The 45,162-nt window shown below is 48.2% G+C and carries 50 protein-coding genes, 1 tRNA gene and 1 other annotated feature; of the genes, 20 read left to right on the top strand and 31 right to left on the bottom strand.

What is annotated here, in order from left to right:
- From ABDK92_01830 to ddlA, 3 genes are all read left to right on the top strand, one after another.
- The coding region (locus tag ABDK92_01830) for a PsbP-related protein (GenBank protein MEN3185362.1) at positions 1-379 on the top strand (379 nt) is incomplete at its 5' end.
- A gap of 32 nt (positions 380-411) precedes the next feature.
- The gene (locus ABDK92_01825; protein ID MEN3185361.1) at positions 412-1,821 is read left to right on the top strand and encodes a PIG-L family deacetylase; all 1,410 of its coding nucleotides are present in this window, start codon (positions 412-414) and stop codon (positions 1,819-1,821) included.
- Positions 1,822-1,849: 28 nt separating this feature from the next.
- The gene (gene ddlA / locus ABDK92_01820; protein ID MEN3185360.1) at positions 1,850-2,938 is read left to right on the top strand and encodes a D-alanine--D-alanine ligase; all 1,089 of its coding nucleotides are present in this window, start codon (positions 1,850-1,852) and stop codon (positions 2,936-2,938) included.
- Between the two features lie 20 nt (positions 2,939-2,958).
- On the opposite strand, the gene ABDK92_01815 is transcribed toward ddlA, so the two are convergent.
- The 6 genes from ABDK92_01815 to ABDK92_01790 form a co-directional block, all read right to left on the bottom strand.
- Positions 2,959-3,315 carry a hypothetical protein gene (locus ABDK92_01815; GenBank protein ID MEN3185359.1) on the bottom strand — a complete coding sequence of 119 codons (357 nt, stop codon included), beginning with the start codon at positions 3,313-3,315 and terminating at the stop codon, positions 2,959-2,961.
- Positions 3,294-3,461 (bottom strand): desulfoferrodoxin FeS4 iron-binding domain-containing protein, encoded by a 168-nt coding sequence (locus tag ABDK92_01810; protein MEN3185358.1) that lies wholly within the window; start codon positions 3,459-3,461, stop codon positions 3,294-3,296. Before ABDK92_01810 ends, ABDK92_01815 begins: the two co-directional genes overlap by 22 nt.
- Positions 3,462-3,526: 65 nt before the next feature.
- Positions 3,527-4,228, bottom strand: a complete 702-nt coding sequence (gene sfsA, locus ABDK92_01805; GenBank protein MEN3185357.1) for a DNA/RNA nuclease SfsA — start codon at positions 4,226-4,228, stop codon at positions 3,527-3,529.
- The gene (locus tag ABDK92_01800) at positions 4,225-4,677 is read right to left on the bottom strand and encodes a peroxiredoxin (GenBank protein MEN3185356.1); all 453 of its coding nucleotides are present in this window, start codon (positions 4,675-4,677) and stop codon (positions 4,225-4,227) included. The genes sfsA and ABDK92_01800 overlap by 4 nt, the downstream gene beginning before the upstream one ends.
- On the bottom strand, positions 4,667-5,038 hold the full coding sequence (locus ABDK92_01795; GenBank protein ID MEN3185355.1) for a hypothetical protein: 372 nt from the start codon (positions 5,036-5,038) through the stop codon (positions 4,667-4,669). Before ABDK92_01795 ends, ABDK92_01800 begins: the two co-directional genes overlap by 11 nt.
- Positions 5,039-5,041: 3 nt before the next feature.
- A complete protein-coding gene (locus tag ABDK92_01790; GenBank protein ID MEN3185354.1) occupies positions 5,042-5,515 on the bottom strand; it encodes a chemotaxis protein CheW in 474 nt (157 codons plus the stop codon).
- Positions 5,516-5,730: 215 nt separating this feature from the next.
- Between ABDK92_01790 and ABDK92_01785 the strand changes: the two genes are divergently transcribed.
- Together ABDK92_01785 and ABDK92_01780 are read left to right on the top strand one after the other, a co-directional pair.
- Positions 5,731-6,240 (top strand): rubrerythrin family protein, encoded by a 510-nt coding sequence (locus ABDK92_01785; protein MEN3185353.1) that lies wholly within the window; start codon positions 5,731-5,733, stop codon positions 6,238-6,240.
- Between the two features lie 14 nt (positions 6,241-6,254).
- A complete protein-coding gene (locus tag ABDK92_01780; protein MEN3185352.1) occupies positions 6,255-6,647 on the top strand; it encodes a class II SORL domain-containing protein in 393 nt (130 codons plus the stop codon).
- 34 nt (positions 6,648-6,681) lie between these two features.
- Here ABDK92_01780 and ABDK92_01775 read toward each other — a convergent pair whose 3' ends face one another.
- The 6 genes from ABDK92_01775 to xseA form a co-directional block, all read right to left on the bottom strand.
- On the bottom strand, positions 6,682-7,446 hold the full coding sequence (locus tag ABDK92_01775) for an ABC transporter ATP-binding protein (protein MEN3185351.1): 765 nt from the start codon (positions 7,444-7,446) through the stop codon (positions 6,682-6,684).
- 1 nt (position 7,447) lies between these two features.
- The gene (locus tag ABDK92_01770) at positions 7,448-9,334 is read right to left on the bottom strand and encodes a branched-chain amino acid ABC transporter ATP-binding protein/permease (protein ID MEN3185350.1); all 1,887 of its coding nucleotides are present in this window, start codon (positions 9,332-9,334) and stop codon (positions 7,448-7,450) included.
- 5 nt (positions 9,335-9,339) lie between these two features.
- Entirely contained in the window at positions 9,340-10,257 is a 918-nt protein-coding gene (locus ABDK92_01765; protein ID MEN3185349.1) for a branched-chain amino acid ABC transporter permease, read from the bottom strand.
- 64 nt (positions 10,258-10,321) lie between these two features.
- On the bottom strand, positions 10,322-11,473 hold the full coding sequence (locus tag ABDK92_01760; protein MEN3185348.1) for a branched-chain amino acid ABC transporter substrate-binding protein: 1,152 nt from the start codon (positions 11,471-11,473) through the stop codon (positions 10,322-10,324).
- Between the two features lie 104 nt (positions 11,474-11,577).
- Positions 11,578-11,805 carry an exodeoxyribonuclease VII small subunit gene (gene xseB, locus ABDK92_01755; protein MEN3185347.1) on the bottom strand — a complete coding sequence of 76 codons (228 nt, stop codon included), beginning with the start codon at positions 11,803-11,805 and terminating at the stop codon, positions 11,578-11,580.
- Positions 11,777-13,153 (bottom strand): exodeoxyribonuclease VII large subunit, encoded by a 1,377-nt coding sequence (gene xseA / locus ABDK92_01750; protein ID MEN3185346.1) that lies wholly within the window; start codon positions 13,151-13,153, stop codon positions 11,777-11,779. Before xseA ends, xseB begins: the two co-directional genes overlap by 29 nt.
- 62 nt (positions 13,154-13,215) lie before the next feature.
- Between xseA and ABDK92_01745 the strand changes: the two genes are divergently transcribed.
- Both ABDK92_01745 and ABDK92_01740 read left to right on the top strand, forming a co-directional pair.
- Positions 13,216-14,277, top strand: a complete 1,062-nt coding sequence (locus ABDK92_01745; protein MEN3185345.1) for a 3-isopropylmalate dehydrogenase — start codon at positions 13,216-13,218, stop codon at positions 14,275-14,277.
- A 5-nt stretch (positions 14,278-14,282) separates the two neighbouring features.
- Positions 14,283-14,705: a hypothetical protein gene (locus tag ABDK92_01740; GenBank protein MEN3185344.1), complete on the top strand. Its 423-nt coding sequence runs from the start codon at positions 14,283-14,285 to the stop codon at positions 14,703-14,705.
- On the opposite strand, the gene ABDK92_01735 is transcribed toward ABDK92_01740, so the two are convergent.
- The 12 genes from ABDK92_01735 to ABDK92_01680 all read right to left on the bottom strand — a co-directional run bounded on the left by ABDK92_01735 (position 14,697) and on the right by ABDK92_01680 (position 24,852).
- Complete coding sequence (locus tag ABDK92_01735; protein ID MEN3185343.1) at positions 14,697-15,533, bottom strand: hypothetical protein; 837 nt, start codon at positions 15,531-15,533, stop codon at positions 14,697-14,699. The two genes, ABDK92_01740 and ABDK92_01735, sit on opposite strands and share 9 nt — an antisense overlap.
- A 3-nt stretch (positions 15,534-15,536) precedes the next feature.
- Positions 15,537-16,040, bottom strand: coding sequence for a hypothetical protein (locus tag ABDK92_01730; protein MEN3185342.1), 504 nt, complete (start codon positions 16,038-16,040; stop codon positions 15,537-15,539).
- 42 nt (positions 16,041-16,082) lie between these two features.
- Positions 16,083-16,667 carry a sigma-70 family RNA polymerase sigma factor gene (locus tag ABDK92_01725; GenBank protein MEN3185341.1) on the bottom strand — a complete coding sequence of 195 codons (585 nt, stop codon included), beginning with the start codon at positions 16,665-16,667 and terminating at the stop codon, positions 16,083-16,085.
- Positions 16,668-16,679: 12 nt separating this feature from the next.
- Entirely contained in the window at positions 16,680-17,843 is a 1,164-nt protein-coding gene (locus ABDK92_01720) for a tetratricopeptide repeat protein (protein MEN3185340.1), read from the bottom strand.
- Positions 17,843-18,529: a tetratricopeptide repeat protein gene (locus ABDK92_01715; protein ID MEN3185339.1), complete on the bottom strand. Its 687-nt coding sequence runs from the start codon at positions 18,527-18,529 to the stop codon at positions 17,843-17,845. Before ABDK92_01715 ends, ABDK92_01720 begins: the two co-directional genes overlap by 1 nt.
- A 4-nt stretch (positions 18,530-18,533) precedes the next feature.
- Positions 18,534-19,619, bottom strand: coding sequence for an LptF/LptG family permease (locus tag ABDK92_01710; protein MEN3185338.1), 1,086 nt, complete (start codon positions 19,617-19,619; stop codon positions 18,534-18,536).
- Positions 19,620-19,710: 91 nt separating this feature from the next.
- On the bottom strand, positions 19,711-20,841 hold the full coding sequence (locus tag ABDK92_01705) for an aldo/keto reductase (protein MEN3185337.1): 1,131 nt from the start codon (positions 20,839-20,841) through the stop codon (positions 19,711-19,713).
- A 104-nt stretch (positions 20,842-20,945) separates the two neighbouring features.
- Positions 20,946-22,751 (bottom strand): nucleoside-diphosphate sugar epimerase/dehydratase, encoded by a 1,806-nt coding sequence (locus tag ABDK92_01700; protein ID MEN3185336.1) that lies wholly within the window; start codon positions 22,749-22,751, stop codon positions 20,946-20,948.
- Between the two features lie 143 nt (positions 22,752-22,894).
- Positions 22,895-23,521: an acetyltransferase gene (locus ABDK92_01695; protein ID MEN3185335.1), complete on the bottom strand. Its 627-nt coding sequence runs from the start codon at positions 23,519-23,521 to the stop codon at positions 22,895-22,897.
- Positions 23,522-23,525: 4 nt separating this feature from the next.
- Complete coding sequence (locus ABDK92_01690) at positions 23,526-24,080, bottom strand: sugar transferase (protein ID MEN3185334.1); 555 nt, start codon at positions 24,078-24,080, stop codon at positions 23,526-23,528.
- A 176-nt stretch (positions 24,081-24,256) separates the two neighbouring features.
- Positions 24,257-24,655: a PIN domain nuclease gene (locus tag ABDK92_01685; GenBank protein MEN3185333.1), complete on the bottom strand. Its 399-nt coding sequence runs from the start codon at positions 24,653-24,655 to the stop codon at positions 24,257-24,259.
- Entirely contained in the window at positions 24,652-24,852 is a 201-nt protein-coding gene (locus ABDK92_01680; GenBank protein MEN3185332.1) for a type II toxin-antitoxin system VapB family antitoxin, read from the bottom strand. Before ABDK92_01680 ends, ABDK92_01685 begins: the two co-directional genes overlap by 4 nt.
- Positions 24,853-25,063: 211 nt before the next feature.
- Positions 25,064-25,272: a binding site (T-box leader), on the top strand.
- 30 nt (positions 25,273-25,302) lie between these two features.
- Between ABDK92_01680 and ABDK92_01675 the strand changes: the two genes are divergently transcribed.
- Genes ABDK92_01675 through ABDK92_01650 form a run of 6 tightly spaced genes read left to right on the top strand, consistent with a single transcriptional unit; the run spans position 25,303 to position 31,547 of the window.
- A complete protein-coding gene (locus ABDK92_01675) occupies positions 25,303-26,277 on the top strand; it encodes an aminotransferase class V-fold PLP-dependent enzyme (protein ID MEN3185331.1) in 975 nt (324 codons plus the stop codon).
- Positions 26,270-27,223 (top strand): hydroxyacid dehydrogenase, encoded by a 954-nt coding sequence (locus ABDK92_01670; protein MEN3185330.1) that lies wholly within the window; start codon positions 26,270-26,272, stop codon positions 27,221-27,223. The genes ABDK92_01675 and ABDK92_01670 overlap by 8 nt, the downstream gene beginning before the upstream one ends.
- A gap of 8 nt (positions 27,224-27,231) precedes the next feature.
- The gene (locus ABDK92_01665) at positions 27,232-27,651 is read left to right on the top strand and encodes an archease (GenBank protein MEN3185329.1); all 420 of its coding nucleotides are present in this window, start codon (positions 27,232-27,234) and stop codon (positions 27,649-27,651) included.
- A 23-nt stretch (positions 27,652-27,674) separates the two neighbouring features.
- Positions 27,675-29,135: an RtcB family protein gene (locus tag ABDK92_01660; protein MEN3185328.1), complete on the top strand. Its 1,461-nt coding sequence runs from the start codon at positions 27,675-27,677 to the stop codon at positions 29,133-29,135.
- Between the two features lie 13 nt (positions 29,136-29,148).
- Entirely contained in the window at positions 29,149-30,435 is a 1,287-nt protein-coding gene (gene serS, locus ABDK92_01655; GenBank protein ID MEN3185327.1) for a serine--tRNA ligase, read from the top strand.
- Positions 30,435-31,547: a Gfo/Idh/MocA family oxidoreductase gene (locus ABDK92_01650; GenBank protein MEN3185326.1), complete on the top strand. Its 1,113-nt coding sequence runs from the start codon at positions 30,435-30,437 to the stop codon at positions 31,545-31,547. The genes serS and ABDK92_01650 overlap by 1 nt, the downstream gene beginning before the upstream one ends.
- Positions 31,548-31,842: 295 nt before the next feature.
- Here ABDK92_01650 and ABDK92_01645 read toward each other — a convergent pair whose 3' ends face one another.
- Positions 31,843-32,280 carry a nucleotidyltransferase domain-containing protein gene (locus ABDK92_01645; protein MEN3185325.1) on the bottom strand — a complete coding sequence of 146 codons (438 nt, stop codon included), beginning with the start codon at positions 32,278-32,280 and terminating at the stop codon, positions 31,843-31,845.
- A gap of 400 nt (positions 32,281-32,680) precedes the next feature.
- Here ABDK92_01645 and ABDK92_01640 point away from each other — a divergent pair, with 400 nt between their 5' ends.
- A complete protein-coding gene (locus tag ABDK92_01640; GenBank protein MEN3185324.1) occupies positions 32,681-33,550 on the top strand; it encodes a LuxR C-terminal-related transcriptional regulator in 870 nt (289 codons plus the stop codon).
- A gap of 71 nt (positions 33,551-33,621) precedes the next feature.
- Positions 33,622-34,860, top strand: coding sequence for a 2,4-dienoyl-CoA reductase (locus ABDK92_01635; GenBank protein ID MEN3185323.1), 1,239 nt, complete (start codon positions 33,622-33,624; stop codon positions 34,858-34,860).
- A gap of 327 nt (positions 34,861-35,187) precedes the next feature.
- Here ABDK92_01635 and ABDK92_01630 read toward each other — a convergent pair whose 3' ends face one another.
- From ABDK92_01630 to ABDK92_01615, 4 genes are read right to left on the bottom strand one after another with little or no spacing between them, the layout of a single operon-like run.
- Positions 35,188-36,663 carry a gluconokinase gene (locus tag ABDK92_01630; GenBank protein MEN3185322.1) on the bottom strand — a complete coding sequence of 492 codons (1,476 nt, stop codon included), beginning with the start codon at positions 36,661-36,663 and terminating at the stop codon, positions 35,188-35,190.
- A 3-nt stretch (positions 36,664-36,666) separates the two neighbouring features.
- On the bottom strand, positions 36,667-37,494 hold the full coding sequence (locus ABDK92_01625; protein ID MEN3185321.1) for an SDR family oxidoreductase: 828 nt from the start codon (positions 37,492-37,494) through the stop codon (positions 36,667-36,669).
- A complete protein-coding gene (locus tag ABDK92_01620; protein ID MEN3185320.1) occupies positions 37,484-38,023 on the bottom strand; it encodes an ECF transporter S component in 540 nt (179 codons plus the stop codon). Before ABDK92_01620 ends, ABDK92_01625 begins: the two co-directional genes overlap by 11 nt.
- Positions 38,024-38,028: 5 nt before the next feature.
- On the bottom strand, positions 38,029-39,516 hold the full coding sequence (locus tag ABDK92_01615) for a tagaturonate epimerase family protein (GenBank protein MEN3185319.1): 1,488 nt from the start codon (positions 39,514-39,516) through the stop codon (positions 38,029-38,031).
- A 305-nt stretch (positions 39,517-39,821) separates the two neighbouring features.
- Here ABDK92_01615 and gndA point away from each other — a divergent pair, with 305 nt between their 5' ends.
- On the top strand, positions 39,822-41,237 hold the full coding sequence (gene gndA, locus ABDK92_01610; protein ID MEN3185318.1) for an NADP-dependent phosphogluconate dehydrogenase: 1,416 nt from the start codon (positions 39,822-39,824) through the stop codon (positions 41,235-41,237).
- Entirely contained in the window at positions 41,234-42,505 is a 1,272-nt protein-coding gene (locus tag ABDK92_01605) for a lactate racemase domain-containing protein (GenBank protein MEN3185317.1), read from the top strand. Before gndA ends, ABDK92_01605 begins: the two co-directional genes overlap by 4 nt.
- A 9-nt stretch (positions 42,506-42,514) precedes the next feature.
- Here ABDK92_01605 and ABDK92_01600 read toward each other — a convergent pair.
- Positions 42,515-42,603: transfer RNA gene (locus ABDK92_01600), tRNA-Ser, on the bottom strand.
- A gap of 260 nt (positions 42,604-42,863) precedes the next feature.
- On the opposite strand from ABDK92_01600, the gene ABDK92_01595 reads away from it, so the two are divergent.
- The 3 genes from ABDK92_01595 to ABDK92_01585 are packed head-to-tail and all read left to right on the top strand — an operon-like array spanning position 42,864 to position 44,504.
- Complete coding sequence (locus ABDK92_01595) at positions 42,864-43,169, top strand: SHOCT domain-containing protein (GenBank protein ID MEN3185316.1); 306 nt, start codon at positions 42,864-42,866, stop codon at positions 43,167-43,169.
- Entirely contained in the window at positions 43,166-43,930 is a 765-nt protein-coding gene (locus tag ABDK92_01590; GenBank protein ID MEN3185315.1) for a HEPN domain-containing protein, read from the top strand. Before ABDK92_01595 ends, ABDK92_01590 begins: the two co-directional genes overlap by 4 nt.
- 22 nt (positions 43,931-43,952) lie before the next feature.
- Positions 43,953-44,504 carry an isoprenylcysteine carboxylmethyltransferase family protein gene (locus ABDK92_01585; GenBank protein MEN3185314.1) on the top strand — a complete coding sequence of 184 codons (552 nt, stop codon included), beginning with the start codon at positions 43,953-43,955 and terminating at the stop codon, positions 44,502-44,504.
- Here the strand turns inward: ABDK92_01585 and ABDK92_01580 are convergent.
- Positions 44,497-44,898: an FMN-binding protein gene (locus ABDK92_01580; GenBank protein MEN3185313.1), complete on the bottom strand. Its 402-nt coding sequence runs from the start codon at positions 44,896-44,898 to the stop codon at positions 44,497-44,499. The genes ABDK92_01585 and ABDK92_01580 overlap by 8 nt on opposite strands.
- Positions 44,899-45,162 lie beyond the last annotated feature (264 nt).

Here is a 45,162-nt window from a genome sequence, read left to right as displayed (position 1 = left end):
TCAATCCATCAATCCCTATCTCGTGTTCCTCGCCTTTAATTCTGAAACCCAGGTCGAAGTTACTTTAGAGTACCGGGATTTCGGTTCCCTCGACAGGTTCCGGGAAAGGGTCCGGGATGATATCACTGTTTTCCCCAATGTTACCATTACTGGTGAGGGAGAAACCACCATCGACCACATTCCCGCGTACTGGTTCGACTATCTTTTTTTAGCAGAAAATACCGAAATGCAGGGAAGGCTATACCTTTTCACCCGTAAAGGGGGTTTTTACCGGATTATTTGCCTCTCATCCCGGGAACATTTCCAGAAACACTTGCCCGTTTTTGAGCGTATTATCCAGAGCTTCACCTTTATACCCATCCAAGACCAAGGCCCATGAGATACAGAAAAATATCGGGAAAAAGGGGTCATTTGACATACCTCTTTAAAGTACTCACCCTCTCTGTCACCGTGGTCATCATCCTTTTATACTTCTTCCTGGAAAAAAGTGGCAGCGAAGTGAAATTCTCTTCGTTCCAAAAAAAGTACGCCGAGAAAAACTATACCTTTTCCTTTTCCCCTACCGATACCATCCTTGTTATTGCTCCTCACTGTGATGATGAAGTGCTCGGCGCAGGTGGTTTTCTCTACGATGCCGTACACCAGGGAGCCAGGGTTTATGTGGTGATCGTGACCAACGGCGATGCCTTCCGGGTTTTCTGGACGAGGACCAAAAAGGCTGTGGAACTGGGTTATCGTCGGCAGAACGAATCAATCTCGGCCCTGCGGATTTTAGGAATTCCTCGAGAACAGGTCTTTTTCCTGGGATATCCCGACCAGGGCCTGGCACTCCTGTGGACGGAGCACTGGTCCTCTTCCCAGCCCTATTTTTCCCGTTTCACCAAGAACTGGATGGACTCCTACTTTACCAGTTACCGCCCAGGGAGCCCCTACTCAGGGGAAAACCTGACTCTGGAATTAGAAAGCATTATCAGCCGAATTCAGCCAACGGTCATTATCACCGCCTCACCCTTTGACTGGCATCCTGATCACTGGGCCACCTATACCTTCACCATGTACGCCCTGGAACAGATTCGCCTGCGTGGGTTAATGACGTTTACCGAACCAAAAATTTACTGGTATCTCATCCACTATGGAATATGGCCTTATGCTCACGGTGTTCGTCCCAAAGCGTTGCTTTTACCACCACCGCAACTCTGTTTACCACACCTTGACTGGCAAATGTATTTCCCTTCTCCATTCGCCCACTTTGCCAAATCAAGAGCTATCCGACAATACCGTAGTCAGTCCCCCTTAGGGGAGCACTTACTGAGTTTTGTCCGCAAAAATGAACTTTTTGCCCAAAACCTGGTCATCAGCGTTCCGTACTTTCCCTCACCGATTCACATCGATGGCGAAACCACAGAGTGGACTTCGCCCTTTCCCTACCAAGAACCACGGCGAGAAAAGATATGGAAACGGGAACACCTTTTTGCAGAGTTCATGGTAGCCAAAGATATGGAAAACCTATACCTGGCCCTTTCCCTGGAAAGAGTTCCTTCTTCGAAAAACACCTATTCCCTGTATTTCTATCCGGTAAACACGTTCGACGAAGCCCAAGATTTCATCCGCAGTTTCCATATTTCCCTGCGCCAGAACGGTCAAGCACTCATCGTATCTCACCCCGAAGTCCAAGCCGCAATGAAGGGGAAAACCATTGAAATCGCCATTCCTCTTCCGCTTCTCCACCATCCCCAAAGTCTTTTCTTCCAAGCCGAAATTCAAAGGAACAGAAAAATTGCCGGCAAGACTGTCTGGTACTTGCTCCGTCTAGTAGAATAAAAAATCAAAGAAAAAGGGAGCATCGAATATGAATGGCAAAATGAAGGTCGCACTCATTTTTGGGGGAAAATCAGTGGAACACGAAGTATCCATCCAATCGGCCGAGAACGTCTTTGAAGCCATTGATAAAACCAAATACGAGGTCATCCTCATCGGTATCGACAAGGAAGGCCTCTGGCACCTTGTTACTCCGTCTTTTTTCCGTGGGAAAGAGCGCTGGAAAGACAAAGACCAGGTACTCTTTCTCCCTCATCCACAGCGCGGACAGCTTTTCAATTACTCCCAGGGAAGGTTAATAGGGCCAGTTGATGTGGTTTTTCCTCTCCTCCATGGTCCCCTTGGTGAAGACGGAACCATTCAGGGAATGCTCAAACTTCTGAACCTGCCATTTGTGGGCACAGGAGTATTGGGTTCAGCGATTGGAATGAACAAGGAAGTCACGAAAAGACTCCTCAGGGAAGCCGGAATACCGGTGGTACGCTTTCTTAGTCTTGCCCCCTCCTCGGATACCGGTTTTCAAAAGGTGGTAGAACAAATAGGCGTACCGTTCTTTGTCAAACCGGCCAATCTTGGTTCCTCGGTGGGCATCAGCAAGGTCAAAAAAGAGGAAGAATTCCTGCCCGCTCTAAAAAACGCCTTCCAATATGACCAGACGGTACTCCTTGAGGAATTCATCGAGGGCCAGGAGGTCGAGTGTTCAGTTCTGGGAAATGAAAACCCCATCGCTTCCATTCCGGGCGAAATCGTTCCCCAGCATGAATTCTACTCGTATGAGGCCAAATACCTGGATGAAAAAGGGGCTATTCTCCTCATTCCAGCTCGACTCCCAAAAAAAATCGCCGAAACAGTACAGGAAATCTCTCTAAAGAGCTTTCAAACCCTCTCCTGCGAGGGCATGGCTCGGGTGGACTTTCTAATCCGTAACAAAAAAGAGATTTTCGTAAGCGAAGTGAATACCATTCCTGGGTTCACCAGAATCAGCATGTACCCGAAGCTCTGGGAAGCAAGTGGCATCACCTATCCGGAGTTAATCGACCGCCTGATTTACCTCGCCCTGGAGCGGTTTGAACGAGAGAAGCACCTGAAGACGCACTATATTCTGCCGGATAAGGGGTAGCAAGCTACCCCTTATCCTGGTTACTGAACTTTCAGACTTGACTTCAAGTCCCCAAACTTGCTGCACTTCGCATAGACTTCGATGGTGTCGCCTTTTTTGGCATCAATGAGTTGATACAGGACCACCTGTTCCTGAGGGGAATACTGAGAACTAAGGAACTGGGTAATGACCTCTTTTCCGTTCAGCGAGACTACCACCTTATCGATATAATGGTTACCCTTCGGGTCTGAAACACCATGAGGAATAGAGACACGCAGTACCTGAGTTTCCCCATCAAAAGTGACGTTGATATTCGACGGTGGATGCGCCATAGCAAAGCTGGATAAAATTCCCAGAACCAAGAGCACCAATAACCCTACGCTGATTTTTGACCACATCGTCTTCTTCCTCCTTTCTTCGTTTCGACCTTACTCATCGGTTGACCACAACAGACCAGCTCTCCTTCACCGACTTCTCTTACTTCCACCACGTTACCACACCTTTCACAACGAAAGATTTCGCCAACTTTTTCTACCCTGGCCATGCACAAACCTCCTTTCTTTTCGTCAAAATAACCATAACCGCTACAAGAAAATTCCTCAAAACCATTCAGAGCAATACCGGAAAATCAGAATTTTCAAGTGCAACCACTCCATTTCGGACAAGAGAAAGATGAAACGACTTCACCCTCACCCCTTTGGCGTACGCTTTCCGCAAGAGCACCGCCACCTCTTTATCTCGCTCCTCAAAAGGTGCACATCCGGTCACCCCCAGCAATGCCACCACAAAGATGATATAAGTCGGTATACCTTTTTGCTGAAGTTTAAGAAGGGTCTGGAAGTGCCTTCGACCACGTTCTGTGGGAGCGTCGGGGTATAGAGCCAGGCTCCCCTTCCGATACAACGCACTTTTTATTTCTCCGTACGCCTCTTCACTTTCCCTTATGAATCGGTAATCTAAGACCGAATTCCCTAAACGAGGGCTACGACGATACGTAAACCACATGGAAAGCCAGGGGAAAAACCCTTGAGAAAAGGCAACCTCAAAAGCCTTCATCTGTAAACCAGTATCAACGAGCACCAAGCCTTCTTTGTCTTCAACACCGATGAGCTTACCTGCGGTTTTACGGCCTGCATGAGGAACAAAAAATACTCTGCACCCTTTTCGCAATAGTTGTTCTAGACGCCCTGTGTTATTGAGGGAAAGCAGATTACGCTTTCCCTCAATGTCAACTTCCGCTACAAAACGATTGACTCTGTGTACCAAAAAAGCGGTGCATAATGACTCAATTTGGAAAAGGGCGGTACTCACCGTGAATGCAATGCCTTCAGGTTTTCAATCACTTCCTCCACGTGTCCTCGAACTTTGACCTTTTTCCAGACTTTTTCAATCTTTCCCTCCGGAGAAATGAGAAAGGTGCTCCGGGCAGCGGTTCCAATTTTTTGGAGAATACCCAATGCATTGCTCAACGTTCCATCGTCACTCATCAGAATATGCTTTAACCCATATTTCTCGGCAAATCTACGGTGACTTTCCGCCGATTGCGTGCTTACTCCTACCACTTCGCCTCCCAAAGCGTGAATTTCCTGCAGCCGTTGGCTGAATTCCAGTGCTTCCTTGGTACACCCCGGCGTTCCATCACGGGGGTAAAAATACATAATGACCCACTTTCCCAAAAGATCCTGCTTACGCAAGCGGACAACCGCGTTTTGCTCCGGTAAATAGGCATCATGTTCAAAATCAGGAAAATCAAGGAGCATCGAATATCACCACCTGTCTGACTAAAACCTGTATGGGATACGACTCCATAATTGGTCCACCGAAGCAGGCTTCTATCGTATCCCCAATCCTGAGAGTCGAAAAATCTATCCGTTCCCACTGCTCAAAGTTCCTCCGGAAAAACGAAGTCGAGGGGGTAACCCGTAATACTGCTCGGTCATAGATAGCGTCTCCCACAATAAGAATGTTCCCCTCGTTTTCACCCCCACGGTGAATTTCTTCCACCATCCCTTGCACATCTCCACAGGGAGGGGGAACATCCTCCAGCGGAAGGCATCCTCCCAAAAACAGCACCCAGAATAACACCCCCAAACGAAGACCAATACTAAGTATTACTTTCACCACTTATTCTTCCTTCGTCATCCCCTTCAAATCTTCCAGAGCATTCTTTTCCTCTTTACTGAGCACTTTGGAAAGGTCAAGGAGAATGAGCAATTTTCCCTCTAATTTCCCAACCCCGCGGAGGTACTCGGTATCAATAGAAGCAATAAACGGTGATGGTGGCTCAACCTTATCATCACTGATACGCAACACTTCGTCCACAGCATCCACAATCATCCCCACCGTATGGGGAGGCACTTCTACCACGACAATTCGGGTATCTTTGGTATCTTGCCTGGCAGGAAGGTTAAAACGCTTCCGAAGGTCCAGCACAGGAATCACCCTTCCCCTCAAGTTAATAACTCCCTCCACAAAGGTTGGCGCCCCCGGTACTTTGGTTACCGGCTGCATTCTGATAATCTCCTGCACCTGGGCAATATCCACACCGTAACTTTCCTCACCCAACTGAAACGCTACCAATTGCAGTTCTTGCGCCATGCTTCCTCACCCCTTTATTAAGCTTGTCTTCTCTACCCTATTTTTCGGTTTTTTTTCCAGCAATACTTTAGTCTTTCTATCGCTTCTTCTATATGATACCGCATTTTTGGAAAGAATGTGATTTTTAATCGAATCTTACACTCATTGGAATATCTTTTTTCCCCACCTGTTTTTTAATACAGATATAGTCAAATTGATGGGAAGGAGGTCTTTTCATGGTCAAACACAAAATGACCCAGCAAAATCTGGAAGGGGCTTACTCTGGAGAATCACAAGCCCACATGAGGTACCTCATCTTTTCAGAGGTTGCTGAGCGGGAAGGAAAACCGAACATCGCTCGCCTTTTCAAAGCCATTTCCTTCGCTGAACAGGTCCATGCTACCAACCATTTCCGCAATCTCGGCAACATTAACGATACGGTTAAAAATCTGGATATGGCTATCGCTGGTGAAACTTTTGAAGTGGATGAAATGTACCCTGCCTACGATGCGGTGGCGAAATTCCAGGAAGAAAAAGAAGCTCAGCGTGGAATTCACTACGCCTTAGAAGCGGAGAAAATTCATGCTGAAATGTACAAGAAAGCCAAAGAAGCGGCCATGCAGGGAAAGGACTTAGCGCTGGGAACCATTTATATCTGCCCGGTTTGTGGCTACACTGTGGAAAATGAAGCACCAGAATTCTGCCCGGTTTGTGGTGCAGCCCGAGAAAAATTTAAAGGTTTCTAAAGGAGGTTCTACCCATGACTTTTGAAGAACTCTTTAAATCAGCCGACTGGAAAGCGGAAAAACATGTCCCGGTTATCGAAGGACCGGACCAAGTGAAACAAGGAGAATGGGTCCATTTTCAAGTTACCGTGGGAAAGGAAATTCCCCATCCCAATACCACCGAACACCATATCCGCTGGATCGAAGCCTACTTCATGCCCCAGAATGGTAAATTTCCCTACCAGATTGGCAAGTTTGAATTCAATGCCCATGGGGAAAGTGCAGAAGGACCAAATCAGGGTCCAGTGTACACTCATTCCTACATTCAGTTTTCCCTCAAGACCAATCTCCCTGGAACGTTGCACGTAACATCGTACTGCAACATCCACGGTCTATGGAAAAACGAAAAGGAAATCAAGGTCGTGTAAACAAAAAACCGCTGGGTTCTACCCAGCGGTTTTTTCAAGATTTAATCTTTTCATTCCGCCTTTTCATCACTCCTGATCCTCCGAGATAGGCCGACCGAATCCGCTCATCCTGGGAAAGGTCTCGGGCTTTTCCTTCAATTGCAATCCGACCAGTTTCAAGGATATAGGCATAACTGGCGACGGCCAGAGCTTTACGGGCATTCTGCTCCACCAGAAGGATGGAGACTTGTTCTTCTTCGTGAATTTCACAGATAACGTGAAAAATTTCCTGAACAATCCGTGGGGCTAACCCTAAAGAGGGTTCATCCATGAGCAGAACCTGAGGGCGAGAAATGAGTCCCCGCCCAATGGCTAACATTTGCTGTTCACCACCAGAAAGAGTTCCAGCCAGCTGCCGACGGCGTTCCCACAATATAGGAAAAAGATGGAAAATCCAGTCCCTGCGGCGATTTTTTTCCTTCTGGTCAAGATTATTACGGACACTGTAAAGTCCTAACAACAGGTTCTCTTCCACAGTAAGGGTGGCAAAAATCCGACGTCCCTCAGGAACGTGGGCTAAACCTTGAGCAGGAAGTTCAAAAGGAAGGAAAGAATGAATATCCCGATTTCGAAAAAAAACCTGCCCTTTTTTCGGACGTAAGAGTCCAGAAATCGATTTTAAAAGGGTGGTTTTCCCGGCACCGTTTGCCCCAAGGACTGCAACGATATCCCCTTTTTTGAGTTCGAGGGTTACTCCTTTCAGGGCATCCACCGCTCCATACGCCACCCACAAATCCTGAATACGCAACAGGGTTTCCATATTACTCGTCTTCCTTGCCCAGATACGCTTCGATAACCATGGGATGATTATAAATCTCCTGGGGAATCCCTTCAGCAATTTTATTCCCCATATCCATCACGCTGACCCAATCGGAGATTCCCATCACCACATTCATATCATGTTCAATGAGGAGCATAGTCAATCCCTCCTCAGTTAGATCCTGCAGGAGCTCCATCAGTTCCTCCGATTCTTTGTCGTTGAGACCAGAAGACGGCTCATCGAGAATGAGGAGTTTCGGGGCTGTGGCTAAAGCTCTGGCAATTTCAAGGTATCGCTGTTTCCCATATGGAAGATTTTTGGCCAGTTCGTTCCGATATTCCCAAAGGCCGACCTGATGGAGCCGGAACGAAGCAATTTCAACAAACTCCCGTTCCTCCTTAAGCTGGGAAGGGGTTCGCAAAATAGATGCCCAGACTCCCGCTTTCCCATGACCATGCAGGCCAGCCATGACATTCTCAACGCAGGTCAAAGCCGGAAAGAGACGAATATTTTGAAAGGTGCGGGCAATACCCCGGGAAACGATTTGATGAGGTTTAAGACCGGTGATATCTTCACCACGGAATAATACCCGACCACTATCCGGACGGTAAATCCCGGTAATGATGTTAAAAAGGGTGGTCTTTCCTGCTCCATTTGGACCAATGAGGCTAGTGATTTTTCCCGGACACACCTTGAGGTCATAATTGCTCACTGCCACCAGCCCTCCAAATCGAAGAGTTACGCTACAGGTTTCCAGAAGACAATCATTCTGGATGGCTCTTTCTAACTGGGGGGTCACCCTTTCCTGAACGAGTAACCGACCATGTTGTACGAGCCATTCATCGTTTTCGCGAAGACCCCAAACGCCGAGGCCCTGAAAGCCAAGACCCTCGCGTTTACGGGGAAGTAGCCCTCCGGGACGGAAAATCATCATCACCATGAGCGCCAACCCAAAGAAAAGGAGTCGGAAACTGGCAAACTGGCGGAAAATTTCTGGAAAAATCACCACCGCCGCAGCACCAAGAAGCGTCCCGGGAATAGAGCCGAGTCCCCCCAAAAGAACGATACAGAAAAGGAGGGCCGATTCCATGAACAAAAAACTCTGGGGTGAAACCACCATCATTTTGGAGGCATACACGCTCCCGGTGAGTCCCGCCAGGGCAGCTCCCAGAGTGAAGGCAAGCAGCTTATAGTAACGAACATCAACACCGGTTGTCTCAGCTGCGATTTCGTCTTCCCGAATATAATTCCAGGCTCGACCCACCCGTGACCCTTGCAGGCGCAAAAGCCCTCCAATGACCAAAACCACAATAATCCAGATAAAATAGTAAAAATGGGTGGGAGTGGTAACTACCCAAGAACCGACCATCGGTGCTTCCACACCAGTAATCCCATTAGGACCATTGGTAAGCCCCCAAGGGTTATTGACAATTCCAATGCGTACAATCTCACCAATTCCAATGGTGACGATGCACAAATAATCCCCCCGCAGGTGAATCACCGGTGACATCACAAGGTACGCAAATCCCGCCGCCGAAAGGGCACTCAAGGGTAAAAGCCAAAACACCGGAACGTTGAACATGGTGTTGAGGATAGCCGTGGTATAGGCACCAATAGCGTAAAACGCCGCATGCCCCAGGTCAAAAAGTCCCACCTCTCCCAAAACTACGTTGAGACTCAATCCCAAAAGACTGTAAATACCCACAAAAAATCCCACATCAATCCAGTAATTGTTGACAAATGGGAACACCGGAAAGAGGAAAATGAATATGCCCGTAAGAACCATCATCAACAAGGAAGAAACACGCCTTTTCACCTGGCGAGAGAACGGTGCAGAATGATTCTTCCCTAAAAGAAGGCGCTGGCGAACCATTTCCACAACATTCATTGTCACTACACCTTTTCAGCCACTTTTTCCCCGATAAGCCCCGTGGGACGAAAAATGAGAACAAGGATCAGAATCAAAAAAGTGAAACCATCCTTCCAGGCACCGCCCCCTGGAACATACCCAGCAAGCATCGTTTCCATAATACCAAGCAGAATCCCCCCCAGCATGGCACCGGGGATGTTACCAATACCTCCAAGAATCGTGGCAGTAAAAGCTTTTAACCCATAATTCCAGCCCATACTGAACTGAATGGAGCGGTAATACATCCCATTCATCACTCCAGCCATTCCCCCCAGAGCCGGCCCCAGGGTGAACACAAAGAGAATCACCTTTCGAATGTCAACCCCAAGCAGCGTGGCCGTTTCCCGGTCAAGCGCCGAAGCCCTTACCGCCGCTCCAAAAGGGGTTTTCTCCACCACATAATAGATAATACTCATCACGAGAAGCGAGAGAATCAAAATCAGGATTTTCAAAAAAGAAATCGAGATTCCCAAAAAATGAAAGGAAGCTGCGGGAATGAGTTGGCTCGGGTATACCTGGAAGCGCGGACCCCATAAAGCCATAATACCATTCTGGATGAAAATGGACATCCCCAGCGCGGAAACTACAAGTGGTAGCCTTCCTGCGGGATAGACCGGCCGATACGCAACTCGTTCCACCACAATCCCAGCTCCAGCGTTGGCAAAGAAAACAAATCCCATAGCCAGAGCCATTCCCCACCATAAACCCACGGATTGGGTGATCCAACTGGTTCCCCAGACAAGAAAGGTATACCCCAGGTAACTTCCCAGGGTAAAGAGGTCTCCATGAGCAAAGTTAATGAGTTTCATCACCCCGTATACCATGGAGTACCCCAAGGCTACCAGTGCGTAAAACGAACCAACTGTCAATCCATTAATAAGCTGTTCCAAGAAAACCTTCACGTAGAATCGCCCTCTCTATGGAAACTGCAAATGGCCGAACGCAGGTGCGTTCGGCCACGCTATGTCAAGGCTGAAAGAGTTCGAGCTGCCCTTTTTCGTTATACCGATACATGGCGTAGGGAATATCTTTACGGTCACCACGTTCGGTAAAGTAAATTGGGCCGGTAATTCCTGTGGCGTTTTGCATGGCGCGCATTTCCCGGGCCAAGATATCCGAATCCGTTGACCCGGTGTTCCTAATGGCCTGGGCAACGGCAAACAAAGCATCAGCCGCATAAATCGGCCAGGGAGAGGAGGGAATCTCACCAAACTTCGCTCGGTAGGCTTCAAAGAAGGCTTGGGACTTCGGCGTATCAAGGTCCTGGGGAAGTGGTTCCTGGGTCATGAGCGTTCCCACCACATACTCAAGACCGGCAATTTTCACAAAATCGTCGTTGGGAACGGCGTTACTCCCCACAAAGGGAATGGTAATGCCGAGTTCCCTCCCCTGACGCACCAGGAGTCCAGCCTCAGGATAATAAGCAGTATAGTACCAGACATCAGGGTTACTCTCCCGCAGTTTGGTGAGCGCAGCGCTATAATCCTGTTCCCCAGGGGTAATGGCGTCGTAGTAGACAATTTCCGCACGACCTTCTTGAATATACGGTTCTAAGTATTTTCGCGTTTCTTCTGCTACCCCTTTTCCATAAGTTTGGTTATCGTGCATAATGGCAATTCGTTTCCATCCCATGGTTTCCACGGCAAACTTGGCAAAAAAAGCCCCCTGAGAGTCATCTCGCCCACAGGTCCGGAAAAAGTAAGGACGTTCTTTATCCATGGTCAGTCTGACCGCTGTCGCCCCATAGGCAACAGAAATCACCTTATTGCGGTCATAGAGGTCCGCTGCCGGCTCGGTGACTGAAGAACCGTAACTAGCAATGGCTGCTACCACTTTTTGCGAAATCAGACGCTGTGCAGCCAGAGCGCTATCACGGGGGTTCGAAGCGTCATCGGCCACAACAATTTCAATCAGTCGACCGTTTATCCCCCCCTCCTTGTTGAGGAGCTCCGCAGCCAGTTCCACACACTGTTTGGCCATCTGCCCCTCGATGGCGAAACTCCCGGTAATTGGCGCCTGGAGTCCAATACGAATCGGTTCTCCAGCCCATAGCTGTCCTGTGAAAATACCTCCAAAAATACCAGTCACAATCCAGAAAACCACCAATGCTTTTCTCATCCACTTCTCCTCCTTCTTCTTGGTCAATTTCCTTCTCTAATTTCCATTATAACAGAAGCTGACGCATCCTCCATGTCCATAGCACCCCATCGAACCGTATCTCGTTACAAATTTTCCTGTTTCAACACCTCCTTTTCGTTCTCTTCAAAGATAGTCTGTATTTCTTCTTCGGTCTTACGCAGGCGTTCCCGCAAGAAGCGGGAGAGAGCAGTAGCTCGTTTCACCTTTTCCACCAACAAATCAACGCTCACCTCCCCTCTTTCAAGTTCCTCCACAATAGTTTTCAGTTCCTGAAAAGCCGCTTCATAAGAAAGTGCCATCGGTTCTTTCATGCCTCTCTTTCACCTCACTCATAAGCTGACCATCATGCGTCTGGGTATATAGTTTTTGCCCCACTGAGCAGTCGTGAACACTTTTGACGATTTTCCCCTCTGAAAAGGTGAGCGTATACCCCCGGCGAAGCACGTTGGAGGGATGAAGCAACACCAGCGCTTTTTCCTCTTGATCCAGTGATTGCTTCATTTCCTCAAGCCTTTTTACAGTCTCCCGGCGGAAAGCCTGTTCAAGGTCGTGCTGTGTCACCCTTGCTTTCTCAAGAAAAGCCCGGAGAAGCAAATCGAAGCGCTCTTCGAAGCGAAGATGTTTCTCCCGTTCTTTCTGAAAAAGAAGCAAAGCATCACCCCGAAACCGCCGTATCCAATCACTGAGTTCCATCTGGTAGCATTCTAAAGTTTCCCAGGTAGCCCCCCAGAGACGAGATAATTCTCTGTTGAGTCCTTCCTCAAAAGCTTTGACCCGGTCAACCAAGAAATCGGCCACCGCAGTTGGCGTCTTTAGGGCAGAATACGATACACAATCCATCACGCTTTCATCTCTGTGATGGCCAATTCCAGTGAGTACCGGAAGAGGGAATTCAGCGACCATTTTGCCCAGCGCATAGCTATCAAAGCAACTTAAATCCACTCTGGAGCCACCACCCCGCAAGACCACCACCACATCAAAATGCCGGGCCTCCATTCGAACCGCCTCAAGAGCACCAAGAAGAGAAAACTCTGCCTCTTCGCCCTGAACAAGGGTTGGGAAAAGCTTCACCGTAAATCGAAAGCCATAAGGGTTCTCCTTAAGGTGCATCAAAAAATCCTCAAACCCTGCCGAGTGTTCTGAAGACACCACGGCAATCCGCTGCGGCACAAGAGGAAGGGAAATCTGGCGATTTTTTTCCAAAAGACCCTCCTGAGCAAGACGTTGCAGAATTTCCCGACGCTTCCGCGCCATTTCACCCAGAGAATAGTTGGAGTTAATCCCCTGTACCTCCAGGCTGAGACCGTAAGCCGGATGAAAGCGTAACCGTCCCTGTAAAAGAATTTTCATCCCCACCTTGAGACGTTGTCCAGTCTCGTCCTCAAACATATCCACAATTTTTGCTGATGAAGACCAGATTATTCCCCGAATCCGGGCTTTAACCGAATCGCCTTCTTTTTCGACCAGTTCCAGATAAATATGAATCCGCTTGCGCAAGTCGGCGATTTCGGCCACCACCCAGAAAGACGAAGAGAAATACCCCTCCACCAAAGCCTGCACTGCCTGCAAGAGGCCAGAAAGAGTGAAAACGACGTTTTCTTCTGGTTGAAGATGGAAAAATTCCACACCTAACCCCCTCTCTTTTTCTCCATCACTCATTATACTTTTTCCTAAAAATTGGATAAACTATAAAGCGACAGTACAAAGAAGGGAGGAACAACATGAAAACATACAAAATCGGTGTGATTCCCGGTGATGGCACTGGACCAGAAGTAGTCCGTGAAGGACTCAAAGTGCTTGAAACAGTAGCAAAAAAGGCACAGTTTACCTACGAGATCGTGCTCTACCCATTCGGTGGAGAATATTACCAAAAAACCGGAGAAACTCTCCCCGAATCAGCCCTGGAAGAATTTAAAAAACTTGATGCTCTATACCTCGGTGCCATTGGACATCCTGAGGTTAAACCGGGAATTCTCGAACAGGGTATTCTCCTCAAAATTCGCTTTCGCCTCGACCAGTATATTAACCTCCGACCGGTAAAACTCTATCCGAACGTTTGGACCCCTATCAAAGATAAAGGGCCTGAAGAAATCGACTTTGTGGTGGTGCGGGAAAATACCGAAGGCCTGTACGTGGGTGCCGGAGGATTCCTCCGGAAAGGCACTCCTGATGAGGTCGCCATCCAGGAATCCATCAATACCCGCAAAGGTGTGGAACGTTGTATCCGTTTTGCCTTTGAATACACCCGTAAACGCAATAAAAAGAAAAAACTCACCCTCTGCGGTAAAACCAATGTCCTTACCTTTGCTTTCGATCTCTGGGAACGAACTTTCCAGGAGGTAGCGAAAGAGTACCCCGACATTCAAACCGACTACGCCCACGTGGACGCTACGACCATGTGGATGGTGAAAAATCCAGAATGGTTTGATGTCATCGTCACCGATAACATGTTTGGGGACATCATCACCGACCTTGGAGCGATGATTCAAGGTGGCATGGGCATTGCCGCCGGAGGAAACCTCAACCCTCAAGGTGTATCCATGTTTGAACCTATCGGCGGTTCTGCACCCAAGTACACCGGGATGAATGTTATTAATCCTCTTGCTGCTATTTGTGCTTTGGGAATGCTCCTTGAAACCATCGGAGAAGAGCACGCCTCTTGGATGGTGGAAAACGCGGTCACCAAAGCCTTAGAAAGCGGTAAAATCAAAAGCATGAGCGCTGGCAAGATGGGTCTTTCCACCCAAGAAGTGGGAGACCTGGTGGCCTCAATGGTTGAATAAAAAGGGTGGTCTTCGCGACCACCTTTTTGGATTTTCAAGATTTTCCCTTACTTTCACAAAACTCAGTATTACCAGGAAACCTTTGCGATTTGAAAAAAGGTGATAAACTGGTGGTAAACCGAAAGGACGGGAAGGATTATGAAAAAAAGGGTAGCAATATGGATTCTTTTTGTGGTGACAGCAAGCATTGTTTTTCTTCTCCCTGGATGCCTATGGCGCATGCTGAGCGGTGGTGCAACGGGAACAGCCCCCACTTCTACCGCTTCACCCACGGTGAGCTGTCCTGCGGGATGTTGCCCCTGCCCAACACCTACACCTGCCTGCGTACCCTGTCCAACACCAACCCCCACCTGCGTACCCTGTGCAACACCGACAGCAACACCGTGCATACAGTGCTCTTTTTAAGATGGAGGAAAGAACTATTCTAAAGAACCCCCACCTTCCTGAGTGGGTGGGTGACCAGAGGAGGATGATTCCAGAGGGGTTCCTCCTTCTTGAGTAGGAGTGGTACCAGAAATACCCGGCGAACCCGATGGCACACCCTGGCCAGAGGAAAGAGATGGCTTCTGGCGAGAGGAAGCAATGAATTGCCGTATTTCCATTTCCACCAGGTTGAAATTGTTGTACTTATCTAAAGCTTCCTCCAGCACTCCGGCTGTTTGTTCCATGTCAACACCACTACGGCGGGCACGTTCTAAGAGGGTGGCAATTTTCGTAACCTCTTCACTTTTCAGATTTTTGACCACCACCTTTTCAGCGACACTACCCACTTTTACTGGATCCACACCAACCTCAAGCAGGGTGGAGATTGAAGCAATAATCTTCGGCAAGTCTTTGGGACTCGTGTTCTTGACTCGTTGCACCACTTCGCGCAAAAGCGGCGCCGGTACCGAAAGTTCGATAGAGAGCGCGAGATCCGTTAAGGTCTTTTCCCGGGCTTTTCCCTCAATCCCGGCATCATCCAAAATTTCCTTGGCTTCGAGAAGGGCCTTTTTTCTTCTTTCCAGAGTCTGAACTAGAATATAGGGATTAACCCGTTTCCCAACACCTTCTTTAAATTTAGAAAAAATAAAAGATACCGGAAGATTCTGAACTGATATTTCTTGGGTGATTGCCGTAACTCGATTTTGCAAGTACGCTTTTTCTTCCTCGGTGTAGGAAGACCTGGAAACGATATCTTCGACATTCGAGGCCCAGACTGGAAGAATAGAAATAACGAGGAAAAGAAAAACCCAAAAAACACCAATTTTTCGCATACCTTACTCGCCGTTCAGGCCGTCAATCACTAATACCGAATTGCGATTACCAAACCCATCGGAAATCTGCCGGGGTGCGCTGGGGTCAGGAACCCATTCTTTCCCATCCAAAAGGAAACCGTAAGCATATTTTCCAGGCCGCAGACGCACAGTAATCTTCCAACAATTCTCTTTGACTTTTTCCATATCCAGGTAATTCCAATCACTGAAATCACCCGCTACCGCCACAATTTTAGGATTCTGAATTGGAGAATAAAAAACCAGCTCGATTTTTCGATAACCAAAATAGCGGGAGATTTCCAGGCGGGGGAAAATGGGCCAAGTGGTGATAAACATAACCAGAAGAAAGGAACAAGCCAAAGCTACAACCACACGCTTTTTGAAAAAAGTATACGGTCGACTTTTATGATCAATGGTTTTCATCACTCGCTCGGCAAAATCGATACTGACCTCCTGCCGAGGGAGACTATGAAGATAACAAACCAACTTTTCTTCTTTACGGTCCATTACACCCACCACTTTTATATACGCATGTCTATCCTTTAAGTTTCACTCCAGATATCCTTCCAACCATTCCTTCAGCTTTTTCCTTGCTCGATGAAGACACGATTTTACCGTCCCCACTGGCAAATCCATAATCTGGGCAATTTCCTCGTACGAACAGTCTTCCAGATGCCGTAAAACAACGATTTCTCGAAGGTTCAAAGGAAGGCGCTCAATGGCCTTTTCAATTTTTTCCCGAAGCTCTTCATTCAGAACGGTCCGAAGCGGATCCGGAGAATGCTCTTCTTCGATTAACTCCCCCATTTCCGTATCCCCGTCTTCACTGACGGCAAAATTGAGCGACAGGTCCACATCTCCCCTTTTTCGCTTTCGGAAGTAATCAAGGCACACATTTCGGGCAATGGTATAAATCCAGGTGGAAAATTCGTAAGCGTGATTGTATTGACGCAAGGAGAAAAACGCTTTGACAAAGGTAGTTTGTGCCAGGTCCTCGGCTTCTTCTTTCTGCTTGACCATATAGTAAATATAATTGAAAATTTTATCTTCGTAACGATGCACAAGGAGCGCAAAGAGTTCTTTTTTCCCGTTTAGGACTTCTTGAACAATTTCCCGATCTTCTTGAGGATACATTGACCGGCAAACTTACAGGAAGTTTTGTTTCAGCCAGTTAATGCGAAAATAGACGCTCTGAATCAAAGATGATCCATCCGCCCATTTAGCACCCGGATAATCCCGGACAATACCCAAATAGACCTCATAGGCTTCCAGGTACCGTCCTAACTTTTCCAAGCACAGACCTTTATGGAAAAGGGCCGCAGGAGCAATGAGTATGCCATTATACCATTTCCCCTGGGGATACCGGGTGATACAGGTTTCAAAGGACGATAGCGCTTCCGAAAAACGGGATGCTTTATAAAACGAAGCACCAGCAAAGTACTGGGCGTCATCAGAAAGGTCAGTATCAGGATATTTTTCCACGTACTCTAAAAACCGGCTGGCTGCCCGGTTATAGAATTCCAGCTTATAAAGGCAATGAGCCATGGAATACAGTGCTTTTCGACCCGCTTCACCACCCTGATTGACGGCATTTTCATAAGCAGAAAGGGCTTTGGTGTATTCACCCACAATGTAGTAACAATCCCCCATTTCATAATACGCATTCCCCAAAAGTTCGCTCTGGGAATATTGCTCCACAAAACGCTGGTATTCTACAATAGCCTTCCAGTAATCTTTCAGCCCCTCCCCAAAACTTTTGGCAATCAGGTACTGAGCGTCATCGGCAAAGTCACTCGCAGAGGATGTAACAGATTCAAGGACTGAAACCGCTTCAAAATACCGGTCAAGCTCAAAAAGCGAAGCACCCTTGACAAACCTGATATCAAACACATCACGACTTGAAGGATACAAAACAAGGAATACCTCGGCTTCCCGAAGTGCCCGCTCATACAATCCACTTTCATAGAGAAGAAAAACATATTCCTTTAAAGTCCTTTCGGATTGAGGAAGGAGCGTAATCACTGAAAGAAAAACCGTTTCATCTGGAGAGACAGACACCTGTCGAAACGCACCCACATACGAATCAGCCGAGAAAAAGACAAAAGTCTGCCCCGCTGGAACGTCCTCAAGGCGAAAATGTCCCTCACTGTCCGTAATCGCTTTTACACCCCCTGCTTCAACCAGGGCTCCCGTAAGAGGGCCATTACCTCCCCACACTTCCCCTTCTATCGACCCCTTCTTGACATTCCCCAAGCAACCGGTCAAAAAGACCAGAATGACCACCATCCCCAGAGCAAGACACCTTTTCATCAGCGTTCCATCCTTTCCAGGCTCGCCAATTCTCTCTTTGCCAAACCATAGTTTCTGTAATCCGAAGAAGCATGTTCAACCACGAAACGAAATTTTTCCTTGGCCTCCTCGTTTTTTCCCTGCGCTTTCAGGATAAGAGCCAAAAAATAATGAATTTCCACGTTATCAGGTTGAAGAGAAAGCGCCAGGCGCAGAGCTTCTTCGGCTTCATCATGTTCCTTCATCCGGTAATAGACAAAACCCAAATGCAAAAGGTATAGAGGATTTTGAGGAGAAAGCTCCACGGCTTTTTTTAGGGCCATCAGTGCTTTCTGCCATTCGTTGATTGTAGGAGCTTCACTGCGCAATTCGTGGATATATCCCAATCGCAACCAGCTCCAGTGGTCCTCAGGGTTTTCGGCCAGATGTTTCCAAAAAGCCTGCACCGCCTTTCCCGAAATCGACAGGGCTTTACGATATTCTCCTTTTTCCAGAAGAATCAAACCCATCTCGTAATAGGCATCGTGAAGCCGCACCCCCTCCTGGACACACTGTTCAAGAAGCGCCATCGCCCTGGTGTAATCCCCCTCCGTCTTAGCGTTGAGCGCCTGCTCCACCAGGTCAACGTGATGTTCCAGCACGGAAGCCGAGCCCAAGCCATGAAAAAAAACCAACAAGAAGATTCCCAACCATTTTCCGTATCGCATCCTCTCACTTCCTATCCATCAGCAAGTATAACACAAAACCAAAAACACCAAATACGATGTCTGGCATCCAGGCTGCAAGCCAGGGAACCATAATCTCTCCCCGCCCCAGAGAGCGAAAAACCGAAAGAAGGATATAGTAAACGAAGGCAAGGATTACGGTGACAATCACTCCCAGGGTTTTGCTATCTTTTCGTCGTTGCAACCCCAGGGGCATTCCTATCAGAATAAACATCAGAGCGGAAAAGGGAAGAGCAAATTTGAGGTGATAGGCCACTTCAAGCTTTTGGGTATTTGACCCAGCTTTCTTGAGGATTTCAATTTGCTGGCGGAGCTCCCGAAAAGACATTTCCTCAGGATTGCGCTGTTTTTCAAAAAATTCCTTGAGTTCCTCTCTCATGTCAATGGTCATCCGCGAAAAGGCCATCTCTTCTTCCAGGCGACCCTCATCGTTGTACCGACTCAGTACTCCGTCTTCAAGGAGCCACTGATCCTCTAACCAGCGCGCTCTCTGAGCCACAATCACATTGGGAAAGAAGCGGGACTTACCCATCTCATAGATGATCACTCGACGCATTTCCCAGGTACGGTTATCAAGTTCATTCACATAAAAATAGCGGTCTTCCGAATCACGGAAAAAGACATTCTGCTGAATTCTGGGCGGAGTCTTCTTGTAAACGTATTCCCGCAAAAGAACTTGGGCACGATGGTTAGTTTCCGGAACCACCAGGTCGTTGAGGGCAAAAGACCCCAACGCCACCAGAAGCGAAAACACAATATAAGGCCAGAGAAATCGCTTCAAGCTCACTCCACTTGCCTCAATGGCCACGAGTTCGCTATCCCGGCTTAGCCTTCCCAGATTGAGTTCCGCCGCAAGAAGTGCGGAAATGGGAAAGGTCATCACCATCTGAGCCGGAATGTAGAGGAGTAAGATTTCTATCGCCACAAACAAGGGAACCTGTTCATTCACAAAAAACTCTGCCAGCTCGAAAAGTACCTGAACAAGCATCACAATGGTCACTGCGCCGACCCACAGAAACATTCCTGAAGCACTTTCTCTCATCACATATCGGTCCAAAACCTTGGCAAACAAAAAGACACCACATCCTTTGGAAAAAATTTTGGTAATTAGTTTCTACCTCTTTTGAAGTCGCTGAGTTTCACGGCGTAACGATATTTATCCCTCAGAAAATTCGGGTATATCCTGCAGGACGGCTATCCGTCAGCTTCTCATGGGCAATGACCAGTTTTCGCACAATGCGTAACCCGTACGGACAGCGTTTTTCACATTCACCACACTGATTACAGGTAAGAGCGTTTGGCGCCATCGATGCATAGGTTTCCTGCGCATAGTCCTGGTTCCCAAACCAGAAACGCAGGCGGTCCCGGAGGGCATATTCCGCTGGATTGCGAACCTGGTCATCCTTCATTTGTCGGTCATATTGCCCTTCAAGGAGGAAAATCTTTGGGATATCAATCCCCTGTGGGCAAGGCAGACACTTACCGCACTGCCGACACACGTACTGACCGAGTTCTGGAGCATCGAAAAACCACCGTTCTTTCTCTTCCTCGCTCATGGGGGTGAGTTGTTCCACCAAAGCCATATCGCTTCGCAGGTACTCTTCGGTATTGGCCCCCAGAACCAGACAGCTCACCGGAAGCGAAAGCGTATACCGGAGGGCTGCCTCAGGGTTTTGCCACAAAAACCCATCAGAAAAAACCTTCATGGCCAGTACTCCAGCACCTTTTAACTGTGCCAGAGGTATCACTCTTTCTTCCCAACCTGGAAAATGAAACCGATCAAAATAATTTAGGGGAATCATTAGAGCATCAAATGGATAGAGCGAAAGCGCCTTTTCAGCCACTTCTGGGGTTACGTGGTTTGAAAAAGCTACGTAACGGATTTTCCCAGCATTTTTGGCCTCTTCTATCCCTTCCAGCGCTCCACCTGGAGCACTCACCGCATCGAGGACCTCATAGCGGTTGAACTCATGGATAAAAAAGAGGTCAATCCAGTCCGTCTGCAATCTCTTGAGGCTTCCATCGATTGATTGTACAATTTCTTTCCTGGTTCTACTTTTTGATTTCGTCGCCACCACGCATTCCCTGCGGCGAGTTTTTAACACGGCACCAATCTTTCGTTCCGAATCTCCATGGCCATAACTTTCCGCTGTTTCCAGATAATTTCCTCCCAGATCAAGATAGCCATTCACCAACCGCACCGCATCCTCAAAAAGGAGTTCCACCAGGTGAAAACCACCAAGGCCGACCAAGGAAAGGGTTACATCGGTCTGACCGAGTCTTCGTTTTTCCATGCTCTGTACCTCCTCAAGATATTATTCCACAACGTCTATCACGCTTAGAATCAAATCTTCCAGAAAGATATTCCGCTTCAGATTATTGCCGAAAGTCGATATCATTAACTTCCTTTTGGAGTCCCGAACCGAGCAATGATGTCTTGAAGCAGAGCAAGACATTCCGAAGGATTTTCGGCTTTTGCGTGATCTTTGAATCTTTCCAGTTCCCGCAGAAAGGAGTCATCCACAACACCCCAAGAAAGCACTCGCAAGATTTTGGGATGTACGGTTTTTTCAACCTTTTCCTCTTTTTCCCAGAGGTCTTCTCGAATTCGTTCTCCTGAACGCGTTCCGATGAACCGAATCCCGACTTCCTCAAGGGTATATCCTGAAAGCTCAACGAAATTTCGGGCAAGATCCAGAATTTTGACTGGCTTTCCCATGTCCAGGACAAACAGATCTCCGGAACGACCCATTGCCCCAGCCTGCAGGACAAGTCCCACTGCTTCTTCAATGGTCATGAAAAACCGTTCCATGTCAGGATGGGTAATGGTTAGGGGTAAACCCTCCTCCAGTTGCTTTCGAAACACCTCCACCACGCTTCCCCGACTCCCCAGCACATTCCCAAAGCGCACTCCGATAAGCTGAGTGGACGAATCACTATAAGCACGCAGAAGCATTTCTCCAATTCTTTTGGTGGCTCCCATGATATTTGCAGGATACACAGCTTTATCAGTCGATATAAAAATTAACTTTTTCACCCCGTAAGCTCTAGAAGCTCCAATCACGTTCACGGTACCAAAAATGTTATTGGTTATCGCTTCATAGGGGTTTTCCTCCATCAATGGTACATGTTTGTGAGCCGCGGCATGAAAGACCACTTCTGGCTTTTCCCTGGCAAAGATGGCCAAAATCCGTTCCCTATCCCGGATGTCGGCGATGTAGCTTCGCATTGAGAGTTCAGGATATTTCCACCTGAGTTCGAGCTCCACATTAAAAATGCTATTCTCGCCCCGCCCAAGAAGAAGGAGTCTTCTTGGATGGTACATAACCACCTGTCGGCAAATTTCTGAACCAATCGATCCTCCTGCACCGGTTACAAGAACCACCCGGTCCGCAAGATATTCGCTGATGGCAGAAGAATCAAGGCTTACCACCTCTCGTTCCAGAAGGTCTTCCAGCTTTACTCTGCGCAGCTTGCTCACGCTCACTGTCCCATCGATGAGTTCCCATATACCAGGCAAGGTGCGCAAAGCAACCTTTACCGAAGAGGCCAGGGTCACAATTTGCCTGAAAAGTGACGGTTTTGCCGACGGAATGGCAATCAGGACCTCATGTACATGCAAATCCTGCACCATTCTGGGCAAATCCCCAATGCCTCCCAAAATTCTCGCTCCGTGAATCACCTTTCCTCTTTTGTGACGGTCATCATCGAGCAATCCAACCACCTCATATCCAAGCTCAGGGTGCGCCTTAATCTCTCGCAGGATTTTCTCTCCGGCGTCGCCAGCTCCGATAACAAGAACCCTCTTGGACCGGGCCACACCCCTGACACCCTCTCTCCTTTTCTCCCTCTCATGCCACCATCGGACTACCACCCTCACAAAAAAAAGGAAAAGCAGGGTGGTGGTATAGGAGATGACCACCACCGACCGGGGGAAACTTTGAAAAGGAAAAATAAAATACAGGAACGTAAAGGTAAGTTTTTCCAGGGTTATAACCAACACCAGGTCCCGCAGAGCATCGAGACTGAAATACTCCCATAACGGCTGATGAATGCGAAAAAGAAAATAGAAAACGAGAAAAATAGGAATTTCTCTGAGAATCACCCAAGGAATCACCCGCGCATAAACCTGTGGCAAACGAAACTCAAATCGGAAAAAGAAGGCAAAAACAGTAGCCAACACCAGGGATGCAATGTCAATCAAAAAATGCCCCACCGCGCTTTTGAAAAAGGAAGAGGACATTAAATCACCTGAAACCCTTTTATAAGCTTCATCAAGAATGCATCCCTCCTATATTGTTTTTTTCCTCACAATGTCTGTCAATTTGTTTTTCCATGGTAGGTAATTTACTTCTTCTCACCCAGTACAGGTTTTGCAGGTATACCCACTACGGTGGTCAAAGGAGGAACATCTCGAATAACCACCGCTCCTGCACCTACGGTAGCCCAGCAACCGACCGATTTTTCGGGTATCACTACGCTACCAATACCCAAAAAACTCCCTTCCTCAACCACAACCGAACCTGCAAGATGTACCCCAGGAGCAAGGTGAACAAAATCGCCCACAGTGCAGTCGTGATCCACAGTCACGCCGGTATTAATAATAACATGGTCTCCTACCGCGGTGCCAGGCTGAATCACAGTACCTGCAAATACTACCGTTCCTTTTCCAATCCTGACATCCTGGGAAACAAAAGAATGAGGATGAACGGCGGTAACCCATTCACAACAACCCCCGAAGTCTTCTACAATTTTTTTGCGCATCTTATTGTCGCCCACGGCAACAACAGCCCGAACAAACTTTCCCGATCGAAGCATCTCCAGAGGACCGAGGATGGGAATATCAAAGATTTTTCGCCCCCACTTTGTCTCATTATCATCAAGAATTCCCTCGACCGAAAAATCCGCCGCTAAAAGCGTAGCGAGAACCACTTTGGCATGCCCTCCTCCCCCCACAACCACAACTCCGTTCATTGCTTCACCCCGTTTTTCCCCTAAATTCAGGCATAGTGACATGTCCTTCAGCACTAATGCCTTCCCCTTTCAACACCAAAAATAACGTCTTCCAGAGGATTTGCAAATCCAGCTTCAAATTCCAGTGGTCCACGTACCACACATCCAGCTTAAACTTTTCCTCCCAGGATATGGCATTTCGTCCGTGGACCTGAGCCCATCCAGTGAGGCCTGGTTTTACTTCATGGCGACGGGCCTGTTCCGGGGTGTAGCGCGAAAGGTATTCCATGAGTAAAGGTCTGGGACCGACAAAACTCATATCCCCCCGCAGGATATTCCATAATTCTGGAAGTTCGTCTAAGGAAGTGCGACGCAGGAATTTTCCCAATTTCGTCAAGCGTTTCTCATCAGGAAGAGGATTACCTTCCTGGTCATAGAGTACCAGCATGGTCCGAAACTTATAAAGGAGAAATGGTTTCCCGTGGAGGCCAGGGCGGCGCTGACGAAACAGTACTGGCCTACCCATGGTGAAATAAATGAGTGATGCCACCACCACAATGACCGGAGAAAGCACTACCATTGCCACTGCGGCCAAAATAAGATCAAGAAGCCTCTTTCCCAATTTTTGATGCCAGATAGTACCCACATCGAACACCTATATTATTATTTTAACACGCAGAACAGGCAGAAACGTCTGGTTTTCTGGTTTCAACTTTCTAAAGAATGGCAAACCGAAAACCAAACGACACGTTGCCTTTACCATTCCATCAATTTATTCTCGACTCTGGCAATGATTGTGAAATCTCGGTCGTCATGCAAAAGGTAGAGACCATTTTCAATCGCTGTCTGAACGATGATAAGATCGACGGTACTGCGTATCGTGAACCCCGCTTTCCGGCAACGGAGATAAAGAAGGGCTGCTTTTTGATACGATTCACGACCATATTGGAATTCATAAAATATCTGCGAAGAGAGGTACTTTTCCAAGACTCTGAATTCCTTTTCGTCTCGAGCACCCTGCAAAACTTCCTGGTAAATGCAATAATTGATTCCAAAAGGAATACTCTTCTTGAGCAGTTCCTCAAATTTTCTGGTTTTTTCGTTTTCGATTCCTTTCAGAAAGGGGATGAGCACCGAAGTGTCGACCAGAATCACAGGGTATTCCTCATACTTTTATAATCGTACTCTTCAGCGAATTGTATTTTCCCCTTCAATTCCCCAAGATTTTTTCTCCTTCTATTTCGGACGAATTCCTGGAGGGCAACCGCCACAGCCTCTTTTTTGGTTTTGACCCGGGCTAATTCCATTGCTTCCTTTAAGAGTTCATCGTCAATGACAATATTCGTACGCATTGAATACACCTCCCAATACACATTTTAATGCATACAAAGAGGAAGGTCAATCCAACTGAGAAAGCATCGTGTCTGCTTCCACTGCCCAGGAAAAAAGGTAAAACTCAAACCATTTCTTGATTCTCGGCTGTCTCTTTTTCTCAAAACTTTCTCTTCCACTTCCTTGACTTTCCCTTTGAAGCTAGTTAAGATATGGTCAATTCAATAATTGATAAAGGCGAAGAAGGGAAATAGTAAAAGGAAAGAGAAATACACAGAGATCCGGATGAAGGTGTAAACCGGTTTTTCTCTCCTTTGAATCCGTCCTGGAGCCGAAGTGGTGAAAGGAGAGTAGCTACTTCCGCCGAAGGCGTTAGCCTAATGAGGATGGGTGAACCCATTGAATGAGGGTGGCACCGCGGGAAAACTCTCGCCCCTGGGCGAGAGTTTTTTATTTAAATGGGGGCGAATATGGAGGAGCAAAGGTCCGTTCAAGAGGTCATATCTAAACTGAAAATGACCCTGGGAACAAAAAGTGATGTGATGCTGTGGCCAGAGGTCAAAAATACCGTCTTAGCAAAAGTGACGGTTAGCTTTTTCCCACCAGGAGCGACACTTCTTGTACCCATTATGGGGGAAGATAGTGACCACTGGGCAAGTATTGCCGAACAGTCAGGGTTTAACGTCATTCGCCTGGGCAGTGAGTGGGGAGAAACGATACGAGAAGAGGATATCGAACTCCTCTGGCAAAGCATCGGTGGAAAAACCATAAAAGGATTGCTTCTCACCGTTCACGAAACATCGACGGGACTGGTAGTGGACGTTGCACCGATTGCAAAAACGTGTCGGGCAAAAGGGATTGGTTGTGTAGTTTCAGCCTGGGATACGCTGGGGATGGTAGAACTTGCCGTGGATGAATGGGATGTGGATGTTCTGGTAACAGGGGCATCGGAAGCGATACATCTTGTAAGCACCAGCAAAAAAGCTTTAAGAGGTTTTCAGAGGACCGATGACTGGCAATACCCTTACGGAGGCCAATTTTCCTCTCAATTCCTTGCTTCAATTGAAACGATGCTCGAAAAAAATCGCCTTATAGAGTACCAGAAAATCAAAAAAACCCTCCGCGCTGGCATAAAAACCATGGGATTAGAGCTTCTGGTTAAAAGGGACGAAATCGCTTCACCAGTTTTCACCACCATTCGTCTTCCTGGAGGTGTGGATGTGGACCAGGTGCTCGATGACCTTGTCAAACAAGATATGGGAGGTGTAAACCGATTAAAACGGAAGGAAAACCAGATCATCCGCATTGACCACCGGGAATATCGAACGCCTCAACTCATCGTGGCTTTGTGTCATGTTCTGGGAACGATTGTATCGAGCCAAGGAATTCCCCTTAGGATTCAAGAGGGAATTAATAGAGCTCAGGAGGTGTATTACAATGAGTAAGGAGGAAATTCGTATTCTGTGCGCCCACGGTGTACCAGAGGATATGGTGAAGCGATTCACCGAAGAAATTGGTCCAGTCGAAGTGCTCCCTTCTGATGACGAAGCCGACATCATTCGTGCCATAAAGGACAAACATGTCTTTGTGGTCCGTTCGAAACCCAAAGTCACTGCAAACGTGGTGATGAACGCCCCAAACCTGAAGGTGGTGGCAAGACCGGGAGTGGGAACAGATAATATCGATAAGAAAGCCTGTGAAGCGCGAGGTATTCAGGTGATTAATTCTCCCGAAGCATCAGCCTCGAGCGTGGCTGAACTCACAGTTGGTTTAGCAATCGCGCTGTTGCGGCACGTGTGCCCCGCTTGCTCCCTTTTAAAAGAAGGACAGTGGGCAAAAAACAAGTACACTGGCCAAACGGTGGAAGGGAAAATTTGGGGAATCATTGGTTTTGGGGGTATTGGCCGAAGGGTTGCTGAGATCGCCAAGGCCTTGCGTGCAGAAGTGATTGCCTACGACCCCTACGTGGAAGACGAAGAGTTCAACAATAAGGGTGTGAAACGGGCTATGCGTCTGGATGAACTCTTGGAAAAAAGTGACATCATTTCACTTCATGTGGTGCTGAATAAAGATACCGAAGGGTTGATCTCCGAAGAAGCCATTAAGAAGATGAAAAAGGGGGCCTACCTGATCAACACTTCCCGAGGCAAGGTGGTCAACCAGGGAGCGTTGTTACAGGCGCTTGATGAAGGACATCTGGCAGGCGCCGCCCTCGATGTCTATGATACCGAACCGCCAACCGATGTAAGCTGTCTGCGGAAAGAGAATGTAATCTGCACACCCCACATTGGGGGGAGCACCGAAGAAGCCTTCGTGAACGCTACAGAGATTTTAATCAACAAACTGAAGGCTATTTTTCGCATTGGAGAGGGAGTGCCAATCGGATATTAGGAGGAATTATGAAACCATTTGAAATTCTTGACCATACCGCTGACGTGGGGTTAGTTGCCTGGGGAGAAACGCTCGAAGCGCTCTTTGCCAACGCTGCCTTGGGAATGTTTTCCCTCATTAGTGAGTTAGGAAATGTAGAGTGTCGCACAACAGTAACCGTTGAGGTGAAGGGCAACGACTACGAAGACCTCCTGGTGACCTGGCTCAATGAGTTGCTGTATCTCTTTGAAGCCGAGGGATACCTCCTTACGTGTTTTGCCATTGAAGAATTGGGACAGTACTATCTGAAGGCAAAAGTTTCAGGAGAATCAATTGACCAGGAAAAACACCTCATCCAGCGGGTGATCAAGGCTTGCACTTATTATGAGGTTAAAGTCGAGGAAATTCACCCTCAACACTTTCGAGCCCAGGTCTATTTTGATATCTGACATGCTGGGGAGGATGAAGACATATGGCTGAGGTATGGAGTGGACCGTTACGAAAACTCGATAACTGGCGCTGGATCATACCCCAGGAGTACAAAAAGGGAATGCTGGTTGATGGAATCATCTACGCCAGCGAACGGATGACTCAGGCCATTCGGAAAGACCAGGCTCCGGAACAGGTAGCCAATGTGGCGTGTTTGCCTGGGATTGTGGGAAGGTCTATGGCCATGCCCGATATTCACTGGGGTTATGGCTTCCCCATTGGAGGCGTGGCCGCAACCGATATTGAGGCAGGAGGGGTAATTTCCCCGGGGGGAGTGGGTTTTGACATCAACTGCGGGGTACGGCTCATTAAAACCAATCTCAATGCAGAAGAAGTAAAACCACATCTTGAGAAACTCCTTTCGGTGCTTTTTCGGAACATTCCTTCCGGGGTGGGTTCAGAAGGGCGAATTTCCTTCAGCGTAAGCGACCTCAAAAAAGCCATGAAAGAAGGAGCCCGGTTCATGATTAAAAGAGGATTTGGGTTCCCTGAAGACGAAGAGTACATCGAGGAAAAAGGAGCCATGGAAGGAGCTGACCCCGAAGCAGTGAGTGCCAAAGCCATGGAACGTGGGAAAGGACAATTGGGAACCTTGGGTTCTGGAAATCATTTCCTGGAAATCGAAGTGGTGGAACGAGTTTTTCGACCTGATATCGCCGAAATCTTCGGTCTATTTTCGGGACAGGTGCTCGTTATGGTCCATACCGGTTCCCGGGGATTTGGGCACCAGGTCTGTACCGATGCCCTGCAAACCATGCAAAAAGCCATGAACCGCTACGGTATCAAAGTACCAGACCGACAGCTTGCCTGTGCCCCCTTCCAGTCCCCTGAAGGACAAGAATACTTTGCCGCCATGGCCTGTGCTGCCAACTTTGCTTGGGCCAACCGACAGCTCATCACCCACTGGGTACGAGAGTCTTTCGAAGAAGTATTCCAAAAATCAGCCTGGGATTTAGGGATTGAAGTCCTTTACGATGTGGCCCATAACATCGCCAAGGTGGAAGAGCACGAAGTGGAAGGAAAAAGGAAAAAGCTCTGCGTTCACCGCAAGGGTGCTACCCGAGCTTTCGGAATAGGACACCAAGACGTTCCTCAACGGTACCAGCGCGCTGGACAACCGGTACTCATTCCGGGAGACATGGGCACTGGATCATACGTTCTCCTGGGAACAGAACTCGCCATGCAAGAAACCTTTGGCTCCACCTGTCATGGAGCAGGAAGAGTGATGAGTCGTTCGGAAGCCGACCGCACTTCTCGGGGAAGAAACATCGCCGAAGAACTGAAAGGGAAGGGGATTCTGGTCATGGCTGAAAGCAAAGCCACCCTGCGAGAGGAAATACCCGAAGCGTACAAAGACGTAAACGACGTGGTACAGGTGGTAGAAGAGGCAGGAATCTCAAAACGGGTGGTTTATGCAAGACCCTTAGCAGTTATGAAAGGGTAAAAGGAGGAACGTTATGCTCGATTGGAAATGGATTCGAGAAAACAAAGAAAAGGTCAGAGAGGCGCTACAAAAAAGAAATATGGACGAAAATTTTCTTGAGGAACTGTTCAGCATTGACGAAAACCGACGCAAATTCCAAAAAGAAGTCGACGAGCTGAAAAGTCAAAAAAACCAGCTTTCCAAAAATGTGGGGATGTGGAAAAAAGATGGTAAAGACGTTCAATCCCTTCTTAAGGAAATTGAGGACATATCCGAAAAAATCGAAACCTTAGATAGAAAACTGAAAGAAGCAGAACAAATTTGGGAGGAGAAGTTACTCCTTTTGCCCAATATTCCTCACCATACTGTGCCGGTGGGAAAAAGCGAGGAAGAGAACCCAGAAGTGCGGAGGTGGGGAACACCACGGCAATTCGATTTTTCACCTCGTCCGCACTTTGAGCTTGGGGAAGAACTGGGAATCCTTGACTTTGAGCGGGGAGCGAAAATCGCCTCATCCCGATTTACGATCCTCAAAAAAGCAGGAGCGCTCCTGGAGCGGGCTTTAATTAATTTCATGCTCGACCTTCATACCCAGGAACACCGTTACATCGAGGTTTTTCCTCCGTTTCTGGTGAACACCAGAACCATGACTGGAACTGGGCAGCTTCCCAAATTCTACGACGACCTTTACCACTGTCAGGATGATTTACACCTCATTCCCACCGCCGAAGTCCCGGTCACCAATCTCCATGCCGGGGAAATCCTCTCCGAAGCAGACCTTCCTATCTACTATGTCGCCTACAGCGCTTGCTTCAGGCGGGAAGCCGGCTCCTATGGTAAAGATGTACGGGGGCTCATCCGCCAACACCAGTTTAACAAGGTGGAACTAGTAAAGTTCGCCCATCCAGAACACTCCTATGAAGAGCTGGAAACCCTAGTCGGCGACGCCGAAAGGGTTTTACAACTTTTAGAACTCCCCTACCGGGTGGTGGTACTCTGCACCGGTGACCTCGGTTTTTCAGCAGCCAAAACTTACGATATCGAAGTCTGGATCCCTTCCCAGGAAAGGTACCGGGAAATTTCTTCCTGCAGTAATTTCGAAGACTTTCAGGCCCGCAGAGCCAATATTCGTTTTCGTACCACCGGAGGAAAATTGCTCCACGTCCATACCCTAAATGGCTCGGGTCTGGCGGTAGGAAGGACTCTGGTCGCTATTCTCGAAAATTATCAGGAAAAAGACGGTACAGTGGTGATTCCTGAAGCACTCCGTCCGTACATGCACGGATTAGACCGGATTATTCCCTCAATCGAGGTGCGGTGATGGAAAAAAAAGGCGTGGGTATCGTTGGATTTGGTTTCATTGGCCGGATTCATGCACTTGCCCTTTCCGTTTTACCATACGCCTTTCATGAACTCCCCTTCCTTCCCGAAATTCGAGGCATTTGTACATCGCGTCCCGAAACAGCACAAAAGGTGCAACAGGAGACCGGCATCTGGGCAACCGATTCACTCGATATGCTCTTGAACAATAAAGAGATTGAGATGGTGGTGGTTGCGCTCCCCAACGCCGGACATAGAGTGGTGGTGGAAAAAGCAGCCCGTGCTGGAAAAGCTATCTATTGCGATAAACCTCTGGCCCTCAATCTTGAAGAAGCACTTGCCATGGAAAAGGTGGTTAAAGAAGCCCGAATCCCATTTGGAATGGCCTTCCAGAACCGTTTTGTTCCAGCTATCCAGAAAGCCAGAGAATTGATTGATGAAGGAAAAATCGGCAGGGTTTTTCGAACCCGATTTTCGTACCTTCACTCTGGATATGTGGACCCAGCGCGCCCGCTGAGCTGGCGGCTCAAAAAAGACCTTTCCGGTGGTGGTTCCCTGTGGGACCTGGGGTCGCATCTTGTGGATCTGGTGCGTTTCCTTCTGGGAGAACCAGAAATCGTCTCCGCCCGAGGACGGACCTTCATCACCGAAAGGCCGATTGCTCCCGGCGCAAAAGAAAAAGAACCCATCGAAGTCGATGACTGGTCACTGGTCCATTTTACCCTTCCTGAAGAGACCGAGGGGACTCTGGAAACGAGCCGTTTTGCTACCGGAAGCTGTGACGAAATCCGCATTGAAATTGAGGGTAGTAAAGGAGCTCTCCGCTATAACTCCATGCAGCCAAACTTTTTAGAATTCTACGACCTTACCGACTCTGGTGCCCCGATAGGTGGTAGACGAGGTTTTAAACAGATTGAAACCGTGGCCCAGTTCCCCCATCCCTATGCTCTCCCGGGGAAATTTGCCTTTGGCTGGACCAACGCCCATGTGGCCTGCATACACGATTTTATTCTGCGGTGGAGTGGTCAAAAGGCGCAAGGTGCCACCATCGAAGACGGGGTAAAAGTCCAGGCATTTTTAGAGGAAGCCTACCAGCTGATGGGGTGGAAATAACCTCCTGGTTACTTTATCCAGAAACCTCCAGGAGGCGAACCAGGAAACGCTCAAAATCCAGCTTGAGCGTTTCCTTGAGTTTTGGACATCCTCAAGGATGATGGCCACTTTCCGTTTATCCAGCTCATATCCATAGGCATGCCGGAAAAGTCTGAAGCTTCGTAAGTTATTGCGGAACTTCAAACTTTCCTCAAAAATCAGAGCCGGTCGAATCCCTTCGATGGAAAGCGCCATTCTCTTGAGTAGTTCTGTATGATACTTTTTTGTTCATCGATCGTGTTTTCAAAAAAACCGGCTACAATTTTGAAAAGGTCTTCATAAGCACAGTAAAGATTATGAAGTTGATAAGCAAGGCTCTCCAGGCCACAAATACCTTTTTTTTCTTTGCCTTTCTGCAATTCGACCGTAAATTTTCAAAATTTAGTTCCACTGGGAAACGAGTTCCGATTTCAGGATGACAAATCTTTTTCTCCCACCGTATTCCCTCCGTTTTGACCTTTTCTGCCAGCCTGCGGCCTTCAAGCTGGATAATGGTGACTTCCCAGCCGAGTTCCATGGAAAGGAACGACATCATCCGGAAGAAATCCTCATGCCGAAGCCCGGAAAATTCCACATCGATATCCGATTCGTTTCCGAAGCGCCCCGGTTTGGTGATGGAACCAAAAACATAGGCCTCATCAAACTGGATCTCTGCCGCAATCGTCTCCAACGCCTTCTTTAGTTTTTCTAGCATATTCCGCCTGAGGGATTCTGCGCTCTGTTTTTTTGCTCTCATTTTCGCTCCAAGACACGGAACTGAAATTCCATGGTCAAGGTTGGTTGTATACCTGTAACCTCCTTAAAGTCTCCATCTATAATTTTATCCCACACCACAAAGAAACAAATATCGCACCTTCTCGAAAACCAGCTTTGGGCATCGTGTTTTTATGAACTTCTCCTATCCGGGGCCATGACCCACACGATCACTGACCACGTTATCATCCCGCTGGCATGCACTAAGGATTACTTATACAAATCGTTCCCGGAAAAGGATGCCGTGACCAGGAAAAATCCTTGCCGAGATCGCTCTCCTATTCCTTTTACCTTTCCAAAGATTTCCGATTTTGTGTGACTTCTGCTATACTGAATGCGTCATGGAAAAACAGATTGGGGACTGGTGCTTCAAGAACTATCCCGAGATCGAGGCCTGGGACGAACTCCCAGACGGCGTGAGCGTGCTTGATACAAGCCTCTCTGTGATTAACGCTAACCGTACCATGCGATCGTGGTACGCCCACACTGTTTTTACCCCAAAAGAAAAGTGTTACCGCGTATACCATAATCGCAAAAACCCCTGTCCCTGGTGTCCTACTCGAACCACGCTTTCCCGTGGAAAAGCTCAAAGTGGTATCGTGCCCTACCACGGAAAAGATGGCACAGTGCAGGGATGGCAGAAACTTCTGGCTTTCCCCATTTTTGATGGAGACAGAAACATAGTGGGGGTTATGGAATACGTCCAGGATATTACCGAAACCAGATTCTACCAGCTTGTTCTTGCAGCTCTGGAACAGGAAGTCGAAGCCTTAAGAACCATTGTTGGAAAGGCCCGGCAAATTTATGAAGACTGGCAAAAAACCCGTATAAACATCACTTGCAGACATACCCTCAAATCACCGCTCCAGTTCCTCCAAGAAATCCTTCCCAATCAACCTCAGAAAGAACCTCTCAAGATAATGGAATCCTTCTTTTCCCCGATACAAAATGAGATCACCTGGAGGAAAAATCGCTACTTCTCTCTCCTCACTTACCTCACCCCGCGAGAGTTCCAGATCGCTCTTCTCATTGCCCAGGGGAAAAGCACCAAGGAGATCGCCGAAGAATTGTCTCTATCGCTTAAGGCGGTTGAGTTCCACCGCGGCCAGATTCGAGAAAAATTGGGCATCCGAAAAATCAAGGTGAATCTCCAGTCTTACCTTTTGACCTATCTTGCCTCCAGTGGTTTCCCTGGTGATTTTCAGGGGTAATGCAGTGGTTCTCAAGAAAAAGAACGAAGAGGATAATGAGGGAAGAGCGTAAACCGAAAGGAGGCAAACGGATGGACCAAAATTTGCTTTTCACTCCGATTACCATTGGTAAGAAAGTGGCCACTAATCGCTTCGTGATCAATGCCATGGAATGCTGCGATTCTGATGAAGAAGGCAACCCCAGTCCCAAGACCTATCGGAGGTACCGCCGGCTTTTTGAAGGTGATGCCGGGGTCATCTTTCTTGAGGCTATCACCGTGAGCTACGAAAGTCGGGCGCGTCTAAACCAGTTAAGCGTCATGCCCCACAACGAGAAAGCGTTGCAAAAATTCACCCAGGAAATGAAAAGCGTCAATCCCAAACCCATCTTTATCTGGCAGTTGACCCATGCCGGAGAACTCAGCAGTCCTGATTTTTCCCGGAGAGTCTGCGTAAAACCGCTTCCCGGTATGGGAGGAGATCTCTTAAGCGAGGAAGACGTGGACAAAATTATGGACCAGTTCGTGTTAGGTGCAAAAATTGCCTATAATGCCGGGGCCGATGGTGTGGACCTTAAGCTCTGCCATGGATACTTTGGCACCCAGGTCCTCCGCCCCTACAATGACCGTCCCTGGAAGTATGGTGGTCCATGGGAAAAGCGTCGCCAATTTGCTTTTGACCTGTATGAACGAATCCGTAAGGAAATCCCTGACCCCGATTTTCTGGTCGGCTCCAAAGTGACCATGTGGGAAGGTATTCCCGGAGGACAGGGCTGTGCTGGACCAGATACAGCCATCATGGACCTTACCGAACCTCTGGACCTTTTGCATGGTCTTAAAGAACGTGGGGCAAACTTTATCCTGGTCTCCGCTGGAAACCCGTCACTCACCATCGCTTTAGCTCATCCTGATAAACGGATTCCCGACTATGCGTATCTCCACCATCTTTTCCAGAAGGAAGCCCGAAAGATGCTTTATCCAGAAGTAGTCACCATGGGTTCAGCCTACTCCATTTTTCGCGACGGAAAAAACAACTTCTTAGGGGTGGAACGAGAAAAGAGCTCTCTTCTTTACTGGGGTGATAAAAATATCAGCGAAGGCGTCACTGACATGGTGGCTATTGGACGGCAATCTTTTGCCGACCCGTACCTTCCCAAGAAACTAAGGGAAGGAAAATTCGACGAAATTAACTGGTGCACCCTCTGCGATACCTGCATGGAACTCCTCATCCGTCAGCAAAATGCCGGGTGTGTGGTCTACGAAAAAGAGTACGCCCAAATTCTGCAGGAAACCCGAGCAAAATTTGGAGTGTTGAAATTCAAACATACATAAGCATAGTGGACCACACTGGCAAAAATCTCACGTAAAAAACGAAGGAGTGTATCCTGAAACCTCTCCAAACCGCCTCAGCGAAAATCAGGAGTGGACGTTGGTGAACTCGTCCACTCCTGATTTTTTGAAAAAAATACACACGTTTCAAGCATGTCAAGGTCTATCTGCATAGCAGGCCAGTTCATGGAAAGCATCGTCATCCCGAATACTTTGCGGATATAAAGACAAGAGTGACAATACCCGAATATCAAACTGGAAAAATCCGGCACGATAATCCAGGCTTTGACCTATCATTTCTGTGTGACGCGCACTCCAGCCGGAATGCTTTTACGCCAGTCCCAACTTTACAAATTCCTTAAAGAGTGTGGCGTTCTGAGTATACACCTTTTCATAGAGTTGATAGAGTCTTGCGTAAAATGTTTTGTGTTCTTCAATTGGCTCGAGGTGGGGGTTTTCCGGAAACAAGGAAGACGGAAGGTCTGTAAGGTGTTCCACTTCACCGAGGGCTTTGAGAGAAAGGAGAAAAGCCCCTTTGGCAGACGCCGAAGGGTAGAGGCTCACTTCCACCGGGACTCCCAGGACATCGCAGAGGACTCTTTTTCCGTGATCGGTGGTGGCAAAACCCCCGTTGAGGATCACTCGATGCGGCATACCCATGACTTGAGAAAGCAGGTCATAAATGGAACGCACCCGGAAGGCCACCCCTTCCAGAGCCGACTGAATGAGTGCTTGAGGGGTATGAAAATAGGAAAGCCCAAAGAGGATTCCCCGAGCATAGGGATTCCAGTGGGGACTGCGTTCGCCAGTCAAAAAGGGAAGAAAAAGCGGCCTTTCCCGGTAAATGTCAAGGGAAAAATCCAGTTTTTCGCCCAAAAGGTCTCGCACCCAGGAATAGACAATCCCTCCGTTGTTGATGGCTCCACCCCCTACCCAGATACCATCCGCAAGGTAATAACACCAGCTGCGTCCCTGGGGGTCAAAGACCGGATTCTGCTCACACATGCGCACTGCCCCGGAAGAGCCCACCGTAACCACCATTTCTTTTGCCCGGAAAGCCCCTTCTCCCAAATTGGCGAAAGGACCATCACCACCCCCAAAGACAACCGGAATGCCAGACGGTAAACCGGTATCACGGGTAAAGTCACCCTCTTTCAAGGTTTCAACCCTTTCGGGTGGAGACAATTCTGGTAATTTCTCCGGTGGAAGACATAACCAGGATAGGAGATCCTCCGACCAGCACTGTTTTCTCACATCGACAAGACCTGTGGCGGAAGCGGTGGACAAATCGCAAGAATATACCCCGGTCAATCGGCCCAGAACCCAGTCTTTGATGGAAAGAATTTTGGTCGTACGTTCCCACAGTGCAAACCGTTTTTTTTGAAACCAGGCGATTCGGGGAGGATGAAAAATGGTATGAAGGGGTGTAGCGGTCTTTTGGTAGAACTGAAAATCATGATACTCATTTTGCATCGCTTCCACCTCCCCAGCGCTACGAGTATCCATCCAATTGAGAAGAGGATAAAGGGGTCGCATGTGCCCATCAACGAGAAGAAAACTATGGAGCATGGTATCAAGGGCGAGGGCTACAAAAGAAGAAGTACGAAAAGAAGTCGTTACATCCTTTACCGCCTCTTTAATACAATGATAAATCTCTTCCGGGTTCTGCTCGGCAAACCCCGGATGGGGAGAATGGGTCTTGTAATCTCTTTTGGTGGAAAAGAGCATCTCGCCTTCCCGGTGAAAAACGCAGACTTTGCACGAAGAAGTACCGATATCAATCGCCAGAAAAAGGTTTTTTTTCATCAGCTACACCCCGGAAAAGGCACTGAACCCTCCATCAACCGGAACCACCACTCCAGTAACAAAACTTGACGCTGGAGATAGGAGCCACAGGACCGTACTCAAAAGATCCTCCGGAACCCCGAATCTCCCACAAGGAGTATGGGCAAGCACAGCTTCTCCCCGAGGAGTTAAACGACCATCCTTTTGGTACAGCAGAGCATAGTTCTGTTTGGTGACAAAAAATCCCGGTGCCAGGGCATTCACCCGAACCTTGGGAGTGAACTCCCGAGCAATGTACACTGCCAGCCACTGGGTAAAATTGCTCACCGCAGCTTTAGCGGCCGCATACCCCACTACCCTCGTGAGCGGTCGAAGGGCAGCCATGGAAGAAAAGTTGATGATGCTTCCACCCTCCTCTTGCCTGATCATATATCGAGCCACCACCTGGGAAGGAATGATTGCCCCTCCGAAAAGGTTGAGATTGACCACTTTTTGCAGGGCTTCAACAGGCAAATCAAAAAAAGAAACCTCCGAGGAAGTAGTAGCCTCTTTCATGTTTCCCCCAGCCGCATTGAAGAGGGCATCAATGCGTCCAAATTTTTCGAACACTTTGTGTACCACTTCCTCCACGTGTTCTTTTTGCAGAACGTCCATTCTATATCCCTCAACCACGATTGCCTCCTGGCGGAATTCTTCTAGAAGCGCATCGAGCGGGACAATATCCGTGAGCACCACTTTTGCTCCTTCCTTCCCCAAAGCCCGAGCAATGGTAGAAGCGAGGATTCCTCCGCCACCGGTAAAGAGAAACACTTTACCCCGAACCGAAAACATCGACTCAAGGTCAAGATTCATTGGTACCCTCCTTTGGAGAAATCCGTTTCACTAGGATGGGAATTAAAAAAAGCTGAATGATAATTCCCGGAAGTGCAGTCACAAAAAGACTCTGCAACGTCATCACCACCGATACCTTCCGCCCAAAAAGGAGCCCCAAAATCCCAAACTGGGCAAGGAGAAAAACAACCCGTCCCAGAATAAGGCTCAAGATGAGGGCGACAATGGTCGAAAACCGCAGCCGACGGGTAAAAAATGCTCCCAGAGCCCCATAGCTTCCTAATTCCACCATCATGGGAATAAATACGGGGAACGGCGGCATTCCAGAAATAAGGAAATTCACCAAAGGTAATACCAGTCCCACCACAAAAGCACTCCCCGAAGGAAGAAGAAATCCGGCCAACAAAGCCGGAAAATGCATGGGCAAAAACATCGGTCCCGGAATCCCCAAACCATGAAAAACCACCGGAAGTACAATTCCCACTGCCAGAAGCACACCAATGCGCGTAAGCACCACTGCACTCCGATGAACCCGTTCGCTTGTGAGCATTGTATTCACCCCTTTTCTCTTCCAAATAGAACCGCAAGGTGTCTTTTTATATTTTCACATACTCGCGCATAATGTTGAGCTTCTTCCGCAAAGAGGAATTGGCGAATTTCTGGTCCGACTCGTCCCAGGATTGACCCGTAAGCCACGTGAAAGAACTGCCGGATTGCGGTATCGCGAAGAAGAAGAGGAAAATCCTTTTCTGGCACGTTCCGTAAGTCCTCTGGAATCGTTTCTTTTTTAACCGAAAGCTGATAGGCTCGACAATTTTCTTCAAAGGTTTCATAGGCAATGCGGTAAACCCGATGGAACAGTCCCGGATTCTTTTCCGCAACCACCATCAGGGCTTCTAACCAGCTGGTCCCCGAAGTTTTAAGATGAAAAATCCCACCGGTTTCCCGGAAGAACACCGGGTATACGCTGAATTTATCACTCCCAGAGTGTAAACTCAGACGATACCCACCAATGTTTCGCACCACTACCATGTGTTGTCGCAGGGCTTGGGCAAATTCCTGAAGATCACCCAGATAATCAATCCCCTTCTCAAAGGCACCAGGAAAACGAAGAGCTAAACTCCGGAAGTCAATCCCTCGACGATGCAGTTCTTCAGCCACAAAAAAGTGTGCTTCTTTTGAAGTAAGTATCCCTCCCTCATCTAAGGAGATCTCCAAATCAAAGGAAGATAGCTCTTCTTTCAAGAGATGGTACAGATATTCCACCCTTTCAATCGCCGGAAGGTAGGCCAAAACAAGCGGCAGGAGCTTCGTCCCTTCGAAATTAACCCGAACCGACTCCGAAAGTCTCAGGCTTTTCCCTTCATAATATTTGAAAATTTCCCGTTCCTCTGTCGTAAGTGTCTCATACCGTCGGCTAAGTTCGTGTTCTGGCCAAGTGAGTGCCGAATAAGCCACGTTTTCACTCACATCCAGGGTATACATGGAAAAACCCAGGTTTCGAGCTTCCAGGAGGTATTTTTCCTCTTTTACATGGTCGGCATCAGCTCCAAAAGGACCCTGGTATCCACTTTCCAAAATTCCCCAGACCGCTCCCAGAAGGACATCCTGAAAAGTCCGTTGTGTCCTCTCCAATTCCCTCGGTGACTGCTGGGCAATGACTGGAAAAACCGGAAATTCTGCCAGCGCTTTAAGGTGGGCTGCCGAAACCATCCCCAACCGGTCACCACAACCAAAAGAAGGACGGTGGTTAAATGTGACCGGACGAAGAGATGGAAAAAACTGGGTTAGCGCCCGATAATTAACCAAATCGAAGGGATAAACCGTGCAGACACCTTCTTCATCAAGTTGGGAAAAACAGGGATTTTCGAAAGGAAGGTTCGATACCTTTGACCAAACCACAAGGTAGAACCCAATGTGGTTTTTCGCTGGGAAAAAGGTACACCTAAAATCGGCAATCTGGTACGCTTTTTCATACACCCGGAAGGATTTTCCAAATGCTTCACGATTCTGCACGATTTTTTGAATTTTCTCCTGTATCACCTTGATTCCTCCTATTCCAAATCCTTCCCTATTTTACGCTTTTTAACACCCACATAGTACCGAAATAATATCCTTCCCACAGAGTCAACGCACGCAAACCTCTCGTCCTCTGAGACAAACTATCTTTAATTCACTAATCATAATGATTTTACACTTTTTAAGGCTTTTTAGGATACTGGGTACCGGGGGTTTACCTCGGTAGAAATCGGGTCAAAACCAAATTTTAAGGAGACAGCGAAACAGAATCACCACCTATTTTCCCCGGTTTTCCCAAGAGGTATAATCACTCTTGAGGAGGAATGCTCATGAAAGCACTGTGTGATATTGGTATCATTGGCATGGCGGTGATGGGGCAGAACCTGGCCCTCAATATCGCCCGTAAGGGATTTCAGGTAGCCGTTTTTAACCGGACACAGGAACGCACTCAGGAATTTGTAAACACCCGACTCCACGGGGAACCGATTGTGCCGACCTACAGCCTGGAAGCGTTCGTCTCAGCGCTCCGGAAACCCCGTCGGGTTATGCTTATGGTGAAGGCTGGAAAGGCCGTGGATGAATTCTTAGAAACCCTTTTTCCCCTCCTTGAACCGGGGGATTTAGTCATCGACGGAGGAAACTCGTTTTTTCAGGATACCGAAAGGCGGCTCCAGGAAGCCGAAAAACGAAGCCTCCTCTTTTTGGGGACCGGGATCAGTGGTGGAGAGCACGGTGCACTACATGGACCGTCTATCATGCCCGGGGGAAACAAAGAAGGGTATGAACTGGTGCGGGAAATCCTGGAAAAGGCCGCCGCCCAAGTAGAAGATGGACCCTGCTGTACCTACCTCGGACCAGGCGGCAGCGGACATTTTGTGAAAATGGTCCACAACGGCATTGAGTACGCCATGATGCAGGCCATCGCCGAAGTTTATGACATCCTGCGTAAAATCTATGGTCTTGAAAGCCATGCCATCCAGTCCATCTTCGAAGAATGGAACCAAAGTGATGTAGCCTCGTACCTGGTGGAAATCACTGGAAAAATCCTCGGGGTGGAAGACCCGGCAACCAAAAAACCCCTGGTGGAAATCATCCTCGATGCTGCCGAACAGAAAGGAACTGGAAAATGGGCCTCCCAGATCGCTTTTGATTTAGGAGTACCAACTCCAGTCATCAACCAGTCAGTAATTGCCCGCAATCTCTCCTCCTTTAAAGAAAAAAGAGTGTCCCTTTCCCAAATCTGGGGTTGTCAAAATGACGCCAGGCTTCATTGTGATGCGGACACCAGAGAAGCCCTCAGACAAACCCTTTTTCTTTCTATGGTGGTAGCCTTCAGTGAAGGATTCCATCTTTTGCAGGTGGCTTCGGAAGAGTGGAAGTACCACCTCAATCCTGTGGATATCGCCAGAATCTGGAAAGGCGGGTGTATTCTCCGGGCGCGGATGCTTACCGCCATTCAGAAAGCCTTAGCTGAGAACCCATTACTTCTTTTTACAGCCAGTGGGTTCATTCAAAGGGTCAAAGAAAGTGCTAAACAGGCTCGTCAAATCGTGAAAATCGCGCTGGAGCGTTCCCTTCCGGTACCGGTTTTATCAGCCGCTTTGGCCTATATCGACTCCTGGACCAGCGCCGTGTTGCCAGCGAACCTTCTCCAGGCCCAGCGGGACTTTTTTGGAGCTCATACCTACAAACGCATCGACCGACCGGGAACGTTTCACACCACATGGGAGGGTGAAGTAGAATGATTCTCTATGAAAAATCTTCTCTCTGTACCTTAACTCCGGACCAATTCCGGGATTTTCTGAAAGAGGCAATTGCCCGATACGACACCAAGGGAAAGCGGATTTTGGCCATCATCCCCGATGCCACCCGGACCTTTCCCATGAAAACCATTTTTACGGTGCTCATGGAAGACCTTCTTCCCCCGTCAAAAACCCTCCATTTCCTCATCGCCCTCGGCACCCACCCACCCATGACCGACGAAGAATTGAAAAACCATCTGGGAGTCACCTACGGGGAAGCTCGCACTCTGGGAACCGAGGTGTTCAACCATGTTTACAATGACCCCCAAGAACTCCTCCACATTGGTACCATCTCCAAAGAAGAGGTAGAAGCCATTTCGAAAGGGTTACTCAAAGAATCCATCCCCGTCACCGTGAACCGCCGTATCCTCGATTATGACGAACTCCTGATCGTGGGACCGGTTTTCCCTCACGAAGTGGTGGGATTTTCCGGAGGGTACAAATATTTCTTCCCCGGTATTTCTGGTGCAGAAATCATTGACCAGTTTCACTGGCTGGCAGCCCTCATCACCAATCCCAAAATCATCGGTCACAAGGAAACCCCGGTGCGGGAAATCCTCCGCCGGGCGGCTCGCTTCATGCCCCGTCCAAGCATGAAACTAGCCGTTGTGGTCACCGGGAAAGACCCCTGTGGACTCTTCCTTGGCGACCCTGAAGAAGCCTGGTCGAAAGCTGCGGATTTATCGTCCCAGGTCAACATCATCTGGAAAAACCATCCATTCCACACGGTACTCTCGGTGATTCCAGAGATCTATAACGAACTCTGGGTAGGAGGAAAGGGAATGTACAAACTCGAACCGGTGGTAACCAACGGAGGAAAAATCATTCTCTACGCTCCTCATATCCGGGAAATTTCGGTAACCCACGGCAGATACTTGCGGGAAATTGGCTACCACGTGCGGGACTTTTTCCTCACTAACTGGGACCGCTACAAACACTACCCCTGGGGGGTCCTGGCCCATTCCACGCACGTCAAAGGAATCGGCAAATACCACGATGGAAAAGAATATCCCCGCATTGAGGTCATTCTTGCCACCAGCATCCCCCAAGACCTCTGTCAGCGCATTAACCTGGGTTACATGGACTACCGTGGTATCCGCATCGAAGACTACACCGGAAAAGAAGACCAGGGCATCCTTTACGTTCCTCGGGCCGGGGAAATGCTCTACCGTTTAGCCGATGGGACGGTACCGGATATCGATCAACTGTAAATTGCTCTCTGGCGGAGGGGGCGGGACTCGAACCCGCACAGCTCGTTTGAGCATGCCGGTTTTCAAGACCGGTTCCTTGCCAATTCGGGCACCCCTCCGAATACAAAAATTATACCTGCCGCAAGAGAGGGGGTCAAGGACCCCGGAATGAAGCCCCTTTAGACAAATCAGAGTTTCGTTCGCAAATAAAGCTTGATGAACGCCGGTACGGTCTTTTTGTATTCCTTTTCATAGAAAACCCTGGAATCAATTAAAAATAGACAAATACTTTAATTGCCTTCCAGGGGGTCACTTCACCGTATATCGGGAATATAAAGCCGATGCGTGGTTTTTCCCCTTTAAAAAGGGGGTTCTAATCATGAAAAAAGTGGTATTAGTTTTGTTTTTGCTCTTACTCCTTACTCCCCGAAACGTCTTTGCCCTTTGCACTTACTACGGCACACGATTTTCCATTTGGTCTTTTACCAGAACAACGATGAGATGGGTATGGTTGGCCCTCATCGTGGGCGTGGTGTACCTTCTGGTGCATACCATAAAGGAAAATCAGGATTTTCACCGAGAACCGCATCAGGAAGACCCCTTAGAAATTCTGAAAAGGCGCTATGCCCGGGGAGAAATTAGCCGAGATGAGTACGAACGGATGAAAAAAGACCTGACAGAATGACCACCAGGCTTTTTTCGTGGTACACTATTGCTATGAAACTTGAAGAAATTGTGGCCAAAAAGAGAGCCCGGGAAGAGAAACTTCAGGATGCTCTGAAGCGGATTGTTACCCAACTGCGAGAATGGGGCGCCCTAAAGGTTGTCCTTCTCGGTTCGTTTGCCTGCGGAACCGTTGATTTCCAGAGCGATCTTGACCTTCTGGTGATTATGCCATCCTCACAAACAAGCAAAGCATGGATAGATCAGATTTATCAGCATATTGAGCGGGGCATAGCCACCGATATGGTGATTTACTCTCAGGATGACTTTGAAAAAATGCTTCCAGAGAGCTCGTTTTTGCAGGAAATCTTTCAATCAGGAGGGATAGTTTATGAGAAAAAACCTCGTGAAGAAGCCCTGCGATGGTTCCTGCAGGCTCAGGATGAGTTTAACGATGCCGAATTTCTTCGCCAGAGCGGACGCTTTTATCTAGCCCTTTTCCATTTCCAACAGGCAGCCGAAAAGGTACTCAAGGCGTATTTGTATCTGCGCGTTGCCGACCGACAGGTATTTTTTACCCGTTCCATCGATGAACTCCTCCAGATGGTGCAGGAAATCGACACCGATTTTGCCTCTCTCACCCAGACCGAGAAACTCAACCAACACGATACCCCAACGGCCTTCCTGGGGGTGTACCCTCCCGTTTCTATACCGACCCAAAGGAAGCCGAAGAAGCAATGGAACTTTGCCGGGACCTCCTGGGACTCATTACGCGAAAAATAATCTGGAAAGAGACACAGAAAAGATGGTGAAAACGCTCTTCTGGATTATAGTTCTTTCCTGGATGACATTAGACCTTTGGGTACTGCTGGGTAAAAACCAAAACCTTCACCAGATTGTGGACCGCCGGAGCAAATTCGTGGTGATGGTATGCATCGGAAGCGGGGTGATTCTGGCCATCCTGCCCCGAGATTTCCGTTTGACCTGGCAGATTCGGACTGCCTTCAACCCCGTTCAACAACTCGGGATTGGACTCATGATTGCAGGGGTCAGTTTGCGACTCATTGCCATCCTTACTCTGGGAAAGTACTTTACTCCAGATATCGCCATAGCAGAAAACCACAAACTGGTACGCAAAGGGGTTTACCGTCTTATCCGCCATCCCAGTTACACCGGGGAATTCCTCGCCTTTGGGGGAGCGGCACTGGTGTTCTGGCATTTCCCTTCCTCACTTTTCATCTTCTTTTTGCCCTTTCTGGGTTTCCTTTACCGAGCGTCCCTGGAAGAACGAAAGCTATTAGAGTGCTTTGGCGAGGAATATCGGGAGTACATGAGTAAGACCAGACGTTTTATTTAAGAAGTTCCTCACGCTTCAGGGCGTTTTCCACCGCTTTGAGAAAGGCTTTGCTCGATACGGTGGCACCACCCACGGTATCAACCGGCAAGGCATTCACGTTTTTAAGGCGCAGGATGAGTTCCTGGTAAACGGCCGGAATGGAAATTCGGGAGGAAGAAACCAGCTTTACATCCACGATGGTATGGTCCTCGACCTTCACTTCCACCTCACAGGTGAAACGACCTTTTTCATATTTTCCCCGATACGTTCCATCCTCGATGGCGGAAAGGTCGACCATACTAAGGGTCAAGCGCTCTGTCTCGTACAGTCCATAGGTGAGGTATCCCCAGAAGATGCCAAAAAGGGCTGCCAGAATCAATACCACCAGAAGGAGGATTTTCCAAAATTTCTTCATGGTTTCATTATACACTTTTTGGAGACAATCACCAAGTTACAGAGGAATATGCTAATTATAAAAAGAATTCTTCCTCAACAAAGCAAGCACCCTGATTTTTTGCTATTCTTTGTAGAGGGTTCAAGCAAAGGAGGAAGTCACGGTGGGAGAACTGGCCAATGTGGTGAAAATCGTGTCCATTATTCTGTTTGTTGCTATTTTTGCTGGAATTATAGCCCGATTTTTAGGACAAAATTTGCCCTGGCATCGTGCTAAAACGGAACG

It is taken from the genome of Atribacterota bacterium, assembly GCA_039638595.1.
Lineage (GTDB): Bacteria > Atribacterota > Atribacteria > Atribacterales > Caldatribacteriaceae > Profundicultor > Profundicultor thermophilus.
Note: the sequence above shows the minus strand (reverse complement) of the source record. Positions and strands in the feature narration are given on the sequence as shown.

What these genes read in the sequence shown, in the direction of transcription:
- ddlA (MEN3185360.1), top strand. Translation starts at nt 1,850, where the DNA reads ATGAATGGCAAAATGAAGGTCGCACTCATTTTTGGGGGAAAATCAGTG.
- ABDK92_01815 (MEN3185359.1), bottom strand. Translation starts at nt 3,315, where the DNA reads ATGTGGTCAAAAATCAGCGTAGGGTTATTGGTGCTCTTGGTTCTGGGA.
- ABDK92_01810 (MEN3185358.1), bottom strand. Translation starts at nt 3,461, where the DNA reads ATGGCCAGGGTAGAAAAAGTTGGCGAAATCTTTCGTTGTGAAAGGTGT.
- ABDK92_01800 (MEN3185356.1), bottom strand. Translation starts at nt 4,677, where the DNA reads ATGCTCCTTGATTTTCCTGATTTTGAACATGATGCCTATTTACCGGAG.
- ABDK92_01790 (MEN3185354.1), bottom strand. Translation starts at nt 5,515, where the DNA reads ATGGCGCAAGAACTGCAATTGGTAGCGTTTCAGTTGGGTGAGGAAAGT.
- ABDK92_01785 (MEN3185353.1), top strand. Translation starts at nt 5,731, where the DNA reads ATGGTCAAACACAAAATGACCCAGCAAAATCTGGAAGGGGCTTACTCT.
- ABDK92_01780 (MEN3185352.1), top strand. Translation starts at nt 6,255, where the DNA reads ATGACTTTTGAAGAACTCTTTAAATCAGCCGACTGGAAAGCGGAAAAA.
- ABDK92_01775 (MEN3185351.1), bottom strand. Translation starts at nt 7,446, where the DNA reads ATGGAAACCCTGTTGCGTATTCAGGATTTGTGGGTGGCGTATGGAGCG.
- ABDK92_01770 (MEN3185350.1), bottom strand. Translation starts at nt 9,334, where the DNA reads ATGAATGTTGTGGAAATGGTTCGCCAGCGCCTTCTTTTAGGGAAGAAT.
- ABDK92_01760 (MEN3185348.1), bottom strand. Translation starts at nt 11,473, where the DNA reads ATGAGAAAAGCATTGGTGGTTTTCTGGATTGTGACTGGTATTTTTGGA.
- xseB (MEN3185347.1), bottom strand. Translation starts at nt 11,805, where the DNA reads ATGAAAGAACCGATGGCACTTTCTTATGAAGCGGCTTTTCAGGAACTG.
- xseA (MEN3185346.1), bottom strand. Translation starts at nt 13,153, where the DNA reads ATGAGTGATGGAGAAAAAGAGAGGGGGTTAGGTGTGGAATTTTTCCAT.
- ABDK92_01745 (MEN3185345.1), top strand. Translation starts at nt 13,216, where the DNA reads ATGAAAACATACAAAATCGGTGTGATTCCCGGTGATGGCACTGGACCA.
- ABDK92_01735 (MEN3185343.1), bottom strand. Translation starts at nt 15,533, where the DNA reads ATGCGAAAAATTGGTGTTTTTTGGGTTTTTCTTTTCCTCGTTATTTCT.
- ABDK92_01730 (MEN3185342.1), bottom strand. Translation starts at nt 16,040, where the DNA reads ATGGACCGTAAAGAAGAAAAGTTGGTTTGTTATCTTCATAGTCTCCCT.
- ABDK92_01725 (MEN3185341.1), bottom strand. Translation starts at nt 16,667, where the DNA reads ATGTATCCTCAAGAAGATCGGGAAATTGTTCAAGAAGTCCTAAACGGG.
- ABDK92_01720 (MEN3185340.1), bottom strand. Translation starts at nt 17,843, where the DNA reads ATGAAAAGGTGTCTTGCTCTGGGGATGGTGGTCATTCTGGTCTTTTTG.
- ABDK92_01715 (MEN3185339.1), bottom strand. Translation starts at nt 18,529, where the DNA reads ATGCGATACGGAAAATGGTTGGGAATCTTCTTGTTGGTTTTTTTTCAT.
- ABDK92_01705 (MEN3185337.1), bottom strand. Translation starts at nt 20,841, where the DNA reads ATGGAAAAACGAAGACTCGGTCAGACCGATGTAACCCTTTCCTTGGTC.
- ABDK92_01695 (MEN3185335.1), bottom strand. Translation starts at nt 23,521, where the DNA reads ATGAACGGAGTTGTGGTTGTGGGGGGAGGAGGGCATGCCAAAGTGGTT.
- ABDK92_01690 (MEN3185334.1), bottom strand. Translation starts at nt 24,080, where the DNA reads ATGGTAGTGCTTTCTCCGGTCATTGTGGTGGTGGCATCACTCATTTAT.
- ABDK92_01680 (MEN3185332.1), bottom strand. Translation starts at nt 24,852, where the DNA reads ATGCGTACGAATATTGTCATTGACGATGAACTCTTAAAGGAAGCAATG.
- ABDK92_01675 (MEN3185331.1), top strand. Translation starts at nt 25,303, where the DNA reads ATGGAGGAGCAAAGGTCCGTTCAAGAGGTCATATCTAAACTGAAAATG.
- ABDK92_01670 (MEN3185330.1), top strand. Translation starts at nt 26,270, where the DNA reads ATGAGTAAGGAGGAAATTCGTATTCTGTGCGCCCACGGTGTACCAGAG.
- ABDK92_01665 (MEN3185329.1), top strand. Translation starts at nt 27,232, where the DNA reads ATGAAACCATTTGAAATTCTTGACCATACCGCTGACGTGGGGTTAGTT.
- ABDK92_01660 (MEN3185328.1), top strand. Translation starts at nt 27,675, where the DNA reads ATGGCTGAGGTATGGAGTGGACCGTTACGAAAACTCGATAACTGGCGC.
- serS (MEN3185327.1), top strand. Translation starts at nt 29,149, where the DNA reads ATGCTCGATTGGAAATGGATTCGAGAAAACAAAGAAAAGGTCAGAGAG.
- ABDK92_01650 (MEN3185326.1), top strand. Translation starts at nt 30,435, where the DNA reads ATGGAAAAAAAAGGCGTGGGTATCGTTGGATTTGGTTTCATTGGCCGG.
- ABDK92_01645 (MEN3185325.1), bottom strand. Translation starts at nt 32,280, where the DNA reads ATGCTAGAAAAACTAAAGAAGGCGTTGGAGACGATTGCGGCAGAGATC.
- ABDK92_01640 (MEN3185324.1), top strand. Translation starts at nt 32,681, where the DNA reads ATGGAAAAACAGATTGGGGACTGGTGCTTCAAGAACTATCCCGAGATC.
- ABDK92_01635 (MEN3185323.1), top strand. Translation starts at nt 33,622, where the DNA reads ATGGACCAAAATTTGCTTTTCACTCCGATTACCATTGGTAAGAAAGTG.
- ABDK92_01630 (MEN3185322.1), bottom strand. Translation starts at nt 36,663, where the DNA reads ATGAAAAAAAACCTTTTTCTGGCGATTGATATCGGTACTTCTTCGTGC.
- ABDK92_01625 (MEN3185321.1), bottom strand. Translation starts at nt 37,494, where the DNA reads ATGAATCTTGACCTTGAGTCGATGTTTTCGGTTCGGGGTAAAGTGTTT.
- ABDK92_01620 (MEN3185320.1), bottom strand. Translation starts at nt 38,023, where the DNA reads ATGCTCACAAGCGAACGGGTTCATCGGAGTGCAGTGGTGCTTACGCGC.
- gndA (MEN3185318.1), top strand. Translation starts at nt 39,822, where the DNA reads ATGAAAGCACTGTGTGATATTGGTATCATTGGCATGGCGGTGATGGGG.
- ABDK92_01605 (MEN3185317.1), top strand. Translation starts at nt 41,234, where the DNA reads ATGATTCTCTATGAAAAATCTTCTCTCTGTACCTTAACTCCGGACCAA.
- ABDK92_01595 (MEN3185316.1), top strand. Translation starts at nt 42,864, where the DNA reads ATGAAAAAAGTGGTATTAGTTTTGTTTTTGCTCTTACTCCTTACTCCC.
- ABDK92_01590 (MEN3185315.1), top strand. Translation starts at nt 43,166, where the DNA reads ATGACCACCAGGCTTTTTTCGTGGTACACTATTGCTATGAAACTTGAA.
- ABDK92_01585 (MEN3185314.1), top strand. Translation starts at nt 43,953, where the DNA reads ATGGTGAAAACGCTCTTCTGGATTATAGTTCTTTCCTGGATGACATTA.
- ABDK92_01580 (MEN3185313.1), bottom strand. Translation starts at nt 44,898, where the DNA reads ATGAAGAAATTTTGGAAAATCCTCCTTCTGGTGGTATTGATTCTGGCA.